Origin of the sequence: Microbaculum marinisediminis, from assembly GCF_025397915.1 — a bacterium.
In the GTDB taxonomy this organism is placed as follows: domain Bacteria; phylum Pseudomonadota; class Alphaproteobacteria; order Rhizobiales; family Tepidamorphaceae; genus Microbaculum; species Microbaculum marinisediminis.
In genome coordinates this window covers 285,352-342,014 of sequence record NZ_JALIDZ010000006.1, presented here as the reverse complement: position 1 = coordinate 342,014, position 56,663 = coordinate 285,352, and the positions used below count along the sequence as shown (strand labels likewise).

The 56,663-nt window shown below is 65.9% G+C and carries 56 protein-coding genes (2 of these 56 only partly in view); 32 read left to right on the top strand and 24 right to left on the bottom strand.

Annotated features, from left to right (window positions below):
- Together MUB46_RS15325 and ndk are read right to left on the bottom strand one after the other, a co-directional pair.
- Window positions 1-620, bottom strand: the start of a protein-coding gene (locus MUB46_RS15325) for a molybdopterin-containing oxidoreductase family protein (RefSeq protein WP_261616809.1). 1,474 nt of this gene lie to the left of the window's left edge; only the first 620 of its 2,094 coding nucleotides appear in the window; its start codon is at window positions 618-620; the stop codon falls past the left edge of the window.
- A gap of 116 nt (window positions 621-736) precedes the next feature.
- Window positions 737-1,159 (bottom strand): nucleoside-diphosphate kinase, encoded by a 423-nt coding sequence (gene ndk / locus MUB46_RS15320; RefSeq protein WP_261616808.1) that lies wholly within the window; start codon window positions 1,157-1,159, stop codon window positions 737-739.
- Between the two features lie 206 nt (window positions 1,160-1,365).
- On the opposite strand from ndk, the gene MUB46_RS15315 reads away from it, so the two are divergent.
- Window positions 1,366-1,875 (top strand): DinB family protein, encoded by a 510-nt coding sequence (locus MUB46_RS15315; RefSeq protein ID WP_261616807.1) that lies wholly within the window; start codon window positions 1,366-1,368, stop codon window positions 1,873-1,875.
- Between the two features lie 26 nt (window positions 1,876-1,901).
- Here the strand turns inward: MUB46_RS15315 and MUB46_RS15310 are convergent, their stop codons facing one another.
- From MUB46_RS15310 to MUB46_RS15300, 3 genes are all read right to left on the bottom strand, one after another.
- Window positions 1,902-2,363: a hypothetical protein gene (locus tag MUB46_RS15310; protein WP_261616806.1), complete on the bottom strand. Its 462-nt coding sequence runs from the start codon at window positions 2,361-2,363 to the stop codon at window positions 1,902-1,904.
- 90 nt (window positions 2,364-2,453) lie between these two features.
- Window positions 2,454-2,837 carry a hypothetical protein gene (locus MUB46_RS15305; RefSeq protein ID WP_261616805.1) on the bottom strand — a complete coding sequence of 128 codons (384 nt, stop codon included), beginning with the start codon at window positions 2,835-2,837 and terminating at the stop codon, window positions 2,454-2,456.
- 90 nt (window positions 2,838-2,927) lie between these two features.
- Window positions 2,928-3,749 carry a cyclase family protein gene (locus tag MUB46_RS15300; protein WP_425256271.1) on the bottom strand — a complete coding sequence of 274 codons (822 nt, stop codon included), beginning with the start codon at window positions 3,747-3,749 and terminating at the stop codon, window positions 2,928-2,930.
- A gap of 151 nt (window positions 3,750-3,900) precedes the next feature.
- On the opposite strand from MUB46_RS15300, the gene MUB46_RS15295 reads away from it, so the two are divergent.
- Window positions 3,901-5,778 (top strand): ABC-F family ATP-binding cassette domain-containing protein, encoded by a 1,878-nt coding sequence (locus tag MUB46_RS15295; protein ID WP_261616803.1) that lies wholly within the window; start codon window positions 3,901-3,903, stop codon window positions 5,776-5,778.
- A gap of 29 nt (window positions 5,779-5,807) precedes the next feature.
- Here the strand turns inward: MUB46_RS15295 and MUB46_RS15290 are convergent, their stop codons facing one another.
- The 3 genes from MUB46_RS15290 to MUB46_RS15280 are packed head-to-tail and all read right to left on the bottom strand — an operon-like array spanning window position 5,808 to window position 8,446.
- On the bottom strand, window positions 5,808-6,452 hold the full coding sequence (locus MUB46_RS15290; protein WP_261616802.1) for a class I SAM-dependent methyltransferase: 645 nt from the start codon (window positions 6,450-6,452) through the stop codon (window positions 5,808-5,810).
- On the bottom strand, window positions 6,449-6,898 hold the full coding sequence (locus MUB46_RS15285; RefSeq protein ID WP_261616801.1) for a DNA polymerase III subunit chi: 450 nt from the start codon (window positions 6,896-6,898) through the stop codon (window positions 6,449-6,451). The genes MUB46_RS15290 and MUB46_RS15285 overlap by 4 nt, the downstream gene beginning before the upstream one ends.
- Window positions 6,899-6,931: 33 nt before the next feature.
- The gene (locus MUB46_RS15280; protein WP_261616800.1) at window positions 6,932-8,446 is read right to left on the bottom strand and encodes a leucyl aminopeptidase; all 1,515 of its coding nucleotides are present in this window, start codon (window positions 8,444-8,446) and stop codon (window positions 6,932-6,934) included.
- Between the two features lie 222 nt (window positions 8,447-8,668).
- On the opposite strand from MUB46_RS15280, the gene lptF reads away from it, so the two are divergent.
- The 6 genes from lptF (at window position 8,669) to rsmA (ending at window position 16,413) form a co-directional block, all read left to right on the top strand.
- Window positions 8,669-9,901 (top strand): LPS export ABC transporter permease LptF, encoded by a 1,233-nt coding sequence (gene lptF / locus MUB46_RS15275; RefSeq protein ID WP_261616799.1) that lies wholly within the window; start codon window positions 8,669-8,671, stop codon window positions 9,899-9,901.
- On the top strand, window positions 9,898-10,989 hold the full coding sequence (gene lptG, locus MUB46_RS15270; protein WP_261616798.1) for an LPS export ABC transporter permease LptG: 1,092 nt from the start codon (window positions 9,898-9,900) through the stop codon (window positions 10,987-10,989). The genes lptF and lptG overlap by 4 nt, the downstream gene beginning before the upstream one ends.
- 44 nt (window positions 10,990-11,033) lie before the next feature.
- The gene (locus MUB46_RS15265; protein ID WP_261616797.1) at window positions 11,034-13,490 is read left to right on the top strand and encodes an LPS-assembly protein LptD; all 2,457 of its coding nucleotides are present in this window, start codon (window positions 11,034-11,036) and stop codon (window positions 13,488-13,490) included.
- 93 nt (window positions 13,491-13,583) lie between these two features.
- Complete coding sequence (locus MUB46_RS15260) at window positions 13,584-14,549, top strand: SurA N-terminal domain-containing protein (protein WP_261616796.1); 966 nt, start codon at window positions 13,584-13,586, stop codon at window positions 14,547-14,549.
- A 14-nt stretch (window positions 14,550-14,563) separates the two neighbouring features.
- Window positions 14,564-15,571, top strand: coding sequence for a 4-hydroxythreonine-4-phosphate dehydrogenase PdxA (gene pdxA, locus MUB46_RS15255; protein WP_261616795.1), 1,008 nt, complete (start codon window positions 14,564-14,566; stop codon window positions 15,569-15,571).
- Entirely contained in the window at window positions 15,571-16,413 is an 843-nt protein-coding gene (gene rsmA, locus MUB46_RS15250) for a 16S rRNA (adenine(1518)-N(6)/adenine(1519)-N(6))-dimethyltransferase RsmA (protein ID WP_261616794.1), read from the top strand. Before pdxA ends, rsmA begins: the two co-directional genes overlap by 1 nt.
- Here rsmA and gmk read toward each other — a convergent pair.
- From gmk to fabD, 7 genes are all read right to left on the bottom strand, one after another.
- On the bottom strand, window positions 16,410-17,090 hold the full coding sequence (gmk, locus tag MUB46_RS15245) for a guanylate kinase (protein WP_261616793.1): 681 nt from the start codon (window positions 17,088-17,090) through the stop codon (window positions 16,410-16,412). The two genes, rsmA and gmk, sit on opposite strands and share 4 nt — an antisense overlap.
- A complete protein-coding gene (locus MUB46_RS15240) occupies window positions 17,080-17,967 on the bottom strand; it encodes a YicC/YloC family endoribonuclease (protein WP_261616792.1) in 888 nt (295 codons plus the stop codon). Before MUB46_RS15240 ends, gmk begins: the two co-directional genes overlap by 11 nt.
- A gap of 113 nt (window positions 17,968-18,080) precedes the next feature.
- Window positions 18,081-19,301, bottom strand: coding sequence for an endolytic transglycosylase MltG (gene mltG / locus MUB46_RS15235; RefSeq protein ID WP_261616791.1), 1,221 nt, complete (start codon window positions 19,299-19,301; stop codon window positions 18,081-18,083).
- A 102-nt stretch (window positions 19,302-19,403) separates the two neighbouring features.
- The gene (gene fabF / locus MUB46_RS15230; protein ID WP_261616790.1) at window positions 19,404-20,669 is read right to left on the bottom strand and encodes a beta-ketoacyl-ACP synthase II; all 1,266 of its coding nucleotides are present in this window, start codon (window positions 20,667-20,669) and stop codon (window positions 19,404-19,406) included.
- Between the two features lie 81 nt (window positions 20,670-20,750).
- Entirely contained in the window at window positions 20,751-20,987 is a 237-nt protein-coding gene (locus tag MUB46_RS15225; protein ID WP_261616789.1) for an acyl carrier protein, read from the bottom strand.
- A gap of 224 nt (window positions 20,988-21,211) precedes the next feature.
- Window positions 21,212-21,949: a 3-oxoacyl-[acyl-carrier-protein] reductase gene (fabG, locus tag MUB46_RS15220; protein WP_261616788.1), complete on the bottom strand. Its 738-nt coding sequence runs from the start codon at window positions 21,947-21,949 to the stop codon at window positions 21,212-21,214.
- Between the two features lie 43 nt (window positions 21,950-21,992).
- Window positions 21,993-22,934: an ACP S-malonyltransferase gene (gene fabD / locus MUB46_RS15215; RefSeq protein ID WP_261616787.1), complete on the bottom strand. Its 942-nt coding sequence runs from the start codon at window positions 22,932-22,934 to the stop codon at window positions 21,993-21,995.
- Between the two features lie 429 nt (window positions 22,935-23,363).
- On the opposite strand from fabD, the gene rpsF reads away from it, so the two are divergent.
- The 10 genes from rpsF (at window position 23,364) to MUB46_RS15165 (ending at window position 33,531) form a co-directional block, all read left to right on the top strand.
- A complete protein-coding gene (gene rpsF, locus MUB46_RS15210; protein WP_261616786.1) occupies window positions 23,364-23,846 on the top strand; it encodes a 30S ribosomal protein S6 in 483 nt (160 codons plus the stop codon).
- Window positions 23,846-24,100: a 30S ribosomal protein S18 gene (gene rpsR, locus MUB46_RS15205; RefSeq protein ID WP_261616785.1), complete on the top strand. Its 255-nt coding sequence runs from the start codon at window positions 23,846-23,848 to the stop codon at window positions 24,098-24,100. The genes rpsF and rpsR overlap by 1 nt, the downstream gene beginning before the upstream one ends.
- Window positions 24,101-24,331: 231 nt before the next feature.
- Window positions 24,332-24,937: a 50S ribosomal protein L9 gene (gene rplI / locus MUB46_RS15200; protein WP_261616784.1), complete on the top strand. Its 606-nt coding sequence runs from the start codon at window positions 24,332-24,334 to the stop codon at window positions 24,935-24,937.
- A 122-nt stretch (window positions 24,938-25,059) separates the two neighbouring features.
- Window positions 25,060-26,313, top strand: a complete 1,254-nt coding sequence (locus MUB46_RS15195) for a cyclopropane fatty acid synthase (RefSeq protein ID WP_261616783.1) — start codon at window positions 25,060-25,062, stop codon at window positions 26,311-26,313.
- A 134-nt stretch (window positions 26,314-26,447) separates the two neighbouring features.
- Window positions 26,448-27,944 carry a replicative DNA helicase gene (locus MUB46_RS15190; protein ID WP_261616782.1) on the top strand — a complete coding sequence of 499 codons (1,497 nt, stop codon included), beginning with the start codon at window positions 26,448-26,450 and terminating at the stop codon, window positions 27,942-27,944.
- Window positions 27,941-29,086, top strand: coding sequence for an alanine racemase (alr, locus tag MUB46_RS15185; protein ID WP_261616781.1), 1,146 nt, complete (start codon window positions 27,941-27,943; stop codon window positions 29,084-29,086). The genes MUB46_RS15190 and alr overlap by 4 nt, the downstream gene beginning before the upstream one ends.
- A gap of 1 nt (window position 29,087) precedes the next feature.
- Window positions 29,088-30,479 (top strand): DNA repair protein RadA, encoded by a 1,392-nt coding sequence (radA, locus tag MUB46_RS15180; RefSeq protein ID WP_261616780.1) that lies wholly within the window; start codon window positions 29,088-29,090, stop codon window positions 30,477-30,479.
- Window positions 30,480-30,574: 95 nt separating this feature from the next.
- Complete coding sequence (locus MUB46_RS15175; RefSeq protein ID WP_261616779.1) at window positions 30,575-31,228, top strand: CvpA family protein; 654 nt, start codon at window positions 30,575-30,577, stop codon at window positions 31,226-31,228.
- Window positions 31,229-31,276: 48 nt separating this feature from the next.
- Window positions 31,277-32,767 carry an amidophosphoribosyltransferase gene (gene purF / locus MUB46_RS15170; protein ID WP_261616778.1) on the top strand — a complete coding sequence of 497 codons (1,491 nt, stop codon included), beginning with the start codon at window positions 31,277-31,279 and terminating at the stop codon, window positions 32,765-32,767.
- 11 nt (window positions 32,768-32,778) lie between these two features.
- Window positions 32,779-33,531, top strand: coding sequence for an SDR family NAD(P)-dependent oxidoreductase (locus MUB46_RS15165; RefSeq protein WP_261616777.1), 753 nt, complete (start codon window positions 32,779-32,781; stop codon window positions 33,529-33,531).
- Here MUB46_RS15165 and der read toward each other — a convergent pair.
- The 6 genes from der to MUB46_RS15135 all read right to left on the bottom strand — a co-directional run bounded on the left by der (window position 33,528) and on the right by MUB46_RS15135 (window position 39,843).
- Complete coding sequence (der, locus tag MUB46_RS15160) at window positions 33,528-34,886, bottom strand: ribosome biogenesis GTPase Der (RefSeq protein ID WP_261616776.1); 1,359 nt, start codon at window positions 34,884-34,886, stop codon at window positions 33,528-33,530. The genes MUB46_RS15165 and der overlap by 4 nt on opposite strands.
- 24 nt (window positions 34,887-34,910) lie before the next feature.
- Window positions 34,911-36,284 carry an outer membrane protein assembly factor BamB family protein gene (locus MUB46_RS15155; RefSeq protein ID WP_261616775.1) on the bottom strand — a complete coding sequence of 458 codons (1,374 nt, stop codon included), beginning with the start codon at window positions 36,282-36,284 and terminating at the stop codon, window positions 34,911-34,913.
- Window positions 36,284-36,979, bottom strand: a complete 696-nt coding sequence (locus MUB46_RS15150) for a tetratricopeptide repeat protein (RefSeq protein WP_261616774.1) — start codon at window positions 36,977-36,979, stop codon at window positions 36,284-36,286. Before MUB46_RS15150 ends, MUB46_RS15155 begins: the two co-directional genes overlap by 1 nt.
- A gap of 225 nt (window positions 36,980-37,204) precedes the next feature.
- Window positions 37,205-38,683: an Asp-tRNA(Asn)/Glu-tRNA(Gln) amidotransferase subunit GatA gene (gene gatA, locus MUB46_RS15145; RefSeq protein ID WP_261616773.1), complete on the bottom strand. Its 1,479-nt coding sequence runs from the start codon at window positions 38,681-38,683 to the stop codon at window positions 37,205-37,207.
- Between the two features lie 58 nt (window positions 38,684-38,741).
- Window positions 38,742-39,029: an Asp-tRNA(Asn)/Glu-tRNA(Gln) amidotransferase subunit GatC gene (gene gatC, locus MUB46_RS15140; RefSeq protein ID WP_261616772.1), complete on the bottom strand. Its 288-nt coding sequence runs from the start codon at window positions 39,027-39,029 to the stop codon at window positions 38,742-38,744.
- 112 nt (window positions 39,030-39,141) lie between these two features.
- Window positions 39,142-39,843: a metal-dependent hydrolase gene (locus tag MUB46_RS15135; protein WP_261616771.1), complete on the bottom strand. Its 702-nt coding sequence runs from the start codon at window positions 39,841-39,843 to the stop codon at window positions 39,142-39,144.
- 118 nt (window positions 39,844-39,961) lie between these two features.
- Between MUB46_RS15135 and ruvX the strand changes: the two genes are divergently transcribed.
- The 8 genes from ruvX to MUB46_RS15095 all read left to right on the top strand — a co-directional run bounded on the left by ruvX (window position 39,962) and on the right by MUB46_RS15095 (window position 47,559).
- On the top strand, window positions 39,962-40,432 hold the full coding sequence (gene ruvX, locus MUB46_RS15130; protein ID WP_261616770.1) for a Holliday junction resolvase RuvX: 471 nt from the start codon (window positions 39,962-39,964) through the stop codon (window positions 40,430-40,432).
- An 11-nt stretch (window positions 40,433-40,443) separates the two neighbouring features.
- Window positions 40,444-41,376, top strand: coding sequence for an AEC family transporter (locus MUB46_RS15125; protein WP_261616769.1), 933 nt, complete (start codon window positions 40,444-40,446; stop codon window positions 41,374-41,376).
- Window positions 41,377-41,525: 149 nt separating this feature from the next.
- A complete protein-coding gene (locus MUB46_RS15120; protein ID WP_261616768.1) occupies window positions 41,526-42,821 on the top strand; it encodes a GGDEF domain-containing protein in 1,296 nt (431 codons plus the stop codon).
- 88 nt (window positions 42,822-42,909) lie between these two features.
- A complete protein-coding gene (locus tag MUB46_RS15115; RefSeq protein WP_261616767.1) occupies window positions 42,910-43,866 on the top strand; it encodes an aspartate carbamoyltransferase catalytic subunit in 957 nt (318 codons plus the stop codon).
- Between the two features lie 8 nt (window positions 43,867-43,874).
- Window positions 43,875-45,212, top strand: coding sequence for a dihydroorotase (locus MUB46_RS15110; RefSeq protein WP_261616766.1), 1,338 nt, complete (start codon window positions 43,875-43,877; stop codon window positions 45,210-45,212).
- Between the two features lie 25 nt (window positions 45,213-45,237).
- Window positions 45,238-45,855, top strand: a complete 618-nt coding sequence (gene plsY, locus MUB46_RS15105; RefSeq protein WP_261616765.1) for a glycerol-3-phosphate 1-O-acyltransferase PlsY — start codon at window positions 45,238-45,240, stop codon at window positions 45,853-45,855.
- Window positions 45,852-46,982, top strand: coding sequence for a DNA-processing protein DprA (gene dprA, locus MUB46_RS15100; protein ID WP_261616764.1), 1,131 nt, complete (start codon window positions 45,852-45,854; stop codon window positions 46,980-46,982). Before plsY ends, dprA begins: the two co-directional genes overlap by 4 nt.
- Before the next feature lie 145 nt (window positions 46,983-47,127).
- Window positions 47,128-47,559 carry a class I SAM-dependent methyltransferase gene (locus MUB46_RS15095; RefSeq protein WP_315902746.1) on the top strand — a complete coding sequence of 144 codons (432 nt, stop codon included), beginning with the start codon at window positions 47,128-47,130 and terminating at the stop codon, window positions 47,557-47,559.
- 49 nt (window positions 47,560-47,608) lie between these two features.
- Here MUB46_RS15095 and MUB46_RS15090 read toward each other — a convergent pair whose 3' ends face one another.
- Window positions 47,609-47,782, bottom strand: a complete 174-nt coding sequence (locus MUB46_RS15090; protein ID WP_261616762.1) for a hypothetical protein — start codon at window positions 47,780-47,782, stop codon at window positions 47,609-47,611.
- Between the two features lie 320 nt (window positions 47,783-48,102).
- Here MUB46_RS15090 and topA point away from each other — a divergent pair, with 320 nt between their 5' ends.
- From topA to rpmG, 6 genes are all read left to right on the top strand, one after another.
- Window positions 48,103-50,670: a type I DNA topoisomerase gene (gene topA, locus MUB46_RS15085; protein ID WP_261616761.1), complete on the top strand. Its 2,568-nt coding sequence runs from the start codon at window positions 48,103-48,105 to the stop codon at window positions 50,668-50,670.
- A 15-nt stretch (window positions 50,671-50,685) separates the two neighbouring features.
- Window positions 50,686-52,962, top strand: coding sequence for a ribonuclease R (gene rnr, locus MUB46_RS15080; RefSeq protein WP_261616760.1), 2,277 nt, complete (start codon window positions 50,686-50,688; stop codon window positions 52,960-52,962).
- A complete protein-coding gene (locus MUB46_RS15075; RefSeq protein WP_261616759.1) occupies window positions 52,959-53,447 on the top strand; it encodes a DUF983 domain-containing protein in 489 nt (162 codons plus the stop codon). The genes rnr and MUB46_RS15075 overlap by 4 nt, the downstream gene beginning before the upstream one ends.
- Window positions 53,444-54,181, top strand: a complete 738-nt coding sequence (locus MUB46_RS15070) for an NUDIX hydrolase (RefSeq protein ID WP_261616758.1) — start codon at window positions 53,444-53,446, stop codon at window positions 54,179-54,181. Before MUB46_RS15075 ends, MUB46_RS15070 begins: the two co-directional genes overlap by 4 nt.
- Before the next feature lie 45 nt (window positions 54,182-54,226).
- A complete protein-coding gene (locus tag MUB46_RS15065; RefSeq protein WP_261616757.1) occupies window positions 54,227-55,435 on the top strand; it encodes an MFS transporter in 1,209 nt (402 codons plus the stop codon).
- Window positions 55,436-55,520: 85 nt separating this feature from the next.
- On the top strand, window positions 55,521-55,688 hold the full coding sequence (rpmG, locus tag MUB46_RS15060; RefSeq protein WP_261616756.1) for a 50S ribosomal protein L33: 168 nt from the start codon (window positions 55,521-55,523) through the stop codon (window positions 55,686-55,688).
- Window positions 55,689-56,254: 566 nt separating this feature from the next.
- Here the strand turns inward: rpmG and MUB46_RS15055 are convergent.
- Window positions 56,255-56,476, bottom strand: coding sequence for a diguanylate cyclase domain-containing protein (locus tag MUB46_RS15055; protein ID WP_261616755.1), 222 nt, complete (start codon window positions 56,474-56,476; stop codon window positions 56,255-56,257).
- 79 nt (window positions 56,477-56,555) lie between these two features.
- Window positions 56,556-56,663 carry the final stretch of a response regulator gene (locus MUB46_RS15050; protein ID WP_261616754.1) on the bottom strand. Its footprint extends 276 nt past the window's final position, so the window shows 108 of its 384 coding nt (coding positions 277-384); its start codon lies beyond the right edge, outside the window — the gene reads right to left on this strand; its stop codon occupies window positions 56,556-56,558.

The following is a 56,663-nucleotide window of genomic DNA, read 5'->3' as shown; positions in this document are numbered from 1 at the left end:
ACGTCGACGACGGCGATCTTGGCGCCGCGGGTCTTGCGGGCCTTGGTCGCGTGGGTCATGACGTTGACCTGCGTCGAGACCGCGTTCGTGCCCCAGATCACCACGAAATCCGACTTCGCCATCTCGCGCGGATCGGGCCCGGCGAGCAGGCCCGTGCCGGCGATGAAACCGGTCCAGGCCATGTTGGTGCAGATCGTGTCGAACTGGCCGGCGTAGCCCTTGGCGTGACGCAGCCGGTGAATGCCGTCCCGCTGCACGAGGCCCATCGTGCCGGCGTAGTAATAGGGCCAGACCGACGTCGCGCCGTGCGTCCGTTCCGCTTCCAGGAATTTCTCGGCGACGATGTCGAGCGCGTCGTCCCACGAGATGCGCTCGAACGCGCCGCTGCCCTTCTCGCCCGTGCGGCGCAGCGGATGCAGAAGCCGGTCGGGATGATGAATGCGTTCGGCGTAGCGGGCAACCTTCTCGCAGACGACGCCGGCGGTGTAGTCGTTGTCGCGGGCGCCACGGACGCGGCCGATCGTCCGCGCGTCGATCAGTTCGACGTCGAGGGCACAGGTCGACGGGCAGTCATGCGGACAAGCGGAGTGGCCGATCCGCACATCGAGTGGCTTGTTCATCGGACGCCCCTCCTTCTCACCGGGTCTCGGGGGACGCGGAACGGTAATAGGCGGCCGGGCAAAAGAAAAGGCCGGCCAAACGGCCGGCCTCTCGCAATGACGAGCGAAGGCCCGCGCTAGCCGACGATTTCCTCGGCCTTGAAGCACTGGGCGATTTCGTTGGCGGCGTTCTCGACGCTGTCGGAGCCGTGCACCGAGTTGCGCTCGATGTTCTCGGCGAAGTCCTTGCGGATCGTGCCGTCGGCGGCGTCGGCCGGGTTGGTGGCGCCCATGACTTCGCGGTTCTTGGCAACGGCACCCTCGCCTTCCAGGACCTGGAGGACGATCGGACCGGAGGTCATGAAGGCAACCAGATCGTTGAAGAACGGACGCTCCTTGTGGACGGCGTAGAACGCCTCGGCATCGGCCTGCGACCACTTGGCGCGCTTCTGGGCGACAACCCGCAGGCCGGCGCTCTCCAGCTTGTCGATGATCTTACCGGTGATGTTCCGCGCCGTCGCGTCGGGCTTGATGATGGAAAGGGTGCGCTCGATCGCCATGTCGGCTCGACCTCGTTTGCTGATGGTGGGTTCGCTGAAGTTGAAAATGCCGGATACCGGCGGTCGCGCGGCTTATACCGGGCTCGCCGCGCCCTCGCAAGGCGCGACGATCGCGTCCCGCCGCCACCGGATCCCGTGCCGGTCCCGCTTTACCGCGACGTCAGTTTATGACAGCATTGCTTACCTAATAGGGAGGAAGCGCGGCCGTGAAATCGCATTTCGAGATGATGGCGGGCTATAACGGCTGGGCCAACGAGCGGCTCTACGACGCCGCCGCGGCGATGCCCGACGATCTGTACCGCAAGGAGCACGGGGCTTTCTTCGGGTCCGTCCACCGCACCCTGAACCATATCCTCGTGGGCGACCGCATCTGGATGGGGCGGTTCACGAGGACCGGTGGCGCGCCGACCCGGCTGGACGCGGTCCTGTTCGACGATTTCGAGGAACTGCGCATGGCCCGGCGCGCGGAGGACGACCGGATCCGCGCCTATATCAGCGGCCTGTCGGCAACGGATCTCGCGGGCCGGTTCCGCTATCGCACCATCACCAACCCGAGCGATATCGAACAGCCGCTATCGCCGGCGCTGACGCATTTCTTCAACCACCAGACCCACCACAGAGGCCAGATGCATTGCCTGCTGACGCAACTCGCAGGCGATGCCCCGTCCCTCGATCTGATCCTGTATCAGCGCGAAACGGGGATCGGTCTGGACTGAGGAACCGGGTAGAACCCGAAGCAGCTCTACTTGGCGTACTTGCCGCCGGTGCCCAGGGAAATGTGCACCTTTTCGCTGTGGATCACGTTTCCGTCCGGCGTCATGTAGACGAGGTTGAGGATATCGGCCTGGACCGGGTGCGGCACGACGAACTTCAACCAGTTGGCCTTTCCGTCGGGCGGACAGGACGACTGCTCCACCACCACGTCCACACGCGCGGCGCGAAGCGAGTCGGTGACACGCGGATAGGGCGGCGGATCGTTGAGCTTTGCGCTGACGAGGCTCAAGCAGGCCAGATTGCCCGGCAGGCGTGCCGAGACATGAACCGGCAGGCCACCACCAAACCTGTCCGGCGCGTCGACGCCGTAGCTGGTCGCGTAGGTCGCGCCCCAGAATGGCGGCCCCGCGATAGCGGATGCGGACGACATCGCGACCAGCGCGGTCGCGGCGAACAGGCTCCGGAGCCCGGGCATTTTTGAAAACGGCATATAAGCCCTCACAGTTTCGGCGAGCGCGACTATCGCACGACTCGGGCCCCGGGTGCGACGTCGGGGCCCTGATTTCGGTCTTTTGCGAGACTAAAATGTCGAGATTGAGATTTTCTCTATTTTCAGAATGCGACCGGTCGGATTGACGAAGAAGATCTGGATCAGCTCGGTGCTGGTCGGGCCGCCGACCGTCATAACCCTCTGGACGAGGCGGCTCTGGCCGCAGCCGCGCGGATTCGGGCCGATGACGATGGTGACGGGGATCGTCAGCGGTGCGACGGCCTGGCCGGGCGGTGCGCCGCGACGGGCATCGATCGCCGCCTGGCAAGTGTCGCGGGCCACATAGTTGGCTTCGAGACGTATCGCTCCGCCGTAATACCCCTTGTAGCGGGCGAAGCTGCCCGGGCCCTCGGCGAATGCCGTGCCTGGAAGAGCCAGGACGACGGCGAGCAGTGCGAGCGCAAGAATCCGCATGGCGAAAGCCTCCTTGAGTTCAACGCGCGCCCCGCCGCCGAAAACCATTAGATTAGTGGGCCGGCGGAACCGCTCCACCGGCCCGGTACGTCAAATCAGCGCGATCAGACGACTTGGGCCGCCCGTCGCTCCTACAATTTTCGGTGACCCCACGACAAGCGTGGCGCCGGTTGCGGGTATCGCGTCGAGATTGGCGATACATTCCATGCCCCAGCGACCGGATGGCAGCCAGGTGTAGTGGGTCTTGAAGTCCTTCGACGCGCCGTGGTCGAGCGACAGCGTATCGACCGCCATGCCGATGACGTTGCGATCCTTGATCATCATGTCCGCGGCCTCCGCGTGGAAACCGGGGAAGTGCATGACCCCGTCGCCATCGGCGTTGCGGAACATGTCGCTCTTCACGTGGGCGTCCCAGCCGGAGTTCATGGCGACGCAGCAGCCGTCCGGCAAATCGCCGTTGGCGCTCTCCCAGGCGGCGATGTCGTCGGGCGTCAACCGATAGTCCGGATCCTCCGCCGCCTTCGCCTTCACGTCGATGACCACGATCGGCACGACGAGCTTCTCGACTTCCACCTGATCGGCGGTCTGGCCGTCCTTGGAAAAATGGATCGGCGCGTCCATGTGGGTGCCGGTGTGCTCGTTGAGATGCCAGATGTTCAGATTGAAGCCGTCCTTGTCGAACTTGTAGACGTTCTCGATCTCAAGCTGAGGCTGACCAAAGAAGGTCGGGAAGTCTTCCGGCAGCGCATGGGTCAGGTCGACGACCTTGGAGAAGCTCGTCGGGGCGGCCCGCGCCGGCGCCACGGCCGCCGGCACCGCAGTCGCAGCCAGCGCGGCAGCTCCCACCCCCTTGAAGAAACCGCGACGGCTCAACTGATGCATTACCGCTTCATGACAGCCAGGTACGCACATAGTTCGCTCTCCCTCTTTTCGGTTCCCCGCTAACGCCGGCCCGCGCAGGGCCGGCCGGAAATGCTAGCACGAGCGGACCAAACGGCAGAATGACCAAAAGAGAGAGGCCCGGGGCCTTGCCGCGAGCCCCGGCAACCTGCAAATAGGCGCCATGCTTCAGATCACCGACCTCACCTACCGCATCGCCGGCCGCACGCTGTTGAACGGCGCCACCGTAACCCTGCCCACCGGCGCCCGGGCGGGTCTGGTCGGGCGCAACGGCACCGGCAAGACGACGCTGTTCCGACTTATCAAGGGCGAAGCCGTCGTGGAGTCGGGCTCGGTCGGGTTCCCGGCGAAAGCGCGGATCGGCACGGTGGAACAGGAAGCGCCGGCGGGCCCGACCTCGCTGATCGACTTCGTGCTGTCGGCCGACACCGAGCGCGCGCGCCTGATGGCGGAGGCGGACTCGACGCAGGACGGAGCGCGGATCGGCGAAATCCACGCGCGCCTGAGCGAGATCGACGCCTATTCGGCGGAGTCGCGGGCGGCCCGCATCCTATCGGGTCTTGGCTTCGACCAGGCCGCGCAGCAGCGCCCGCTGGAATCCTTTTCCGGCGGCTGGCGGATGCGGGTGGCGCTTGCTGCGGTGCTGTTCACCGAGCCCGACCTGCTGCTGCTGGACGAACCGACCAACTACCTCGATCTCGAAGGCACGCTTTGGCTCGAGAGCTATCTCGCCCGCTATCCGCACACGATGATCGTCATCAGCCATGACCGCGATCTGCTCAACACGGCCGTCGACACTATCGTTCACCTCGATCAGGGCAAACTCACCGTCTATCGCGGCACCTACGACCAGTTCGAACGGCAGCGGCGCGAGAAACAGGCACTCGCCGAAAAGTCGCGCAAGAAGCAGGACGAACAACGCAAGCACATGCAGGCCTTCGTAGACCGCTTCCGCTACAAGGCCTCGAAGGCGCGGCAGGCGCAGAGCCGCCTGAAGGCGCTGGCGAAGATGGAGCCGATCGAGGCGCTGGTCGACGGCACATTTCGCCCGTTCCACTTCCCCTCGCCCGAGAAACCGCTGGCCTCGCCCATCATCCAGCTCGACAGCGCGGCGGTGGGCTACGGAGGCAAGCCGGTCCTGCGGAATCTGAACCTCCGGCTCGATCACGACGACCGCATCGGGTTGCTGGGATCGAACGGAAACGGCAAGAGCACCTTGGCCAAGCTGCTGTCCGGCCGCCTGCAGTCCTGCGACGGGCGGATGCACGCCGCCGACAGGCTCACCGTCGGCTTCTTCGCCCAACATCAGCTTGACGAACTTTCCGCGGACCTGTCGCCGACCGAACAGGTGCGCCGGCTGATGCCGGACGCAAAGGAAGCCGAGGTCCGCTCGAAGGCCGCACAACTCGGATTCGGCATCGAAAAGGCCGACATTCCTGCGAGCAAGCTGTCCGGCGGCGAGAAAGCGCGGCTTCTGCTCGGACTGGCGACCTTCTTCGGTCCGCACCTGCTGATTCTGGACGAACCCACCAACCATCTCGACGTCGACGCACGCGAGGCGCTGGTGCAGGCGCTCGCCGAATACGAAGGCGCGGTCATCGTCATCAGCCACGACCGGCACCTGATCGAGACGACGGTGGACCGGCTCTGGCTGGTCGCCGGCGGCACCGTCGTGCCGTTCGACGGCGACATGGAGGACTATCGCAAGCGGGTCCTGTCCGGCGACGACTCCATACCCGAGACCGCCGAAACGATCACGATCACCGCCAATCGCGGCGATCAGCGCCGGGCAGCGGCGCAGAAGCGCGCCGAACTGCAGCCGCTGCGCAACCGGCAGAAGGACGCGGAGAAACGGATGGCCACGCTGCAATCGAAGATCGCCGATCTCGATGGCCGCCTCGCAGATCCGGACCTGTTCACCAGAGATCCGGCCAAGGGGGCCGACCTGTCGCGCGAACGGGCGCGCACGGTCGAAGCGCTCGCCGCGGCGGAAGAAGACTGGCTGGAAGCCGGAGCCGCGCTCGAGGGCGCCACGGGCTAGACATGATCGTCGGTGCGGAACCGAAAGGCTCAGGTTTCCGGCTCTGCCCGCTCATAGACGGCGACGAAATGGCGCCGTTGGTTGTCGCCGAGCACCACGTCCTCGAAGGTGACCGGCGCCAATCCGGCGTCGCCGAATCCCGACAATTCCGACCGCGCCAGCGGCCAGGGCGGTCCGTCGGCATGCTCGTCCTCGTCCCGGGCCAGGCAAACGACGACGATGCGCCCGCCGGGCGCGACCAGACCGGCGATCGCCCGCAGCGCCCCCTGGCGAAGGTCGGCGGGCAGCGCCTGCAGGGTGTAGACTTCGCTGACGAGATCGAAGGCCCCGTGCCACTCGACCGGCAGCGCGAACAGGTCGGCGACCGCATAAGACACGGCGGTGTCGGAAAACCGGCGTTTCGCCCAATCGATCGCGGTTTCGGACAGGTCGAAGGCGGTCACGTCATAGCCAAGGCTGGCTAGAAACTCCGCGTTGTCGCCCAGCCCGCAACCAACGTCGATCGCCCTGCCGGCATGGCCGGCGCCCCGGCCGATCGCTGATTTCGCCCAGTGATCCAGCCCCGGGTGCGGACCTGCGCGGGACCAGGGCACGGCATCGGCATCGTCGCCGGCACGGCGATAGAGCTCGTCGAACCAGGCCAGTCGGTCTTCGTGCCCGCCCGCCCCGCTCACGCCTTGCGCTCCCAGCGGCCGGAATCGTTCTGCTGCCAGTAGGTCACGTCGTGCCCCTGGCCGCTGGCCTGTTTCCAATGGACGCGCGCCTGGGCGACGGCCTCCTCGTCACGGCCGTCGAAAATGAAGATCGCCCGCTGGTAGCCGGCGAGATCCGGCGGTTCGGCGCCGTCGACCAGGAAGCGAACCGTCGCGTCGTTCAGATTATCGGTGTCGGTCGTCAGATAGATCGGCTGAAACACCGGATCCCCGTCGGCCACCGTTCCATGGGGAAGGAAGGAATCCTCGCGATAGGTCCACAAAACCCCGTCGATCGCGTCGAGGCGCTCGGCCGAGCCGCCCTGTACCACCGCTTTCCAGCCGCGCTCGAGGCATTTCTCCAGGAGCGCGGGCAGGACCGCTTCGAGCGGGCGGCGTTCGAGATGATAGAACAGGACCTCGGTCATGGCCTTCGCGTCCCGCGGCCGGGCCGGCCGCCGCTATCCCTCGTAGTTGTCGGCCACCAGCCGGTCGAGCAGGCCGACCCCGAAACCGGAGGCCCAGGTCTTGCTGACGTCGGTCTTCGGCGAGGCCATGCCGGTTCCGGCGATGTCGAGATGCGCCCACGGCGTCTCGTCGTCGACGAAGCGCTTGAGGAACTGCGCCGCGGTGATCGAGCCGGCGAAGCGGCCGCCGGTGTTCTTGATGTCGGCGAAGCGGGAGTCGATCATCTTGTCGTACTCGGCCCCGAGCGGCATCCGCCAGACCTTTTCGCCCGTCGCCTCGCCGGCTGCCGTGAGTTGCGCGGCGAGGTCGTCGTCGTTGGCGAACATGCCCGCATATTCGTGGCCGAGCGCGACGATGATGGCGCCGGTCAGGGTCGCAAGGTCGACAATGAAACCCGGCTTGAACTTCTTCTGCACGTAGGTCAGCGCGTCGGCGAGCACGAGACGGCCTTCGGCGTCGGTATTGATGACCTCGATGGTCTGGCCCGACATCGAGGTGACGATATCGCCGGGACGCTGCGCCAGGCCGTCGGGCATGTTCTCGACGAGACCGATGACGCCGACCGCGTTGACCTTTGCCTTGCGCGCGGCAAGTGCGTGCATGAGGCCGACGACGCAGGCCGCGCCCGCCATGTCGCCCTTCATGTCCTCCATGCCGGCCGCCGGCTTGATGGAGATGCCGCCGGTGTCGAAGACGACGCCCTTGCCGACGAAGACGACGGGCTTCTTCTTCGAGGCCTTTCCGAGCCCGTTCCAGCGCATGACGACGAGCCGGCTTTCCCGCGCGCTGCCCTGCCCGACCGCGAGCAGCGCGTTCATCTTGAGCCTGCGCATTTCCTTCTCGTCGAGCACCGTCACGTCGACGCCGAGCGACGACAGAGCCTTGGCCCTCTTGGCGAATTCCTCGGGGCTGAGCACGTTGGCGGGCTCGTTGACGAGATCGCGGGCGAGTAGCGTGCCGTCGCTCACCGCATCGAGCCGGGCGAACGCCTTGCGGGCGGCGGTGTGACCATCCGTCGCCACCACGACGTTGCGCGGCGGGGTCTTCGGCTTATCGTCGTCCGACTTCTTTTTTTTCTTGTAGCGGTCGAACCGGTAGGCGGAGAGCTTGGCGCCGACGCCGAGCAGCGCGGCGGCCTGTTCGCCGGGCGATGTTCCGTCGGCGAGCTCCATCACCACGGTCGCGGTCTGCGCGCCGTTGGCCAGCCGCGCGGAGATCGCCCCGCCCAGGTTCTGCCAGTCGAGATCCGTGAGTTTGGCCGCGTCGCCGGTTCCCACGACGAGCACCCGGTCGAGCGACAGGTTGGCGGGGGCGATGACGTCAAGAAACGACTTCGACTTGCCGGTGAACTCAGCCGTCTTCACCGCCCTGGAGAGCGCGCCGCCCGACGAGTCGTCGAGCGCCTTTCCAATAGGGCCGAGAGCGGCCTTTTCGCCGGCGAGCAGCACGGCGACGCCGTTGGAGGGCTCGGAAAGCTTCGAGAAACTCACTTTCGGCAGGTCTGACATGGCAGATGGGACCTCGACTGGTTCAAATCTATTTCAAGATGTTACAATTGCTTGATCGGCGCAGCGTCTCCCAATACACCATCCGGTTAGATGGCGCGAGAGGGCCGGGCCGTCCGGGCGCGAGCGCGGCCAGAAAACGGCGCATTCTCGCCATCAAGGCGGATTAGCGAATGCAGGGCCGGCGCGGTGCCGGCGAGTTGGAGGCGCGTAAGGCTTAAGCGGATGAACCTTGTCGGCCGCTACATATTTCGCATCGTCGCGGGCGCCTTCGTAATCGCACTCCTGGTGCTGACCGGGGTGGTGTGGGTGACGCAGGCGCTCAAGGAAATCGACCTGCTGACCACGCAGGGACAGACCCTGTGGCTGTTCCTGTATATGACCATGCTTGCCCTGCCGGCGCTGATCATGGTCATCGCGCCCGTGGCGCTGTTCATCGCCTGCCTCTACGCCCTCAACCGCATCAATGCCGACAGCGAGCTGGTCATCATCCATGCCGCCGGAACGTCACCCTGGATCGTCTTCAAGCCCTTCGTGATCCTCGGCCTCATCGTCACGATCCTAACCGGCGTGATCAGCCTATACGTCATGCCGGAAAGCGCACGGACGCTGCGTAACACGATCGCCTCGATCCGTGCCGACGTGCTGACCTATATCGTCAAGGAAGGCCTGTTCACGACCGTCGAGAACGGGCTGACTTTCCATATTCGCGACCGAAATCCCGATGGCACGCTGGTCGGCCTGCTGGTTCACGACGAGCGTGACCGGAAAAAACTGATGACCTATCTCGCCGAGGAAGGCCGCATCGTGCGCACCGGCGAGCGCGCCTACCTGACGATGCACCGCGGCAGCATGCATCAGCAGGAAGGCAAGCCGGAAGAGATCACAGTCATCAATTTCGACCGCTATATCTTCGATCTCTCCAATCTGACGGTCGGCGGCGGCGAAGTGACGTACCGGCCACGCGAAATGCGCATGTCGGAATTGCTGAACCCCGATCCTAAGGACGAGTACTACCAGAAGTTTCCCGGCAAGTTCCGGGCCGAGATCCATGAACGGATCTCCAGCATCCTGTACCCGCTCGCCTTCGTCTTCATCACGCTGGCCACACTCGGCTATCCGCGCACCAACCGCACCGGACGCGGCAACTCGATCGTCCTGGCGATCGCCGCCATGGCCATCCTGCGCACGATCGGCTTCAGCGCGTCCAACCTCGCCGCCCGCGAGGCCTGGGCGGTGATTCCGATGTACGTGACGCCGCTTGTCGGCATTGTCGGCGCCGCGTGGATGGCGTTCGGCAACGGGCAGAGGATGGCCCTTATCGCCGACGCGTTTCCCACATTGCCGAAGATCGACATCGATATTCTCAGGCCTTCGCGCCTGCTCGCCACTATTTCCGAGGCGGTGACCGATCTGATGCGCCGCGGCGGCGTCACCGGCAAAGGGGCGTCGCGATGATCTTCGACAAGACCCTCGCGACCTATATGTCGAAGCGGTTCCTTTTGAACCTCATCGCGGTGTTCGGCACCTGTATCGCGCTTATCTTCCTGGTCGACACGGTGGAGAACCTGCGCCGGGCCGGCAATCACGACGTCGGGATCGGCGTCGTGCTGCTGCTCTCGCTCTATCGCCTGCCCTCGCTGACCGAGCTGGTACTGCCTTTCTCCGTCCTGTTCGCGGCGATGATGACGTTCCTCGTGCTGACCAAGAGCCTGGAGCTGGTCGTCGCCCGCGCCGCCGGTCTGTCGGTGTGGCAGTTCACCGCGCCGGCACTGATCATCGCGCTGGTTCTCGGCATCGCGGCGACGACGCTCTACAACCCGCTCGCCGCGAATCTGAAATCACGACACGAGGCGCTGTTCGAAGAATCGTTCGGGGACTATTCGGGCCCGCTCGGCTGGGGCGGACGGTCGATCTGGCTGCGCCAGGACGGCGTCGACGGCCAATCCGTGCTGCATGCACGGAGCGCCTCGCCGAACGGATGGAAGCTTCGCCGCGTGACCGCGATCATCTTCGACAAGAACGGCGCCTTTCGTGAACGATTCGAGGCGAAATCGGCCGTTCTGGAGGACGGGCGGTGGCGATTGAACAACGGCTGGCTGATTCAGCCCGGCCTGCCGCCCCAGTTCCACCGCTCCTATCTGCTCAGCACCTATCTGGACAAAACGCAGGTGTCCGAGCGGCTGGCATCCGCCGACACGATCTCGTTCTGGGATCTCCCAAAACAGATCGATACGGCCAGAAAGGCCGGTTTGCCGGCGCTTCAGTACCAATTGCAATATCAGACGCTCTTAGCGCGTCCTTTACTCCTGTGCGCAATGGTGCTGATTGCCGCAACCGTCTCGCTTCGCGTGTTCAGGTTCGGCAATATCGGACGGATGATTCTCGGTGGCGTGGTTGCCGGCTTCGTGCTTTATGTAGTTTCAAAATTGGTGGGGGATCTCGGCGCCGCCGGTGCGGTGACGCCGATTGCTGCTGCGTGGACACCACCTCTGGTGGCCATGCTCATCGGAACGACTGTGTTGCTGTATCAGGAAGACGGCTAGTGATGGCGGCCGATCTGCGTATTTTCGATCGGACTCGCTGCACGATGCCAGGCATCGTTGCAGTTCTCATGGGCGTGGCGTTTGTCGCCGCACCGCCGTCCGCGTTTGCCCAGGTTCCGACCAGCTCGACGATGACCGACATCATCGACAGCGATCCCAACGCGCGGATGCTGCTCGAGGCCGACGAGCTCATCTACGATCTGGACAACGACATGGTGTCGGCCCAGGGCTCGGTCGACATCTACTACAAGGGCTATACCGTCGAAGCGGACCGGGTCGAATACGATCAGAAGACCGGCAAGGTGTACGCCCGCGGCAACGTAAAGGTCACGCCCCCCGACAAGAACGTGATCTATGCCGACGCGGTCGAGCTGACCGACGATTTCCGTGACGGCTTCGTCAACGAGCTGACCCTTGTGACGACCGACGAGACCCGTTTCGCCGCAACCTCGGCGGAGCGTTTCGACGAGAACGTCACCGTGTTCAATACGGGCGTCTATACCGCGTGCAAGCCGTGCCAGGAGAATCCGGAGAAATCTCCATTCTGGCAGATCAAGGCGAAGCGCATCATCCACAATCAGGAAGAGCAGACCGTCTATTACGAGGACGCCAGCTTCGAGCTGTTCGGCATGCCGATCGCCTACCTGCCGTACTTCAGCCACCCCGATCCGACCGTGAAGCAGCGGTCCGGCTTTCTCCGCCCCAATTTCATCTACGATAAGGATCTGGGATACGGCGTTGAAATTCCGTATTATTTCGCGCTTTCGCCCGACTACGACCTGACGGTCTCGGTGACGCCCTACTCTATCCAGGGGCCGCTGGGCGAATTCGAATGGCGGCAGCGCTTCGCCAAAGGCGGCTACCTCGTGCGCGGCGCCGGCATCTACCAGCTCGACCCGGATAAGTTCGAGCCGTACCGCATCGACAGCCAGAAGGAATTCCGCGGCGTCGTGCAGACGGAAGGCCTGTTCCAGATCAACGATTTCTGGAAATGGGGCTGGGACGGGACGCTGCAGACCGACCAGACCTTCATGCGGACGTACAACCTGACGAACCGCACCGAACTCCGCGATCAGCTCTTCCTGACCGGTCAGAGCGCGCGGAACTGGTTCGACGCCCGGATCGTCCACTACCAGATCCTGCAGGACCCCAACCGGTTCAACGAGGATTCACAGCCGGTCATTCACCCGATCGTCGATTACAACTACATATTCGACGATTCCGTTTTGGGCGGACGGCTGTCGCTCGACTTCAATTCGCTCAGCCTGTCGCGCTCGGATGCCGAATTCAGGCCGCGGTTCCCCTACGCCAAGCAGCTCGACCCGACTTTCGGGTGTCCCTATGGCTACCTGAACAACCCGAGCAGGCTTTCCGATCTGTCGGGCAACCGAACACCGGCAGGCATCCTAGACCAGGCGCGGTCGACAACCTGCGAACTGATCGGCGTCCCGGGCACCACCAATCGGGCCATCGCGGAGCTGCGCTGGGAGCGGTCGGTAACCGACAACTTCGGCCAGGTGTTCACCCCCTTCGTGTCGATGCGCGGCGACGCGTATTCGTTCAGCATCGACGATCCGTATCTGAGCGACGGCTACACCAACATCAGCGTCCTCAACAGATTCATGCCGAACGGAGACGATACGATCATCCGCGGGATGGCCGCGGCCGGCATCGAATATCGTTATCCGATCCTGATCTCGAACACCTGGGGCTATCAGATCATCGAACCGATCGCGCAACTCGTGGCGCGTCCCGATGCGCAGGACAACGCGGTCATTCCGAACAACGACGCACTGAGCCTGGTGTTCGACGACACCACCCTGTTCGAGATCGACAAGTTCTCCGGCTACGACCGGATGGAAGGCGGCACCCGCGCCAATGTCGGCGTGCGCTACACCGCGCAGACCGAATCCGGCATCGAAGTCGGCGGCGTGTTCGGGCAGTCCTACCAACTCGCCGGCGCCAACCCCTTCCCGAACGGCTCCGGCCTGGAGACGGATCGCTCGGACTACGTGGCCGCGCTCTATTTCTCGCCGCTCTCGTCGCTTCAGATCGTCAATCGTATTCGTCTCGACGAGTCGGATTTCGACAACAAGCGCTACGACCTAGAAGTCAGCGGCGGCTACGGCGCGCTGACGTCGTCGGTCATCTACTCGAACATCGCCGCGGATCCGAACCAGGGCTTCATCGTCGATCGCGAGGAAATCCAGGGCGTCGCCAAGCTGAAGATCGACGACAACTGGTCGGTCTGGGCGGGCGGTCGCTACGAGATTTCCGGCACACCGTCGACATCCACGCAGCCGAACCATTCTCCGCAATGGATCTCTAACTCCTTCGGATTCGGGTACGAAAACGAATGCGTCACGATCGCCGTTGCCTATCAAAGGCAATACGCACGCGATCTGGACAAGGAGCCGGACGAACGGATTACCTTCCGGTTTGCCCTGCGCTCCCTGACGGAAGGCAAATTCTCGCAATCCATCGGCAACCGAAACGACTAGACATTGAACGCCGGGGCCAGATACTGGCCCCGGCAGCCATGTGCCTGCCATAATCCAATGGCATGGGCTGATCATGTTATCTGGGCATATCGGATGAATGACTCCACCGGACTTTCTGGTTTTCTGCGGTTTTCCCGCACGGTCGCCTTCTGCGCAGTCGTGGCGGCGGGCGCGGCGGGTACTCTTGTCGCCGGGTCGGCACGCCCCGCGGTCGCCACGTCGATCGCGATTCTCGTCAACGACGAGCCGGTCACCCAATACGACATCGCGCAGCGGCAGAAACTGATCCAGGCGACTGCCCGCGGAACGGCGAACCCGAAGCAGAAAGCCATCGACGAGCTTATCGACGAGCGGCTGAAGATGCAGGCCGCCCGGCGCGTCGGCATTACGGTCAGCTCGGCGGAAGTCGATCAGGCTTTCAACGCCATCGCCAGCCGGGTCCAGTTGTCGCCGAGCCAGTTCGGTCAGGCCCTCCAGCAGCTCGGGGTCAATCCCTCGACCCTCAAGAAGCGCCTTGAAGCCGACCTGACATGGCGCAACGTGGTGCGGGCGCGGTTCCGTTCCAGCGTCAATATTCGCGACCGCGACATCGAGGTCGCTCTCGCCCGCAAGGGCGAGGAACTGCCGTCGACCAGCGTCGAGCTGGAGATCCAGCAGATCATCTTCATCATTCCGCAGGACAGTTCGGATGCGTATATCCGCCAGCGCACTGCGGATGCCCAGGCGTTCCGGTCCAAGTACACCGGCTGCGACAGCGCCCGCGACCTCGCCAAGTCGTTCCGCGATATCGTCGTCAAGGATTCGGTTCGCCGGAACCTGGCCGACATCGCCTCAAACGTCGTCGACGAACTGAAGGATATTCAGGTCGGCGGGATTACCAGCCCGAACAAGGGCCCGATCGCCATCGACCTTCTCGGCGTCTGCGACCGGGAGGAAATCCAGGATACCTCCGCCGCGCGCAAGCAGGTCCAGAACGAGCTCATGAACGAACAGGGCGAACGTCTGGCGCGCCGCCTCCTGATCGATCTGAAGCAGAGCGCCGTCATCGAGTATCGCTGAGCGGGCCTAGATAGATGTCCCGCAACCCGCTCGCGGTGACGATGGGCGAGCCGGCCGGCGTCGGCCCGGAGCTTATCGGTCTGTCCTGGCTTGCCCTGCGAACAGGCACCCCCTGCCCGTTCTACTGCCTCGCGGATCCGGACTTCCTGGCCGCGCGCCTGGACGCTGCCGGCGTCCCGGTTCCTGTCCTCACCATCGATTGTCCCTCTGAAGCCCACGCAGCCTTCGGCGACGGGATACCCGTCATGCGGCTCGCAAGCCGCGTCCGCTCGGCCAAGGCCGGCGATCCATCGACGGACGACGCACCCGCCGTTCTCGAGGCGATCGAGCGCGCCGTCGCGGACGTGGTCGACGGCCGGGCCTGCGGGGTCGTCACGGCCCCGGTGCAAAAGGAAACGCTCTACGATGCCGGCTTCGCGTTTCCCGGCCATACCGAGTTCCTGGGCGAACTCGCCCGCCGCCGGGGCCTCGACGCCTATCCGGTAATGATGATCGCTTCGGACGAGCTGCGCGTCGTGCCTGTCACCGTCCATGTGCCGATCACCGACGTATCGCGGCTGCTCACCGAGGACTTGATCGTGGAGACGTCGCGGATCGTCGCCCGGGAACTGACCGCGAAATTCGGTGTCGCCACCCCGCGCCTCGCCATCGCCGGGCTCAACCCCCATGCAGGCGAAGGCGGCCGGATCGGAACGGAAGATCGCGACGTCGTCGCGCCCGCGGTCGCGGCACTCGTCGCCGAGGGCATCGACGCGCGCGGACCGCAGGCGGCCGATACCCTGTTCCACGCGAGCGCCAGACGCGGCTACGACGCAGCCATCTGCATGTATCACGACCAGGCGCTGATCCCGATCAAGACGATCGCCTTCGACGACGCGGTGAACGTGACGCTCGGCCTGCCGTTCGTGCGCACGTCGCCGGATCACGGCACGGCGCTCTCTCTCGCCGGCACCGGAAAGGCCAATCCGTCGAGCTTCGTCGCCGCGATACGGATGGCGTGGCGCATGGCCGCGCGGCCGTGATGCCGGACACGCCCGATCTTCCTCCTCTCCGCGAGGTCATCGCCCATCACGGGCTCGCGGCGCGCAAGTCGCTCGGCCAGAACTTCCTGCTCGACATCAACCTGACCCGCCGTATCGCCCGGGCATCCGGCCCCCTCGACGGCGTGACGGTCGCCGAAGTCGGCCCGGGACCGGGCGGCCTGACCCGCGCGCTGCTGCTGGAGGGCGCTAAGAAGGTCGTTGCCATCGAGAAGGACGACCGCTGCATCGCGGCGCTGGAGGACCTGTCCGCAGCGTTTCCGGGACGGCTCGAAATCGTCGCCGCCGACGCGACGAAGCTCGACCTTGGCGACCGTATCGACCCCCCGGGCCGAATCGTCGCCAACCTGCCCTACAACGTCTCGACTGTGCTGCTCGTAGGCTGGCTCGGTTCGGACGCCTGGCCGCCGTGGTGGGACTCGCTAACGCTGATGTTCCAGCGCGAGGTCGCCGAGCGGATCGTCGCGGACGCGGGATCGAAGACCTATGGGCGCCTGTCGATCCTGGCGCAATGGCGTTCAAGTGCCCGCATCCTGTTCGACGTCGACCGGCGCGCTTTCACGCCGCCACCGAAGATCACATCGAGCGTCGTGCGTATCGAACCCACGGACATGCCTGAGGGAGTGCGGTTCAAGGACCTTGAGCGGGTCACCGCGGCCGCCTTTGGCCAACGGCGCAAGATGCTGCGGTCGAGCCTGAAGAGCCTTGTCCCGCAGCCCGAAGCCCTGCTGGAGGCCGCCGGGATCGTCCCGACGAGCCGGGCGGAAGACATTCCTGTCGACGGGTTTCTCGCGCTGACGCGCGCGTTCGCGGCGTCCGCCTAACCGGTTTCGGCGGCGAGGTCGCGGTCGAGCGCCGCGATGAAATCGGGAAGGTCGACGAGGCGTTCGCGCCGACACCGCTCGGCGTTCAGAATGGCGCGCGCTTTGGCTACGCTCTCGTCGAGATCGGTGTTGACGAGCACGTAGTCGTATTCGGTCCAGTGCGTGATCTCGTCACGCGCATTGGAGAGCCGCCGGGCGATGACGTCGCTGTCGTCCTCGGCACGCCGCTCCAGCCGTGCGCGCTGTTCGGCGGCGGTCGGCGGCAGGACGAACACGGCGACGGTATCCGCCCGCATTTTCTCGAGCACCTGCCGGGTTCCCTGCCAGTCGATGTCGAACAGGACGTCCTTGCCAGCCTGAAGGGCGGCTTCGACGGGCTCGCGCGGGGTGCCATAGTAGTTGCCGTGCACCTCCGCCCACTCCAGCAGATCGTCGTGGTCGCGCATCGACTCGAACTGTCGGGTGGAAACGAAATTGTAATGGACGCCGTCGACCTCGCTCGGCCGGCGCTTGCGGGTCGTCACCGACACGGACAGGTGGATGGAGTTATCCGACTTGTTTTCTTCGCCAAGGAGAGAGCGCGATATCGACGTCTTTCCCGCCCCCGACGGTGAGGACAGGATCAGTATCAGGCCGCGACGCTTCAGCGGCCCGCCATCGGGCATCTCACTCGACATTCTGTACCTGTTCCCGCAGTTGATCGACGACCGACTTCAGCTCGAGCCCGACGCGCGTCAGCGCCACGTCATTCGACTTCGAGCAGATCGTATTGGCCTCGCGGTTGAATTCCTGGGCGAGGAATTCGAGCTTGCGCCCGACCGACCCGGTGCCGGAAAGCAGAGCCCGTACGCCCTCGACATGGGCGTTCAGGCGATCCAGCTCCTCGCGGATATCGGCCTTGGTCGCCAGCAGCACCGCCTCCTGGTGCAGGCGCTGCGGATCCAGCGCCGGGGCCGATTCGAGAAGCGTGCGGACCTGATCGGCGATCCGTTTCTCGATCGCTTCCGGTGTCCGCGACGGATTGGCGCCGGCTTCCCGGGCCAGGGCCTCGATCTCGTCCATGCGCGCTGCCAGGACGGTGGCCAGATGGGCGCCTTCGCTCTGCCGCATCGCGACCAGGTGGCCCAGGGCCTCACCGAAGGTCTCCAGCAGGGCCTTGTCGAGCGCGGCCCGCGTCTCCTCGTCCTCGGTCTGGTCCTCGGTCTCTACGACCCCCTTGAGCGCCAGCAGGCCGTCGGCGCGCGGCAATTCGACCTTGCCTGTCGCGGTCAGCGTTTCGCAGGCGGCGAGCACCGCCTCCAGCGCGTCCGCGTTGATCCGCACCGCACCGACGGCCTGGGCCCGGTGCATCTGCAGGTTGACGGACAGCGATCCGCGCGACAGGCGCTTCTGAGAACGCTCACGCACCCCCGGCTCCAGGCGGTCGAATCCCTGCGGCAAGCGCAGGCGCAGGTCGAGGCCGCGGCCGTTGACGGAGCGGATTTCCCAGTGCCAGCGGTAGTCACCGAAGGAGCCTTCAACCCGGGCAAAGCCGGTCATGCTCGCGAGCGCCATATTTTCGTTCCGGGTCGACGTTCGAGGAAAAGCGGAAAACGGGTTTCCCGCCGGTTCGGCGCGAACTTATCCGGCCTCCGCCACAGCGACAAGCCGAGGCCGGCGCCGTGCGGTCAGTTCACGTTGAGATTGAGCCCCTTGAGCGAGGTTCCGCCCTCGCCGTCCTCGGCGGCCTCGCGCTCGGCTTCCAGCCTGGCGGCCTCGTCGGCCTCCGCGGCGGCACGCTCCCGGCGCTGCTTCTCCACCTGCCGCCACTTCGAGACGTTGCGGTTGTGCTCTTCAAGGCTCGCCGCGAAGGTATGGCCACCGGTGCCGTCGGCGACGAAATACAGCTCGTCCGTGCGCGAGGGATTGGCGACGGCCTCGAGCGCGGCGCGGCCCGGATTGGCGATCGCCGTCGGCGGCAGGCCGTTGATCTGATAGGTATTGTAGGCGTTCGGCGCATCCAGCTCGCTGCGGGTGATGGTGCGCGGTTCGAAGAACGCCTTGCCGCCGTAGAGGCCGTAGAGAATCGTCGGGTCGGACTGCAGTCGCATGCCCTTGTTCAGGCGGTTTATGAACACGCCTGCAACGCGCGGGCGCTCGTCGGCCTTGCCCGTTTCCTTCTCGACGATCGAGGCCAGGACCACCAACTCTTCAGGGCTCGAAACCGGCAGGTCGTCGACGCGGCGGTTCCAGATCTCCTCGAGCGCGCGCTCGCGGGCACGCTTCATGCGGTCGATCATCTGGGCGCGGCTGGTGCCGCGGTCGAAACTGTAGGTTTCCGGCAGCAGCGTGCCCTCAGCGGGGACTTCTTCGATCTCGCCGATCAGGATCGTATCCGCGTTCAGCTTGGCGACGATCTGCTCGCTGGTATAGCCCTCCGGGATCGTCACCTGATGCAGGATCGCCTTGCCCTCGACCAGGATGTCCATGACCTGGCGCATGCTGGCATGCTCCGGGATCACGTATTCGCCGGCCTTCAGGTCATCCTGCGCCTTGTTCAGGAAAATGCCGCCGACGAACACCCAGGCCTGCTCGATCACGCCTTCGCGTTCGAGCTGCTGGGCGATCTCGCGCACGCCCTTGCCGCGCTGGACGTTGACATGCACCGCGGTATCGAGCGGGCCGGCCGTATCGAACTGATACTTGCCGATGAACAGCACGGCACCCAGGCCGATGACGAGGAGCATGAGGAAGGTGAAGATGCCGCTCGCCATGACGACGAACTTGTTCTTCGCGCGCCGCGATGCGGCCGGCGGCGGCGGCGCCGGTTCCGGCTGCAAGGCTTCGCGCGGACTGCGCGGCGAAACCCGGTGTCCGTCGACCGGTTCTTCGGAATGGCCCTCGGTCACCTTACGACTCCTGAATATCCCGCGCACGGAAAACCACCCCCGATGGTATTGCGGATTACGGCGAAACGGTGAAACGCTCCGCCGCCAACGGAACGCGTGCGATCAGGCGTCGAGTCGACGCAGAATCAAGGACGCATTGGTGCCGCCGAATCCGAAGGAATTCGACAGGACCGTATTGATCTCACGCCTGCGCGCCGTGTGCGGCACCAGATCAATCGGGGTGTCCACGGAGGGATTGTCGAGGTTGAGCGTCGGCGGGGCGACGTTGTCGCGAATCGCCAGCGCCGAGAAGATCGTCTCGACGGCGCCCGCGGCACCGAGCAGGTGGCCGATCGCCGACTTCGTCGACGACATGGAGATGCGGCCCGCGGCATTGCCGACGAGGCGGGACAGCGCGCCCAGCTCGATCTCGTCGCCCAGCGGCGTCGAGGTGCCGTGCGCGTTGACGTAGTCGATCTCGGAAACATCGATGCCGGCCCGCTTCACCGCGGCCTGCATGCAGCGGTAGGCGCCGTCACCGTCTTCCGATGGCGCAGTGATGTGGTAGGCGTCGCCGGACATGCCGTAGCCGATCACCTCGGCATAGATATGGGCACCGCGCGCCTGGGCGTGTTCCAGCGATTCGAGCACGACGACGCCGGCTCCCTCGCCCATGACGAAACCGTCGCGATCGCGATCATAGGGCCGCGAGGCGTGCGTGGGATCGTCGTTGAAGGCGGTCGACAGCGCCCGGCAGGACGCGAATCCCGCCAAGGCGAGCCGGCATACACCGCCCTCGGTACCGCCGGCGACCATGACGTCGGCATCGCCCAGCATGATCATGCGCGAGGCGTCGCCGACCGCGTGCGCGCCCGTCGAACAGGCGGTCACGACCGCGTGGTTGGGGCCCTTTAGGCCGTGCCGGATGGAGATGTATCCCGACGCAAGGTTGATCAGGCGGCCGGGAATGAAGAACGGGCTCAAACGCCGCGCGCCTCTCTCCTCGAGCTGCTTGGCACCGGCTGCGATGCCGGACAATCCGCCGATTCCCGACCCGATCAGCACGCCGGAGCGGGTCTGATCCTCATAGGATTCGGGATGCCAGTCGGCATCGTTCAGCGCCTGCTCGGCGGCCGCCATCGCGAAGACGATGAAGTCGTCGACCTTGCGCTGCTCCTTCGGCGCCATCCAGTCGTCCGGATTGTAGGTGCCGTCAGTGCCGTCGCCGCGCGGAATGCGGCAGGCTATCTTGCAGGCGATGTCCGAGACGTCGAAATCCTCGACCTTGCTCGCGCCGCTCTCCCCGGCAAGCAGCCGAGTCCACGTCGGCTCCACGCCACAGCCCAACGGCGTAACCATGCCGAGGCCGGTAATGACCACACGCCTCATCTAGGACGATCCGGATTATGCTTCACTGACTGGAAAGCGGCGCGGGACAAACGGACCATGAACCGATTGCCCCGCCCGATGTCACGACGCGTTCTTCTCGAGAAACTTGACCGCGTCGCCGACCGTGAGGATGGTCTCGGCGGCATCGTCCGGAATTTCGCAGCCGAACTCTTCCTCGAAGGCCATCACGAGCTCGACCGTATCAAGGCTGTCGGCGCCGAGATCGTCGATAAAGCTGGCGTTCTCGCTGACCTTGTCAGCCTCAACGCCGAGGTGCTCGACAACGATCTTCTTCACACGTTCTGCAATGTCGCTCATCCTGTCATCCCCGATAGCAAATATCGTTTACACCAGTGCCGTTCAGATTATCGGGAAGGGCGCAAGGCGGACCAAGCCTCCTTCGGATGCCGCATCCGTATTCTGTCCGGGTTCCCGACCATGCGGCCGACACCCGAGGCTCGCGGCTAGTAACACACTTTCCCGATATTGACCAGAATTCGCCCGCCCCGATCCATCTTGTTGGGGATCGGCAGCGAACGCATTCAGATCATTGCCATTCCTCCGTTCACATGGAGGGTCTGCCCCGTCACATACGCCGCCTCGTCGCTGGCCAGATAGAGGACCGCGGCGGCGATGTCATCAGAGGTGCCGAGACGTCCGGCCGGAACCCGGCCGAGAACAGCCTCGCGCTGTTTCTCGTTGAGCGCGTCTGTCATCGCCGTCTCGATGAAGCCCGGCGCGACGCAATTAACGGTGATGCCGCGCGACGCGACTTCCTGGGCCAGGGACTTGGACATGCCAATCATGCCCGCCTTCGCCGCGGCGTAGTTGCCCTGACCGGGATTGCCGGTAACGCCGACAACCGAGGTGATGCCGATGATTCGCCCGGACCGGCGACGCATCATGCCCTTCACGGCGGCGCGCGTGAGCCGGAACGCGGCAGTCAGGTTCACCACCAGAACGGTATCCCACTCCTCGTCCTTCATGCGCATGAAGATGTTGTCGCGGGTGATTCCGGCGTTGTTGACGAGAATGTCGAGATCGCCAATCGCCTCTTCGGCCTTGCCGACGAGGCCGTCGACCGCTTCGGCGTCCTGGAGATTGCAGACAACGGGATGAGCCCGATCGCCGAGTTCGGCGGCCAGCGCATCGAGCGCTTCCTGTCGCGTTCCCGAGATGGCGACCGTCGCGCCCTGGGCATGAAGGGTGCGGGCAACGGCTCCGCCAATGCCACCGGTCGCGCCCGTCACGAGCGCTGTCTTTCCCGTCAAATCAAACATGTAACCTCCAAATGATGACGACGGCGCCTTGCGCTTCCGGCCGTCAGGATCGCGAGGCGAGATACGCCGCGATGTCATCCGGGGCGCCAACGGCGGCGCCCTTCAGCGAACGGTCGATGCGGCGCGTCAGGCCAGTCAGCACCTTGCCGGCGCCGACCTCCTTGAAGTCGGTCACGCCTTGCCCGGCCATCCACTCAACGCATTCGCGCCAGCGAACCGTGCCGGTGACCTGCTCGACGAGCCGCTTGCGGATCTCGTCGGGGTCGGACACGGGGCCCGCGACGACGTTGGCGACCACCGGAACGACCGGGGCCTTCACCTCGGTTTCGGCCAGTGCCGCCTGCATCACCTCGGCGGCCGGCGCCATCATAGCGCAATGGAACGGCGCGCTTACCGGCAACATGATCGCCTTCATCGCGCCCTTGGCGGTCGCGATTTCACAGGCCCGCTCGACCGCGGCCTTCGCGCCGCTGACGACGACCTGGCCGGGGGCATTGTCGTTGGCGGCCTGGCAGACCTCGCCCTGGGCGGCCTCCTGCGCCACCTCGAGCGCCGCCTGATAGTCGAGGCCGAGCAGCGCGGCCATGGCGCCCTCGCCGACCGGAACGGCGGCCTGCATCGCCTTGCCGCGGGTCCGGAGCAGCTTCGCGGTGTCGGAAAGCGTGAGCGCGCCGGCGGCGGCAAGCGCGGAATATTCGCCGAGCGAGTGGCCAGCGACGTAACGCGCTGCCGACGCGACCGAAATTCCCTCGGCTTCCAGCGCGCGGACAACGGCCATCGAGACCGCCATCAGCGCCGGCTGAGCGTTCTCGGTCAGCGTCAGGCGGTCGTCCGGGCCGTCCCAGATCACCTCAGACAGCTTGTCGCCGAGCGCGTCGTCAACCTCTTCGAATACGGCGCGCGCGGCCGGATAGGCGTCGGCCAGGGCCTTGCCCATACCGACGGCCTGACTGCCCTGCCCCGGAAACACGAATGCCGTAGTCATGTCGCTTGCCTGAAATATCTCTTGCCGGCACTCCGCGCCGGATCGCGGCCCGCACAGACACGCTGGCGCCCGGTATGTCAAGACGTGCCGCCGCGTACCTGTGTATACCCTCGGGTGCTTATCGCCAGCGAAAACACACTGGCGCCCCGCTTTCAGGGTGGCGCCGGGTCAGCCGGACGCGACCGTCGACAGGTTGCCGGCACGCACCGTCATGCTTGCGTTTTCGGACCGATCGAGTATATGAGCCCGGTTCCGGTCGTGCTTTGGCCGGAGGCTGAACGGAAGGCCGGATTTCAAGACCGGCAGGGCGCGTTGCCCGACTTCCCGTGTCTCCGCTCTCGAGACCTTGTTTCGAACGCCTTTCCTTTAAGGCTTCGAAGAGGCTTTGCGCCGAAGGCGACCATCGTTGAAACGGAAAGGCAAATATCAATGCCACTCTACGAGCACGTGTTCCTGGCCCGCCAGGACGTGTCAGCGCAGCAGGTCGAGACGCTGACCGAACAGTACAAGGCCGTCATCGAGCAAAATGGCGGTACCATCGCAAAGACCGAATACTGGGGCGTCCGCCCGCTGTCGTTCCGGATCAAGAAGAACCGGAAGGCGCATTACTCGCTCATGAATATCGACGCCCCGCACGCGGCGGTGGCCGAGATGGAGCGTCAGATGCGCATCAGCGACGACATCCTGCGCTTCATGACCATCCGTGTCGAAGAGCACGAAGAAGGCCAGTCGGCGATCCTGGTTCGGCGCGAACGCGACGACCGCCGTGGTCCGCGTGACCGGGGCGACCGCGGTGACAGAGGTGACCGCGGTGACAGAGGTGACCGGGGCGACAGAGGTGACCGCGGCGATCGGGGCGAGCGCCGTCCGCGAACCAGCGAAGGCTCCGCCAGCGAGGGGGGTAAAGAGTAATGTCCATTCCGAATATCGCACAGCTGCCGGTCCGTCGGCCGTTTCACCGCCGTCGCAAGACCTGCCCGTTCTCCGGCGCCGACGCCCCGAAGATCGATTACAAGGACGTGAAGCTGCTGCAGCGCTACATTTCGGAGCGCGGCAAGATCGTTCCGAGCCGCATCACGGCGGTGTCGCAGAAGAAGCAGCGCGAGCTCGCCAAGGCGATCAAGCGCGCCCGCTTCCTGGGCCTTCTGCCCTATATCGTGAAGTAAGTATCGATTTCACCGCGCCGCGGGCCCTGCCCGCGGCGCTTTCTGGTTGGGTTGGCATTCCATCGAATAGCCGGCTCTAACCGCCGAACCGGCGGGACAGCTGAGACGATGACAAACACCATCGTACCGCACATGCCGATCACGCGTTTCGGGCGCTCGCGCGCCTGCAAGCTGGTCAGCATGCGTCCTGCCGGAACCAGGATCCACTAATCCATTCCGGGAGTAAAAGTGATGGAAGTCATCCTTCTCGAACGCATCGCAAAACTTGGCCAGATGGGCGACGTCGTGCGAGTGCGCGACGGATTCGCGCGCAATTTCCTGCTGCCGCAGAAGAAGGCGCTGCGCGCCACCGAGACCAACCGCCAGCTCTTCGAGCAGCAGCGCGCCCAACTTGAGGCCCGTAACCTCGAGCTCAGGTCGGAAGCCGAGGCCGTCGCGTCCAAGATGAACGGCTTTGCCGTGGTGCTGATCCGTCAGGCCAGCGAGCGCGGCCAGCTCTACGGTTCCGTGTCCAGCCGCGATATCGCCGATGCGCTGACCGAAGCCGGTCTCTCGGTCACCCGCGGCCAGGTGGTTCTCAATTCGCCGATCAAGACCTTGGGCCTGACCGAGGTCCCGGTCCGCCTGCATCCGGAAGTCGACGCGACCGTCACCGTCAATGCGGCCCGCTCGGAAGAAGAAGCCGAGCGTCAGGCGCGCGGCGAGGATGTGACGATCGAGGCCGAGGAAGAAGAAGAGCTGGAAGCCGAAGAGTTCTTCGAGGAAGACGCCGAAGCCGAGGCGGAAGAGACCGCCGAGACGGGTGTCGACGAGGCCTCGGACGCCGAAAAACTCTAAACCAACAGTACGACGGCCGGAAATTTCCGGCCGTCGCCCCTATTCCCCCGATTGAACCCGACCGCCGCTTGATGTTTTAATTTCCATCAGCGTCGCAGTCTGCATTGGGTTGACCGGGGGAAATGAACGGTCTGCTTCACTACGCTCTGTCGAAGGTCGCCAGGGAAGGCGACCTGCACGTCACCGACCACAGGGGCGTCACCCGGGTCTACGGGGACGGCACGGGCGAACCCGTCCATGTTCGCTTTACGACGGCGGCGGTGGAACGGGCGGTGGTCTCCAATCCCGAGCTCAAGCTCGGCGAAGCCTATATGGACGGCACCTTCGTCGTCGAAAAAGGCTCGATCTACGATTTCCTCGACATCGTCCTGCGCCGCGACGATCCCACGCACCTGCCGTGGTGGATCATCGCCGAGCGCGTCTACCGCTACCTCACCCGCCGCGTCCGGCAGTTCAATCCGATCGGCAAGGCCAAGGACAACGTCGCCCATCACTACGATCTCGACGGGCGCATGTACGACTTGTTCCTCGATTCCGACAGGCAATATTCCTGCGCCTATTTCGAGACCCCGACCGCGACGCTGGAGCAGGCCCAGCTCGCCAAGAAGCGGCATCTGGCCGCCAAGTTGCAGATCGAGAAGGGCCAGCGCGTGCTCGACATCGGTTCGGGCTGGGGCGGGTTGGGCCTCTATATCGCCGAGACCAACCCCGTTTCCGTCGTCGGCGTGACACTCAGCGAGGAACAACACGCGCTGAGCCGGTCGCGCGCCGAGAAGAAGGAACTGGACGACCGCGTCGATTTCCGCCTGCAGGACTATCGTACGCTCGAGGGCAAGTTCGACCGTATCGTCTCGGTGGGCATGTTCGAGCATGTCGGTGTCGGCCACTATCCGGAATTCTTCGCCAAGGTCCGCGATCTCCTCACCGACGACGGCGTGATGGTTCTGCACTCCATCGGCCGCTTCGGCCCGCCCGGGGAGACAAATTCCTGGATCCAGAAGTACATCTTCCCCGGCGGCTATATCCCCTCGCTGTCGGAAGTGCTGCCGGTGATCGAGAAGACCGGCTTGTTCGTCACCGATATCGAGATCCTTCGACTGCACTATGCGGAGACGCTGAGGGAGTGGCGCCGCCGCTTCCTGGCCAATTGCGAGCAGGCGGCCGGGCTCTACGACGAGCGCTTCTGCCGGATGTGGGAGTTCTACCTGGCCGGATCGGAAGTCTCGTTCCGCAATCAGGGCATGATGAACTTCCAGATCCAGCTCTCCAAGACGCTGGAGACCGTGCCGCTGACACGCGGCTATATCGGCGATGCCGAAGAGGCGCTGCGCAAGCGCGACAGCGCGCTGATTCCCCGCAAGGAAGCGGCGGAGTGAGTCGTCAAGTGGCTTCGCGATTCCAAGTTTAGAATCTGTTAACTAATTGGATAGCGTGAATGCGTTAGCCTATTGCCTCGAGTGCGCGCCGATTCGGGCAGGCCAGCGCATCGCGAATCTGCCACTAACGAGCCATGACGATCCAGGCCCTCCCCCGGCCGCTCGACGAGCGGCAAGACAGTGAATACCGCGCGGCCCCGCACAACATCGAGGCTGAACAGGCGCTTTTGGGCGCGATCCTCGTCAACAACGAGGCGTTCTACCGGGTCTCGGATTTCCTGGCGCCCGAGCACTTCTTCGAGTCGGTGCACCAGCGCATCTTCGATGTCATCAGCCAGCTGATTCGCGGCAACAAGACGGCCACGCCGGTCACGCTGAAGACCTTCCTGGAACGCGACGAGCCGATTGGCGAGATTCCGGTCACCCAGTATCTCGCCCGCCTCGCCGCCGCCGCGACCACGGTCATCAACGCCGAAGACTACGGGCGCACGATCTACGAGCTCGCCACCCGCCGGCGGCTGATTTCGATCGGCGAGGACATGGTCAACCTGGCCTACGACGCCCCGGTCGACATGCCGCCGGCCCAGCAGATCGCGCAGACCGAGCAGCGGCTGTTCGAACTCGCCGAGACGGGCAAGTACGGGTCCGGCTTCCTGCGGTTCGCCGAGGCGCTCAAGGATGCCATCGATATGGCCAGCAAGGCCTATCAGCGCGACGGGCACTTGTCCGGCATCTCGTCGGGCCTGCGCGACCTCGACGAAACGCTCGGCGGTCTGCAGCCCTCCGACCTGGTCATTCTGGCCGGCCGCCCCGCCATGGGTAAGACCGCGCTTGCGACCAACATCGCCTTCCATATCGCCGCCCGCTACAAGGCCCAGACGCTGCCCGACGGGCGGGTCGAGGCCCTCGACGGCGGCATCGTCGGCTTCTTCTCGCTGGAAATGTCGCCCGAGCAGCTCGCCACCCGTATCATATCCGAGCAGGCGGCTGTCGCCTCCGAGACGATCCGGCGCGGCAAGACGACCCGGGAGGAATTCGACCGGCTGGTGGATGTCGCCACGCAGCTTCAGTCGATCCCGTTCTACATCGACGCCACCGGCGGCCTGTCGATCGCCCAGCTCGCCGCCCGCGCCCGCCGGCTCAAGCGGCAGAAGGGGCTCGACATGCTGGTGATCGACTACCTGCAGCTGCTGCAGGGCTCGAGCCGGCGGTCACAGGACAGCCGCGTGCAGGAGATCACCGAAATCACCACGGGCCTCAAGGCGTTAGCCAAGGAACTGAACGTGCCGATTCTGGCACTGTCGCAGCTTTCGCGTCAGGTCGAAGCGCGGGAGGACAAGCGCCCGCAACTCGCCGACCTTCGTGAATCCGGCTCGATCGAGCAGGACGCCGACGTGGTGATGTTCGTCTATCGCGAAGAATACTACCTCAAGGGCAAGAAGCCGCGCGAAGGCACGCCGGAATTCGAGACGTGGCAGGACGAGATGGCGCTGGCGCACGGGCTCGCCGAGGTTATCATCGCCAAGCAGCGCCATGGTCCGACCGGCACGGTGAACCTGTCCTTCCAGGCCGAATTCACCCGCTTCGAGAACCTGGCCTCCGATGCAAGGTTGCCGGAACGGATCGAATGACAGGCCGAAAGCACGATTTTCCCGACGACCTTCAGGATTTCGAAGTCGCCGGTCGCCTCACCATTGATCTTTCGGCTCTGAAGGCGAACTGGAAGGCCCTGGCCCGGCGCGCCGAGCCCGCCGAAGCGGCCGCCGTCGTCAAGGCGGACGCCTACGGGCTGGGCATCGAACGCGTCGTCCCCGCGCTGGCCGAAGCCGGCTGCAAGACCTTCTTCGTGGCGATCCTGTCGGAAGCGCGTCGGGTGCGCATGGCCGCCCCGGATGCGACGATCTACGTGCTGGAGGGCCTGGCCTACGGCGCCGCGTCCGTCTTCCGCGACTATGCCGTTCGCCCGGTTCTGGGCAGCCTCGAGGAAATCGACCATTGGGCCGGCCATTGCCGGCAATGGGGCCAGTCCCTGCCCGCGGCCGTCCACGTCGATACCGGCATGACCCGGCTCGGCCTGACGCTGGCCGAAGCCGACGCGCTGGCCGAGGATCCCTCGCATTTCGATCATTTCCGGCTCGCCCTGGTGATGAGCCATCTCGCCTGCGCCGATACGCCGGACCATCCGCTGAACCGCGAGCAGCTGAGGCGGTTCACCGACCTGCGCAAGCGCCTGCCCGACGCGCCGGCGTCCCTCGCCAATTCTGCGGGAACAATCATCGGCGGAGACTTCCTTTTCGATCTGGTGCGCCCGGGCGTGGCGATCTACGGCGGTCGCGCCGTCGGCGGCATTCCCAATCCCATGCGCCCGGTCATCACCGTCGAGGCGCGCGTCATCCGCATTCGCGAGGCCACTGCCGGCACGCCGGTCGGCTACAGCGGGGCCGAACGGCTGATGCGCGACAGCCGGCTCGCGATCCTGTCGGCCGGCTACGCAGACGGCTACCTGCGCGCCGGCGGCTCCGCCGACGGGCGGCCCGGCGCCGAGGTCACCATCAATGGCCAGGCCGCGCCGGTGGTCGGCCGCGTCTCCATGGACATGATCGCCGTGGACATCACCGATTTCGACGAAAACGCCGTCAAAACAGGCGATTACGTCGAACTTCTTGGAAATCGATTCACCGTCGACGATCTCGCCGACAAGGCCGGCACAATCGGCTACGAGATCCTGACGAACCTGGGCCGCCGCTTCCGGCATATCGTCAAGGACGGCTGAGGTGGCCCGGCGAACCACCCAGTATGTCTGCCAGACCTGCGGCGCGGTCAGCTCCAAGTGGGCCGGCCGCTGCGAATCCTGCGGCACCTGGAACTCGCTTATCGAGGATTCCGACGGCGGGCCGCTCGCGTCGCCCGGCCTGAAGCCCGGCAAGGGCCGGGTCATCGACCTGCAGCCGCTCGCCGGCACCACCGAGGATGCGCCGCGTACGCCCAGCGGCATGGAGGAACTGGACCGGGTCACCGGCGGGGGCTTCGTGCGCGGATCGGCGATCCTGATCGGCGGCGATCCCGGCATCGGCAAGTCGACCCTGCTGATCCAGACGGCGGCGGCCGTCGCCGAAAGCGGACGACGTGTGGTCTACGTCTCGGGCGAAGAGGCGATCGGCCAGATCCGCCTTCGCGCCGAACGGCTGGCGCTTGGCGAGGCCGCCGTCGCGCTCGCCGCGGAGACCAGGATCGAGGATATCCTGGCAACCGTCTCGACCGGTACGCCCCCGGACGTGCTGATCATCGATTCGATCCAGACCATGTGGACGGAAACGGTCGATTCGACGCCGGGGACCGTCACCCAGATCCGCGCAACCTCACAGGCACTGATCCGGTTCGCCAAACGGAGCGGCACCACGGTCATCCTCGTCGGGCACGTCACCAAGGACGGCCAGATCGCCGGGCCGCGCGTGGTCGAACACATGGTCGACGCGGTGCTCTACTTCGAGGGCGACGGGGCACACCGCTTCCGCATCCTGCGTTCGGTCAAGAACCGATTCGGGCCAACGGACGAGATCGGCGTCTTCGAGATGTCCGGCAAGGGCCTGATCGAGGTCCCCAACCCGTCGGCCCTGTTCCTCGGCGACCGGGATGCGGCAAGCCCCGGAGCCGCCGTCTTCGCCGGCATGGAGGGCACGCGGCCGCTCCTCGTCGAGATGCAGGCGCTCGTCGCGCCCTCCCCGCTCGGCACGCCGCGGCGCGCCGTCGTCGGCTGGGATTCGAGCCGTCTTTCGATGGTGCTGGCCGTGCTCGACGCCCATTGCGGCCTGAAGCTCGGCGGGCACGACATCTATCTCAATGTCGCCGGCGGCCTGCGAATCATCGAGCCGGCCGCCGATCTCGCCGCCGCGGCGGCGCTGGTTTCTTCCCTGGCACAGGCGCCGCTGCCCGCCGATGCGGTGTTTTTCGGCGAGATCAGCCTGTCGGGCGCGGTGCGCTCCGTCGCGCATGCCTCGGCGCGGCTGCGCGAGGCCCAAAAGCTGGGGTTTTCCAAGGCATTGGCTCCTGCCGGCAATATCGCCGAGGCCGGTGACGCGCCGCCGATCCCGATCGATCCGATCGAGTCTCTCGCCGGCCTGGTGGCGCGGATCGCTGCCGAAGCGCCCAAACGCGACCAGGATTGAGCCCGAGTCTGGGGATTTTGGCTGCGATGCGTTTGCGCCATCTGGAAATTCGGCGTAATTAACCTCGGCTCGCGCAACGGAGGCTCCCCGCGAAAATGGTGATTACGGGGCTCGATTTCATAGTCGTAGCGATCATGCTGATCTCGGCGCTGCTCGCCATGGTGCGCGGGCTGACGCGGGAGGTGCTGTCGATCGCCTCATGGGTCGTCGCCGCCGGCGCGACGCTCTACTTCTTTCCGCGCTTCCAGGCGGACGTACGGGCGATGGTGGAGCCGAACTGGCTGGCCGACATCTCGCTCGCCGTCGGCATCTTCGTGATCACGCTCATCGTCGTGTCATTCATCACGATGCGCATCTCCGACTTCATCCTGGACAGCCGGATCGGCGCGCTCGACCGCACGCTCGGATTCATTTTCGGCCTTTTCAGGGGTCTACTTCTCGTCGTGATCGCCTATATGTTCCTCGTCTGGCTCGTGCCGGTCGAGAACCAGCCAAACTGGATCCGCGACGCCCGTTCGGCGCCGATCCTGAAACAGACCGGCGATGCGATCATCGCGCTTCTGCCCGAGGACCCGGAAAAGGCGATCCTCGAGAAGCTGCGCAATCGCGGCGGTCCAGGCGAGGAAGCGCCCGCCCCCGAAGGGGACGACGCAGCAGGAAACGGCGACCAGACGGATCAGAGTTACCAGCCCACCGAAAGGCAGGGCCTCAACCAGTTGCTCGACAGTACGCGCGGCGCCAACCAGTAATGGTCCCCGGCTCCGCGCGGACTGCGCGGCGCCGACCCGGAGCACCCGATGACACACCCCGACGAGGGTCAAAATACCTGCCCAGGTGACGTGGCTAATGACGTCGAGGGCGATTTTCTGCGTGAGAAATGCGGCGTCTTCGGCGTCTTCGGCCATCCCGACGCCGCCGCTTTCACCGCGCTCGGCCTGCACGCCCTGCAGCATCGCGGACAGGAAGCGGCCGGAATCGTCACCTTCGACGGCCGGCACTTTCATTCCGAGCGGCGGATGGGACTGGTCGGCGACCACTTCTCCAAGGCCTCGGTGATCGATCGGCTTGCCGGCGAGGCCGCCATCGGGCACTGCCGCTACGCCACCACCGGCGACACGATCATGCGCAACGTCCAGCCGCTCTATGCCGACCTGGCCGGCGGCGGCATCGCGGTCTGCCATAACGGCAACCTGACCAATGCGCTGTCTTTGCGCCGCCAGCTCATCCGCGACGGCGCGATCTGTCAGTCGACGTCGGACACCGAGGTGATGCTTCACCTCATAGCACGCAGCACGAAACCGCGCCTCGTCGACAAGTTCATCGACGCCCTGCGCCAGATCGAAGGCGCCTATTCGCTGGTGGCGCTGACCAACAAGAAGCTGATCGGCGCGCGGGACCCGCTTGGAATCCGCCCGCTGGTGCTCGGCGACCTCGACGGTACGCCGATCCTCGCGTCGGAAACCTGCGCGCTCGACATCATCGGCGCGCGCTACGTCCGCGACGTCGAGAACGGCGAGGTCGTCGTGATCTCGAAGGACGGCATCGAATCGCACAAGCCGTTTCCGCCGCAGAAGGTGCGTCCCTGCATCTTCGAATACATCTATTTCGCGCGGCCCGACTCGGTCGTCGGCGGCAAGAGCGTCTATGAGGTGCGCAAGCGCATGGGCCAGGAGCTGGCCAGCGACCGGCCCGTGCCCGCCGATGTCGTCGTGCCGGTGCCCGATTCCGGCGTGCCGGCGGCGATCGGCTATTCGCAAGCGTCCGGCATCCCCTTCGAGCTCGGAATCATCCGGAACCATTATGTCGGCCGCACCTTCATCGAGCCGACCCAGCAGATCCGCGCGCTCGGCGTGCGCCTGAAGCACAGCGCCAACCGCAGCCAGATCGCCGGCAAGCGCGTCGTCCTCATCGACGACAGCCTGGTGCGCGGCACGACCTCGGCGCGTATCGTGCAGATGATCCGCGAGGCGGGCGCGAAGGAAGTGCATATGCGCATCGCCAGCCCGCCGATCACCCATCCCGACTATTACGGCATCGACACGCCGGAAAAGGAAAACCTGCTCGCCTCTCAGATGAGCCTGGAGGAGATGTGCAAGTTCATCGGCGCGGACACGCTGGACTTCCTGTCGGTCGATGGCATCTATCGCGCCATGGGGCATAACCATCGCGACGCCGACGAGCCGCAGTACACCGACCACTGCTTCACCGGCGACTATCCGACGACGCTGACCGACAAGAGCGCCTCCGAACGCGACGAGCACCTTTCGCTTCTGGCCGAAACCGGATAGTTCGCAGCGCCATGGAACGTCGTCTGGAAAACCGCATCGCGGTCGTCACCGGTGCGTCGCGCGGCATCGGCCGCGCCGCCGCCATCGCCCTTGCCCGCGAGGGCGCGCACATCATCGCCATAGCCCGCACCACCGGCGCGCTTGAGGAGCTCGACGACGAGATCCGGAAAGCCGGATCGAGCGCCACCCTCGTGCCGTTCTCGCTTGCCGATATGGCGGCGATCGACCGGCTGGGCGGCGCAATCCACAAGCGCTGGGGCAAGCTCGACATTCTCGTCGGCAACGCCGGCATCGCCGGCGCGCTCACGCCTGTCGGCCATATCCGCGCCAAGGACTGGGACGAGGCCATCGCCGTCAATCTGACCGCCAACTGGCGGCTGATCCGCTCGCTCGATCCGTTGATGCGCCAGTCGGACGCCGCCCGCGCGGTGTTCGTGACCTCGGGCCTCGCCCATATGGGCCAGCCCTACCATTCGGCCTATGCGGCCTCGAAGGCGGGGCTGGAGCTTCTGGCGCGGACCTATGCCGCCGAGGTCGAGCAGTTCGGCATCAAGGTGAACCTGTTCGGGCCCGGCCGGGTGTTCACCCGCATGCAGCAGATGCTGTTCCGCGGCCAGGATCTCTCCGACCTGCCGAAGCCCGAGGACGTGGCGCCCGCGATCGTCGAGATGGTGCTGCCCGCCCAGACCCATAACGGGCTGATCTACAGCTTCCCGCAGAAGACCTGGCTCAGGCCGCAGCCGCCGGCGCCGATCGACGGCTAGCTCTTCTCGTACGGGTTCTCGGTCTTGCGCAGGTACAGGCGCACCGGCACGCCGACGAGATCGAACGCCTCACGCAGGCCATTCAGCAGATAGCGCCGGTAGGATTCGGGAAGCGCGTCGACGCGCGTTCCAAACGTGATGAAGGTCGGCGGACGGCTCGCGCCCTGGGTCACGTAGCGCAGCTTGATGCGCCGGCCGGCGACCGCCGGCGGGGGATGGTGCTCGATCAAGGCCGCGAACCAGCGGTTCAGCTCCGATGTCGGCACACGCCGCTCCCAGCGCTCGCGCACCTTGAAGACCGCCTGCATGAGCTTCGGCAGACCGTAGCCGGTCAGCGCCGAGACCGGGACAAGCGGCATGCCGCGCACCTGCGGCAGCAGACGGTCGGCCATCTCGCGCAGCTCGCGGATGCGGGTGTCGGGCTCCTCGCAGCGGTCCCACTTGTTAACGGCGATGACAAGCGCACGGCCCTCACGCGTCACCAGATCGGCGATCTGCAGATCCTGCTTCTCGAAGGGCATCTGCTCGTCGACGACGAGGATCACCACCTCGGCGGCCCGGATCGCGCGTAGCGCATCCCCGACGGACAGCTTCTCCAGCTTCTCCTGCACCCGCGCCTTGCGGCGCAGGCCGGCGGTATCGACCAGGCGGACCGGCCGGCCTTTCCATTCCCAGTCGACCGCGATCGCGTCGCGGGTGATGCCGGCTTCCGGGCCGGTCAGCATGCGATCTTCGCCGATCAGCCGATTGACGAGCGTCGACTTGCCCGCGTTCGGACGTCCGACGACGGCGATGCGGACCGTACCGTCGTCCTCCGGCGCCGCGGCCTCGTCTTCCGGCTGCTCGTCCGGCAGATGCGCCCGCAGGGCCTCGTGCAGGTCGGCAAGGCCGAGCCCGTGCTCGGCGGAAAAGGCGACCGGCTCGCCGAAGCCGAGCGCGAAGGACTCGTAGAAACCGGGATCGCCCGCTGCGCCCTCGCACTTGTTGGCGACGAGGACGACCGGCTTGCCGGTCTTGCGCAGCATGTCGGCGAAATGGCGGTCGGTCGGCGTCAGGCCGGCGCGCGCGTCGATCAGGAACAGCGACACGTCGGCCTCGTCGACGGCGCGCTCGGTCTGGGCGCGCATGCGGCCTTCCAGGCTTCCCGGATCGGCCTCCTCGAGACCGGCGGTATCGATCAGGGTGATCAGGAGATCGCCGAGTTCGGCGGTGCCCTCGCGACGGTCCCGGGTCACGCCCGGCCGGTCGTCGACGAGCGCGATCTTGCGGCCGACGAGCCGATTGAACAGCGTCGACTTGCCGACGTTGGGACGGCCGATGATCGCGACCTTGAGGGGCCGTAGCGGAGGCGCCATCGCCCTGCCCTTTCGCTCGTTCGCCTAGTTATAGGCGGTGAGCTTGCCCGAATTGTCGAGGACCAGAATGCGGCCACCGGCGGCGATCGGGTTGACATAGACGGGGCTGCCGACGGTCTGGGCGGATACGACCGACCCGCTCGAGGGATCGAGCGTGATGATCCGCCCGTCGGAGGTGCCGACCCAGAGCTGGCCGCCGGCCAGCAGCGGACCGGCAAGGCTGAACACGTCGTTCTTCTTCTTTTTCTTGTCTCCGGTCTCCGGCGTCAGGTCCGATATCCAGCGCACCGCACCGTTCTTGCGGTCGAGCGCGACAACGGTCCCGCCGAGCGTGGTCGCGAAGATCGCGTTGCCGGCGACCGCGGGCGTATGGGCGCTGGCGACGTTCTGCGCCCACAGGCGGTTGCCGTCCTTCACACTGACGCCGATCATCCGTCCCGAGACGGACACCGCGTAGACGGAGCCCTCGTAGACGACCGGAGACGCGGCGACATCGGTCAGACCGGAGACGGCGGTGAAGCGGCTGGCGCCGGTCAGCGCGTCGAGCCACTTCGGCTCGCCGTTCTCGGTGTCGAAGGACAGGATTTCGCCGGACGAATAGGGCACGATCACCTGATTGCCGACGACGGCCGGGCTCGCATTGCCCAGCACACCGGCCGAGGAGCCGATTCCCGAATAGGTCCATACGGTCTCGCCGGTATCGATGGCGATCGCGTAGACGATGTTGTCCGAGGAAACGACGTAGGCCTTGCCGTTGGCGATCGTCGGGGCGCTGCGCGCGGGCGCGCCGAGCTCGACCGACCAGAGGATTCCGCCGTCGTTCGCGCTGATGCCGGCGACGGTGCCATACCCCGTTGCGGCGATGACGAAACCACCCTCCGCGGCGACCCCGCCATTGAAGCTCGGGCTGTCTTCCTTCTCGGGCCTGAGCGAAACCGTCCAGCCGCGGCCGCCGCCGTTCAGACTATAGGCCGAAACGCTGGCCTTCTGATCCATGACGATGACAAGGCCGCGATAGACGATCGGCCGCGACGACAGGCGTCCCTTGCGGTCGACCTTGGCGACCGATGCCGCCCAGGTGGACCCGCCGCTGCCGACGGCGACGTTGCCGGGCGCGTTGGCGGCGTTGCCGCCAGGCTGCGACCAGTCGCCGATATCCTTGGCAGCCGGCAGACTGACCGGCGCGGCGGCGGCGGATTCATCGATCACTAGGCCGTCAGTGGACTGGATCACGGCGCGGCGCTCGCCCGGGAGACGCTTCTCCTTCTCCGCGAAGGGGTTGGCGACGAGGCTCAGGTCCTCAAGCGACGGCGCGCTGTCGCAAGCCGACAGGGCAAAGGCGCCGACCATGAGGACGGCCGGCAGGATCCGGGCCGATCGCGTACGAAATACCGCCATCACTGAGCATCCGTCGCAGCGTCGGCCTCGGTCGGGGCCGGGGCCGGGGCACGGTCGGCGGCGAGAAGCGCGATCATCAACTGAGCGCGCGCGCGCATCTCCTGCGGTGTTTCATTGTCACCGAGAAGTTCTTCGAAGCGCTGGGTCGCGACCTCGTAGTCGCCGGCCTGATAGGCGGCAAGGCCGAGAAGCTCCCGCGCCGACGCCCGCCATGGATTGCCTTCAACGGCCATCTGACCGACGCGCTGCTCGACGCCGGCGCGATCATTGGCTTCGAGCTGGAGATAGGCGGCGCGCACGCGGGCGACGTTGCGCAGATCGACTGGGAGCGCCGAATTGGAGGCGATGGCGTCGTAATCGGCGAGCGCGCCCTGCGCGTCGCCTGCCGCCGCCTTGCCGGCCGCGGCGCGCAGACGGGCAAGCGTACCGAAGCCGCCGCCTTCCTTGGCGATCGCCTCGAACGCGGCCTGGGCTTCTTCGGACTTGCCATCATCGGCAAGCTGCATCGCCTCGTAGTACTCGGCACCGGCCTGCGCAGCCTGCTGGGCGGAATACCATTCCCAGCCGCGCCAGCCCGCCGTGACCACGACGATCAAGACGGCAACGCCAATCACATAGGCCCCGAACCGGTCCCAGAGCTCCTTGGCCTGTTCCCGGCGGACATCTTCTTCGACTTCGCGAAAAATGTCGGACATTCAGTTCCGCCCGCGCTCTCTTTTCTCGACGCCGTACAATCGGCGGGCCCGTCCGGGCCGACAAAATATCGCGGCCGCCTGCCCGTCTGCAATCCCCGGCGCAAACAGACATGCGAACCATCGTTCGGCGCCCGTGATTAAGGGCTCATTGAGCCGATATCAAGGCTAACCCGACGCGGAGCGGTCCGCGTCGCGCCCGGATAAACCGCGTGTGCGGTCCGGAACTCAGGCCCACCAGCGCTTCGGCGCGAACGAGCCGGCGGCGTCTTCGACAACCTTGGCGGCCTGGAACAGTGTCGATTCGTCGAACGGACGGCCGATCAGTTGCAGCCCCAGCGGCAGACCTTCGGCATTGAGGCCGGCGGGAACGGCGATACCCGGCAGGCCGGCCATGTTGACCGTCACGGTGAAGACGTCGTTCAGGTACATCTCGATCGGCGAGGCCGTCGACATCGCCGCGACGCCGAAGGCGGCGGACGGCGTGGCGGGCGTCAGGATCGTGTCGATTCCGTCGGCGAAGACGGTCTCGAAATCGCGCTTGATCAGGGTGCGGACCTTCTGGGCGCGCAGGTAATAGGCGTCGTAGTAGCCCGCCGAGAGCACGTAGGTGCCGATCAGCACGCGGCGCTTCACCTCTGCGCCGAATCCCGCAGACCGGGATTTCTCGTACATGTCGACGATATCGTCGCCGTCGACGCGCAACCCGTAGCGCACGCCGTCGTAGCGGGCGAGGTTGGACGAGGCCTCGGCCGGCGCCACGATGTAATAGGCCGGCAGCGCATATTTCGTGTGCGGCAGCGAGATATCGACGAGTTCGGCGCCGGCATCCTTCAGCCAGGCGGCGCCCTTCTGCCACATCTCCTCGATCTCGGCGGGCATGCCGTCGATTCGGTACTCCTTCGGGATGCCGATGCGCATGCCCTTGATCGACTTGCCGATCGCCGCCTCGTAGTCCGGCACCTCGATATCCACGGACGTGGTGTCCTTTGGATCGACCGAGGCCATCGACTTCAGCATGATCGCCGCGTCGCGGACATCGCGGGCGATCGGCCCTGCCTGGTCCAGCGAGGACGCAAAGGCGACCGTCCCCCAGCGCGAGCAGCGCCCGTAGGTCGGCTTGATGCCGACCGTGCCGGTGAAGGCGGCCGGCTGGCGGATCGATCCGCCGGTGTCGGTGGCCGTGGCGCCGGCGCAGAGCCGCGCGGCGACCGCGGCCGCAGAGCCGCCGGACGACCCGCCCGGCACCAGATCGGCATTGTTGGCGTTCGACCGCCACGGGCTGATCACCGGGCCGTAGTAGGAGGTCTCGTTGGACGAGCCCATGGCGAACTCGTCCATGTTGAGCTTGCCGAGCATCACCGCGCCGTCGGCCCAAAGATTGGCGGTGACGGTCGATTCGTAGGTCGGCTTGAAGCCATCGAGCACGTGGCTGCCGGCCTGGCTGTGCACGCCCTCGGTGCAGAACAGGTCCTTGATGCCGAGCGGAATGCCTTCCAGCGGCCGCGCCTCGCCCGTCGCGATACGGGCGTCGGAAGCGGCGGCCATCTCGCGCGCCTTTTCCGGGGTTTCGGCGACATAGGCGTTCAGGCCGCGCGCCGCTTCCATCGCCTTCAGATAGGCGTCGGTCAGCTCGACGGCGGAGAGTGTCTTCGCCTTCAGGCCGTCACGGGCTTCGGCGATGGTCAGTTCGGTGAGATCGGTCATGTTCGTCAGTGCGTGGTCAGCGGTTCAGCGGTTTTCTTCAAGAAGCCCCGCAGGCGTCCTACTCGACGACCTTGGGCACGACGAAATAGTTGTCCTCGGTCTCCGGCGCGTTGGCGACGATGTCGGCGGCGATATCGCCGTCGGTCACTTCATCCTCGCGCTTCTTCATCGCAACCTGGACGACGGAGGTCATGGGCTCGACGTCGTCGACGTCGAGCTCGCTCAGTTGCTCCACCCAGCCGAGGATCGAGTTGAGCTCACCCTGGAGGCCCTGGGCCTCCTCCTCGCTCACGGCGATGCGGGCCAGTCGCGCGATGCGCTTCACGGTGTCGATGTCGACCGACATGGGACAGCTTCCGATGGACAGAGTATGAGAAAGGTCGCGCCGGCTATATCACCGGCGCGGGCGGCCCGGCAACCCGACGCCTCGCGCGCGGGGCGCAGGTCAGTCCCCGGACCTAGAGATCGACGGCGACGCCCCGGTCCGGCACCACCACGTTCAGCCCCGCCGCCTCGGCGACGAACTTGTCGGCCGTCTGGTCGATGATCGGGAAGGTGCCGTAGTGGCAGGGGATGATCGTGTCGAACGCGAAGTACTTGGTGCAGGCCATCGCGGCGAGCTTCGCGCCCATGGTGAAGCGGTCGCCGATCGGAACGATGCCGACGGTCGGTCGGTAGATCTCGTTGATCAGGCCCATGTCGGAGAAAATGTCGGTATCCCCCATGTGGTAGAGCACCTTGCCCTGCTCCGCCTTGGAGGCGACGACGACGCCGGCCGGATTGCCGAGATAGAGCGGCCTGCCACCGTCCTCGATCTCCGAGGAGGAATGCCATGCCTGGACGAAGGAGACGTCGAAGTTATCGAAGGACTGCGTGCCGCCGTGGTTGCCGGGACTGAAATTCTCGACGCCCCTGGCCGCCAGGTACATGCAGATCTCGAAATTGGCGATCAGCACCGCGCCCGTCGCCTTGCAGATATCGACCGTGTCGCCGATGTGATCGCTGTGGCCGTGGGTGAGCACCACGTGGGTGGCGCCGGCGCTTGCCTCCTCCACGGAGCCGTCCCAGGTCGGATTGCCGCTCAGGAACGGGTCGATCATGATGACGGCGTTGCCGGTCTCGACACGGAAGGCCGAGTGGCCGAACCAGGTTACCTTCATGGAAATCGCCTCCGTATTGGCGGCCGCGACGCCGCGTTTATCTCGTCTTGAGGTTATACACGGCCATTTCCCGCCAACAACCGCTGCCAGGCGCCGCGGTATCTGCTAGGAGGCGCCCATGACCGCGCCCACCGAAAACGCCGAAGAGTTCGCCGCCACCCTGCCGACACAGGGGGCGCTGCTCGGGATCGACCCCGGCGAAAAGACCATCGGCATCGCAATCTGCGACGCCGGATGGCGGATCGCCTCGCCGCTGCTCGGCCTGAAGAAAGCGAAGTTCAAGGAAAACGGGCCGGCCATCGGCAAGCTGTGCACGGACAACAAGGTCACCGGCATCGTCATCGGCCTGCCGCTCAACATGGACGGCACCGCCGGGCCCAAGGCGCAGGCGGCGCGCGCCTTCGCCCGCAACCTGGCCGGCGTCGTCGAACTGCCGATCCTCCTGTGGGACGAACGGCTGTCGACGGTTGCTGTCACACGGGCGATGATCGAGGCGGACACGAGCCGCAAGAAACGCGCCGAGATCGTCGACAAGGTCGCCGCCGCCTACATCCTGCAAGGCGCGCTCGACCGCCTCACCTCCCTTTAGCCAGGTCCGCCATGCATGCAGCCCTGTACAGTATCCTGCCCGTCCTCATCGTCATCGCGACGGGCTGGGCCATCCATCGTTTCGGCATCATCGACGACGCCGGCCGGGCGGGCATCGAGCGGCTCGCCTACTACGTTCTGTTTCCCTGCCTGATCGTGCTGACGCTGGCCAGTGCCGATTACGGCGCCCTGCCCTGGCAGGCGCTGGGCGCGACGCTGTTGCTCTCGGTGCTGACGATGACGGCGCTGTGCCTCGCCCTCTATCCCATCCTGAAGAACCGGTTCCGCGTGGACGGTCCCGCCTTCACCTCGGTGTTCCAGGGCGCGGCCCGGTGGAATACGTTCATCGCACTGGCGCTGTCGGGAAGCCTGTTCGGCAAGGAGGGGCTGACGCTGGTCGCCGTGGCGATCGTCGCCATGGTGCCGATCCTCAACCTGATATCCGTCGTCGTTCTGGCGCATCACGGCGGGACGACACGCCCGCCGGCGCGGATCCTGCTCCGGGAGATCGCGAAGAACCCGCTGATCATCGCCTGCGTCGTCGGCCTGGCGCTGAGCATTGCCGGCCTCTCGATCCCCGGGCCGATCGCGGCGAGCCTCGACATTTTCGGGCGCGCCGGCCTGGCCGTGGCGCTGGTTGCCGTCGGCCTCGGTCTCGATCTGTCATCACTGCGCCGTCCGGGGCCCGCCCATCTCTTCGGAACCGGGCTGAGGCTGATCGTGATGCCGGCGATCGGTCTGGTCTATGCATCGCTGTTCGGGCTCACCGGCACCGCGCTCGGCACCGCGGTGGTCGCCCTGGCGGTGCCGACGGCGTCGAACGGGTATCTGCTGGCGCGCCAGATGGGCGGCGACGCCAAGCTGATGGCCGAGATCATCACATTGCAGACGATGGCGGCGGCGATCACCCTGCCCCTGTGGCTCGCGCTGATGGCGCTCGCCTGAGGTTTGGATCTGCCTATTGTTTAATCAAAGGCAGGACTCCCCAAGCGTAAGGCACTCGCTTATTCAGGCGTTCGACCTCGTCGATCCTCGTGTCGGGTGATTCTGACACGCTGATTTTTTCGCGCACTCGCCTTTTCCGGGGGGCCCTCGTGGGACTGTGGGATCTCGGGCTGCTTGGGTGTCAGCTCGTTTTGTACTTCTCCGTCCTTGCGACGCTGTTCGGGCTTCGGCACCGCTACGGCATCGGCATCTTCTTCTGCGCGCTCGGCGCAATGCATTTCCTCGAAACCTATCTCGCCGCCACCTTCTACGTGGCCGTGCCGTTCGGCATCGTCGTCTCGCCCGGCTCCACGATCCTGTTTCCCGGAAAGATCATCCTGCTCCTGCTGGTCTATATCCGCGAGGACGCGATCGCCGTGCGACAGCCGATCTACGGCCTATTCGCGGGAAACGTCCTGACGATCGGCCTCGTCGCGATCCTCGGCGCCAACACGCTGCTGCCCGGCGCGGACCAGTCGCCGGACTTCCCGTTCTTGGACCAGATGGGCCTGTTGATGATCTGGGGCACGGTCCTGCTGCTGATCGACGGGATCCTGATCATCCTGATCTACGAGCAGGTCGGCCGCTGGCTCGGCCCGCACATGACGCTGCGGATCGCGATAAGCGGCGTCGCCGTCCTTGCCTTCGACCAGCTGGCGTTCTGGCCGGTGTTGCATGCGGTCGCCGGCATCCCGGTCGAAATCCTGTATGGCGGCCTGATCGCCAAGTCGATCGCGGCCGTGGCCTATGCCGTACTTGCCGGCATCTATTTGCGCCATTTCGAACGACGTATGTTCGACGGCCTCGCCCATCCCCGCCTTGCCGACGTCTTCGACGCGCTGACCTACCGCGAGCGGTACGAAACCCTGCTCGAACGCAGCGGACGCGACGGCCTGACCGGTATCGCCGACCGCAGCCGCATGGAGGCCGAGGCCGAGCAATGCACGGCGCGGATCATCGCCAGCGGCGATATCGCCAGCGTCCTGGTCATCGACATCGACAACTTCAAGCAGCTCAACGACGATTCGGGCCACCTCGTCGGCGATGCCGCGCTGCGTGGCCTGGCCGAGCTGCTGACGCGCGACCTGCGCGAGGTCGACCGGATCTATCGCTTTGGCGGCGACGAATTCGTCGTGATCACCTCCGGCCGGGCGCGCGAGGACGCGTCCAACCTCGCCCGGCGTTTGCATCGGCTTGCGGGCAAGCTGGATATTCCGAACCTGAACGCCCCACTGACCGTGAGCATCGGCGCCGCGCATTCGCCGGAAGACGGAAATGATTTTCTGGCCCTGCTGTCGCGGGCCGACAAGCGTCTCTACGCCGCCAAGGGCAGCGGCCGCGACCGGGTGATCACGGGCGATGACAGACACGGCGAGGGCCACCCCGAACTCGTCCGGCCGACCTGATCGCGACACATCGAACCGTGGATAGCGCCGACAAACGCCGGGGTCGCGCTTGCCGGACCGCCGGACTCCCCCTATAGGGACGCTTTTAATGGCCACCACGCACCAACCCCGCCCGATCGCGTTTCCGCATCGCCACCTGCTTGGCATCGACCAGCTTTCGCCGGTCGAGATCTCGGGCCTGCTCGATCTCGCCGACGGCTTCGTCGATATCAACCGGCAGGTGGAAAAGAAGCTGTCGACGTTGCGCGGGCGCACCCAGATCAACTTGTTCTTCGAAGCCTCCACCCGGACGCAGAGCTCGTTCGAGCTCGCGGGCAAGCGGCTTGGCGCCGACGTCATGAACATGTCGGTCGGCTCGTCTTCGGTGAAGAAGGGCGAAACGCTGCTGGATACGGCGGTGACGCTGCACGCCATGCATCCCGACCTGATCGTCGTGCGCCATCACGCCGCCGGCGCGGTGGAGTTGCTGGCCCGGAAGGTCGGGTGCTCCGTCGTCAATGCCGGCGACGGCGCGCACGAGCATCCGACGCAGGCTCTGCTCGACGCCCTGACCATCCGACGCCACAAGGGTGCCCTCCAGGGCTTGATCGTAGCCATCTGCGGCGATGTCCTGCACAGCCGGGTCGCCCGCTCGAACATCCTGCTGCTCAATGCCATGGGCGCCCGGGTGCGCGTCGTCGCCCCGTCGACCCTGCTGCCGGCGGCGATCGACCGGATCGGCGTCGAGGTCCATCGCGACATCCGTTCCGGCATCAGGGACGCGGACGTGGTGATGATGCTGCGGCTCCAGCGTGAGCGCATGAGCGGCGCCTTCGTGCCGTCGGTGCGCGAGTATTTCCACTATTTCGGCCTCGACGCCGCCAAGCTGACGCTCGCCAGGCCGGACGCGCTGGTGATGCATCCCGGACCGATGAACCGCGGTGTCGAGATCGACAGCGACGTCGCCGACGGCCCGCAGAGCGTCATCCGCGAGCAGGTCGAGATGGGCGTGGCGGTCCGCATGGCGGTGCTCGAGGCGCTCGCCAGCAACCTTCCGAACGCGTGAGGAAACCGATGCCAGTCTGGGGGTCGCCGGAACGCTTCGAGCCGGAAAAGGTCCGTCCGACCGGATTCCACAACGTGCGCCTGATCGATCCGTCAATCGGCCGTGACGAGATCGGCGGCCTGCTGATCGACGGCGGTCGCATCGCCGATGTGGGGCCGCATCTGAAGGCCGGTTCCTTTCTCGACGGCACCGAGGTGATCGACGGCGGGGCCAAGGTGCTGGCGCCCGGCCTCATCGACATGCAGGTCTTTACCGGCGAGCCGGGTTTCGAGCACCGCGAGACGATCGCTTCGGCGAGCCGGGCCGCCGCGGCCGGCGGCGTCACCACGATGATCTGCATGCCGGACACCGATCCGGTGATCCACGATGTCGCCATGGTGGACTACGTCCAGCGGCTGGCGCGGGATACCGCCATCGTCCGGCTGCTGCCGATGGGTGCGCTGACCAGGGATCTCGCAGGCACCGAGATGACCGAGATCGGCCTGATGTCGGCGGCCGGCGCGGTCGCCTTCACCAACGGGCGGCGGGCGATCACCAACGCCCAGACCATGCGCCGGGTGCTCACCTACGCGGGCGATTTCGACGCGCTCATCGTCCATCACCCCGAAGATCCCGATCTCGTCGGCGAAGGTGTCATGCACGAGGGCGAGATGGCGACGCGCCTCGGCCTGAAGGGCATTCCGGTCGAGGCCGAAACGGTGATGCTGTCGCGCGATCTCAAGCTCGTCGGCCTCGCGGGCGGGCGCTATCACGCCGCCCAGCTGTCCGCCGGCCGCTCGCTGACGACGCTGCGCCGCGCCAAGGAGCGCGGCATCAAGGTCACCGCAGGCGTGTCGATCAACAATCTGGCGCTGAACGAAAACGACATCGGCACCTACCGCACCTTCGTCAGGCTGTCGCCGCCGCTGCGCTCCGAGGACGACCGCATGGCGCTCGTCGCGGCGCTGGCCGAAGGGCTGATCGACGTCATCGTTTCCAGCCACGATCCGCACGACGTCGAGACAAAGCGGCATCCGTTCGCGGAGGCCGAGGTCGGCGCGATCGGCCTGGAGACGCTCCTGTCGGCGGCCCTGCGCTTGCACCATTCCGGCGACGTCCCGCTCATGCGCCTGATCGACGCCATGTCGACGCGGCCGGCGGCGATCCTCGGTCTGGAAGGCGGCAGCCTGGAAATGGGGCGGCCGGCCGATCTCGTGTTCTTCGATCCGGACGAGCCGTGGATCGTCGATGCCGGCGCGCTGTCGTCGCGCTCGAAGAACACGCCGTTCGAGGATGCGCGCATGCAGGGCCGCGTCCTGCGCACCATCGTTGCCGGACGCACGGTCTACGACTACGGTTCGGACTGAACCGAACCAGACACCGGCCGACGCCATGCCCGATCCGATCAGTTGGAGCCTCGCCCTGCCCTATTTGCTGGCGGCCCTGCTGTTCGGCTACCTGCTGGGCTCTATCCCGTTCGGGCTGATCTTCACCCGCATGGCGGGGCTCGGCGATGTACGCGCGATCGGGTCCGGCAATATCGGGGCGACCAACGTGCTGCGCACCGGGCGCAAGGGGCTAGCGGCGGCAACGCTGCTGGCGGATGCGCTGAAAGGCACCGTCGCGGTGCTGGTCGCCGCCCAATGGGGGCCGGATACGGCGATTTTGGCCGGTTTCGGCGCTTTCGTCGGCCATCTATTCCCGGTCTGGCTCAAGTTCAAGGGCGGCAAGGGCGTCGCGACCTATCTCGGCGTGCTGCTTGGCCTCTACTGGCCGGCCATGCTGATCTTCGCCGCCATGTGGCTCGTGACCGCATTCGTCTCGCGCTATTCGTCCCTGTCGGCGCTGGTCGCCAGCGCGCTGACGCCGTTCGTGCTCGTCCTGTCGGGCGAGTGGCAGGCAGCGGAGCTGTTCGCCGTCCTGACCGCGCTGCTGTTCATCGCCCATCGCGCCAATATCCAGCGGCTGGTCAGCGGCACAGAGGGCCGGATCGGCGGCGCCAAGTCGTGACCGGCACGGGCGGCAGTCGGCAGGCAACGCTGACTGACGCGCAGAAGCTCGACTGGCTGCGTCTCCTTCGCTCCGAAAATGTCGGCCCGGCGACGTTCCGGGCCCTCGTCAACCGCTTCGGCAGCGCCGCTGCGGCAATTGACGCCCTACCCGACCTGTCCGCCCGCGGCGGGCTGAGGCGCCGCATCAAGGTGTGCTCGCGCGCCGATGCCGAGCGGGAGATAGAGACGGCGGCACGTCTCGGCGCGACGCTGGTGGCCTGGGGCGAGCCGGGCTATCCGAAACGGCTCTCCGATACCGAGGGCGGACCGCCGCTGCTCTACGCGGCAGGGCGCCTCGACGTCACCCACATGCCGACGGTGGCGATCGTGGGATCGCGCAATTGCTCGGCGCTCGGCCGGCGCCTCGTCTCTACCCTGGCGCACGATCTCGGCGCGGAAGGCTTCGCGGTCGTCTCCGGCCTTGCCCGCGGCATCGATGCCGCCGCGCACCAGGCCTCGGTCAGGACCGGCACGATCGCGATCCTCGCCGGCGGGCACGGCCACATCTATCCAGCCGAACACGGCGATCTCGCCAACGCGATCAAGGCCGACGGCGCGCTGATCACCGAGATGCCGCCTTACTGGATCGCGCGCGCAAAGGATTTTCCCCGCCGCAACCGGATCATCTCCGGCGCCTCATACGGCGTCGTCATCGTCGAGGCCGCGGCGCGCTCGGGGTCGCTAATCACGGCGCGATTCGCGCTGGAGCAGGGCCGCGAGGTCTTCGCGGTACCCGGCTCGCCGCTGGACCCGCGGGCGGACGGAACCAACAGGCTGATCCGCGACGGCGCCACATTGACGCGCAACGCCGAGGACGTCCTGGAGGTGCTGCGCCCAATGCTCGGGCTGTTCGCCCCGCCGGTCGCCCCGCTCGGCGAACCGGAGGACGGTCGGCCGGTCTCCGCCGATATCGATGATTCCGACCGGCGCCGGGTCATCGACGCGATCGGTCCGAGTCCGGTCGCCATCGACGATATCCTGCGGCTGACCGGGCTCTCACACGGACAATTGATGCTGGCGCTGATCGAGCTGGAACTCGCCGGCCGCATCGAGCGGCACGCCGGGCAACGGGTGTCGCTGCTCTAGACAACGAACATGCCATGGGGTGGAGCCCCCTCGCGACGCCGGGCATTCCTGACATTGTTTACGTCGCCGACGCCTCACGTGCGAACTTTACAAAATGCAACCAAAGATGGGAAAACGTTGCGGTTCCACAACGATTGCTGCGGGCATGAACAGCAGACCATCCGACAGAATCGCTAACTACGTCGCGGACCTCCCGCTGGATCCGGGACTTCGCGTGCTTGAGATCGGCTGCGGCCCGGGCGTTGCCGCGCGCGAAGTCGCCCGGCGGATCGGCGACGGCAAGGTCGTGGCGATAGATCGCTCCGCCAAGGCCATCGGGATCGCGACCCAATCGTCAGCAACCGAAATCGAGGCCGGGCGACTGGAATTGCGAACCGTCGCGATCGAGCATTTCGCGCTTGAAGACGGCGAAGAGCCATTCGATCTGGCCTTTGCCATGCGGGTCGGCGCGCTGGACGGTCGTCATCCGGCGGCCGGAAAACTCGCGATGGTGCGGCTGAAGGCCGCCCTCAAGCCGGACGGGCTCTTGTTCATAGACGACCGCGAACCGATCAAGGGACGCGAGATCCGGACCTGAACCGGTCGCCGAATGCGTGCGTCTTGCCCCGGCATACCGGCGCGGGTGATCAACGCGGCTTTCGGGCCGCGGAATTCATGGCTTTGCTCGTCGCCTCGATTCGCGCCATTTCCAGGAGATAGGCAGTCAGGTCCAGGCCGGCCCGGTCGGCTATCTGCACGAGTTCCGGAAGAATGCCCGCCAGATAGTCGGCCGCCGCCAGGTCGGACGGAGGCCCTATCACCGGCGCATTCCTCTCGCTATCCCGGCTTTCTCGCCCAGACAATTCGAGCCCCTCTTCGCCACCGAATACTCTTGCCGCAGAAGGGTCGCCTGTGCGTGAGGCCGCTCCCCCGTACGCCGCGTTCGGTAGGTCTAGAGATAGCACGTTTCTATAAATAATTGAAATAACAGATATTTACACGTTATGCGTGTATTGAAGCGGTGCTCGGTACGCTTTCCCGGACTGCCCGTTTGACTTGGTGTGCGGCATTCCCCATCTTCGCGCCCGAATAAGCGCGGTCCGGTACCGGCGCTCCCCACATCGAGGCCATTGGTTCAAGCATGCAGGTTGTCATCGTCGAGTCCCCGGCGAAAGCAAAAACGATCAACAAGTATCTCGGCGGCGACTACCACGTCCTGGCGTCCTTCGGACATATCCGCGACCTGCCGTCGAAAGACGGCTCGGTTCAGCCGGATCAGGACTTCGAAATGACCTGGGAGGTCGATCCGAAGAAGTCCAAGCAGGTCTCCGAGATCGCAAGCGCCGTGAAGTCGGCCGATCGCGTCATCCTCGCCACCGACCCGGATCGCGAGGGCGAGGCGATTTCCTGGCACGTGCTGGAGGTCCTGCGCCGAAGGGGCGTCTTGAAGGACAAACCCGTCGACCGGGTGGTTTTCAACGCCGTCACCAAGCAGGCGGTGCTCGATGCCATCGCCCATCCCAGGGAGATCGACGGGCCGCTCGTCGAGGCCTATCTCGCCCGGCGCGCGCTCGACTATCTCGTCGGCTTCACCCTGTCGCCGGTGCTGTGGCGGAAGGTTCCCGGCGCGCGCTCGGCCGGGCGCGTTCAGTCGGTCGCGCTGCGGATCGTCTGCGACCGCGAAGCCGAGATCGAATCGTTCGTCCCGCGGGAATACTGGACCGTCATCGCCGGCCTGAATTCGCAGGGCAACGCCTTCGACGCCCGGCTCGTCACCGCCGACGGCAAGAAGATCGAGCGGCTGACGATCGGGACCGGCGCCGAAGCCGAAGCGCTGAAGGCGGCGCTGGAGCAGTCAGGCTACGCGGTCCGCTCGGTCGAGAAGAAGCCGGTCAAGCGCCATCCCTACGCGCCGTTCACGACCTCGACGCTGCAGCAGGAAGCCTCCCGCAAGCTCGGCTTCACCGCCGACCGCACCATGCGCACCGCCCAGCGGCTGTACGAGGGCATCAACCTGGGCGGCGAGACCGTCGGCCTGATCACCTACATGCGTACCGACGGCGTCGAGATCGTGCCGGAGGCAATCAACGCGGCGCGCGGCGTCATCGCCCAGGATTACGGCGACCGCTACCTGCCCGCCTCGCCGCGCATCTACAAGACCAAGGCGAAGAACGCACAGGAGGCCCACGAGGCGATCCGGCCGACCGACCTGAACCGACGCCCGGCCGACGTGCGCCGCGCACTCGACGAGGACCAGGCCCGCCTCTACGAGCTGATCTGGAAGCGGACCCTGGCCAGCCAGATGGAATCGGCGGAACTGGAACGCACCACCGTCGACATCGAGGCGACCGCGCCGGACGGAAAGCGCTACGGCCTGCGCGCGGTGGGCACGGTGCAGCGGTTCGACGGCTTCCTCACGCTCTATCAGGAGACCGCCGACGACGACTCCGATAACGAGGAAGACCGTCGCCTGCCGGCCATGAAGGACGGCGAAAGCCTCGACCTCGAGAAGATATCGGCGACCCAGCATTTCACCGAGCCGCCGCCGCGCTTCACCGAGGCGACGCTGATCAAGCGGCTCGAGGAGCTGGGTATCGGGCGGCCGTCGACCTATGCGGCGACGCTCAAAGTCCTGGGCGACCGCGAATACGTGCGCCTCGACAAGCGCCGGTTGATCCCCGAGCCGAAGGGCCGCATCGTCACGGCGTTCCTCGAAGGCTTCTTCAAGCGCTACGTCGAGTACGACTTCACCGCGAGCCTGGAGGAGAAGCTCGACCGCATCTCCAACGGCGAGATCGGCTGGCGCGACGTGTTGCGCGAATTCTGGCGCGATTTCGCCACCGAGATCGAGGCGACGAGCGAGCTGAAGACCTCCGAGGTCTTCGAGGCGCTCAACGACATTCTCGGTCCCTATGTCTTCCCGCCGAAGGAAGACGGCTCCGACGCACGCGCCTGCCCGTCCTGCGAGGGCGGCCGGCTGTCGATCAAGCGCGGCAAGAACGGCCCGTTCATCGGCTGCTCGAACTATCCCGACTGCCGCTATACCCGCGATCTCACGACGCCGGGCGACGGCGATGGCGCCGAGGCGCTGGTCAACGGACAGCGGGTCCTCGGCGTCGATCCGGAAACGAATCAGGAGGTTTCCCTCCGCACCGGGCGGTTCGGTCCCTACGTTCAGCTCGGCGAGGCGCCCGACGGCGAGAAGCCGAAGCGGGCCAGCCTGCCGAAGGGCGTCGATGCGGCATCCGTCGATCTGGAGCGGGCGCTGTCCTACCTGTCGCTGCCGCGCGAAGTCGGCATTCATCCGGAATCGGGCAAGCCGATCACCGCCGGCATCGGCCGCTACGGTCCCTTCGTCCTGCACGACGGCACCTACGCCAATCTGGAATCGGCGGACGAGGTGTTCACCGTCGGGCTCAACCGGGCGGTGACGCTGATCGCCGAGAAGCAGCAGCGCGGCGGGCGACGCGGCGCCGCGGCCACGATCAAGGCGCTCGGCGACAACGCCGATTTCGGCGCGGTAGAGGTGAAAGCCGGCCGCTACGGCCCATATGTAACCAACGGCAAGATCAACGCGACGCTGCCCAAGGGCACCGACCCGGAAGGCGTGACGATGGAGCTTGCCGCCGAATTGCTCGCTGCCAAGGCTGAAAAGGGCGGCGGCAAGAAACCCAAACGGGCCAAGAAGAAGGCATCCCCGAAAAGCTAGGGGCGGACAAAGCTGATGGCAAAACGCCGTGGCGGCGCGTCCGATCAAGGACTGCCGAGCCGCGAGGCGATCCTCGAGTTCCTGCGCGACCATCCCGGACGGGCTGGCAAGCGTGAGATTGCGCGCGCCTTCGGCGTCAAGTCGGCCGATCGCATCGCCCTGAAGCGCCTGCTCAGGGACATGGAAGACGACGGCCAGATCGAGGGCCGCCGCAAGCGCGTCCAGCGGGCCGGCCACATGGCGCCGGTCGAGGAACTGGAGATCACCGGCCGCGACCGGGACGGCGAGCTGATCGCCGCCCCGACCGACTGGGACGAGGCGCTGCACGGCGCCGCGCCGTCGGTCCTGATCCTGCCCGACCGCAGCCGCAAGTCACGCATGCCGGTGCCCGGCGTCGGCGACCGGGTGATGGCGCGCGTGCGCGAGGTCGTCGACGAGACCGGCGCCACGCACCACGAGGGCAAGGTCGTTCGCATCCTCGACCGGCGGCCGCGCACGGTGATCGGCGTGTTCACGCCGCGCCCGGGTGGCGGCGGCGTCGTCCATTCGGTCGACAAGAAGGAGCGGCGCGACCTGACCGTCGCCCCGGAGGATACCGGCGACGCCCGCAAGGACGACCTGGTCGCCGTGGAGATCCGCAAGAGCACGCGCTTCGGGCCGCCACGGGCGGTGGTGCGCGAGGTCGTCGGCGACATGAAGAGCGAGAAGGCCGTCAGCCAGATCGCCCTCCTGACGCATGGCATTCCCCAGCCCTTCGCCGACGACGTCATCGCCGAAGCCGAGGCCGCCACACCGGCGGCGATGGCCGGACGCGAGGACCTGCGTAGTCTTCCCCTCGTTACCATCGATCCGGCCGACGCCAAGGACCACGACGACGCGGTGCACGCGGCCCCCGACGCCGATCCCGACAACAAGGGCGGCTTCGTCGTCACCGTCGCGATCGCCGATGTCGCCTGGTACGTGCGACCCAACGGCGCGCTCGACCGGTCGGCGCGCGAACGCGGCAACTCGGTCTATTTTCCCGACCGGGTGGTGCCGATGCTGCCCGAGCAGCTGTCGGCCGACCTGTGCTCGCTGAAGGAAAACCAGGACCGGCCCGTGCTCGCCTGCGAAATGGCGATCGCGCCCGATGGCCGGGTCAGGCGGCATCGCTTCCTCCGGGCGATGGTCCGCGTCGCCGCCAATATCGACTACCGGCAGACCCAGGCGGCGATCGACGGCCAGACGGACGAACAAACCGGTCCGCTTCTCGATACCGTTCTGAAGCCCCTGTGGGACGCCTATCGGGCCGTCGCCAAGGCGCGGGACGCGCGCGCGCCGCTGGAGCTCGAGATCCCCGAGCGCAAGCTGATCCTCGACAAGACCGGTCATGTCGCCCGCGTGCTCGTTCCCGAGCGTCTGGAAAGCCACAAGCTGATCGAGGTCTTCATGATCCTCGCCAACGTGGCCGCAGCCGAGACGCTGGAAAAGAAGCACACGCCGCTGATCTACCGCGTGCACGACTCGCCGTCGCCGGAGAAGCTCGCCGCCCTCGCCGACTTCCTGGCGACGATCGGCCTGAAGCTACCCAAGGCGGGCGTCCTGCTGCCGCACCATTTCAACGGCATCCTGGCGAAGGTCGAAGGCACCGAGAACGAGCGGCTCGTCCACGAAGTGGTGCTGCGCAGTCAGGCGCAGGCCGAGTACACGCCGGAGAACTTCGGCCATTTCGGCCTCAATCTGCGGCGCTACGCGCATTTCACCTCGCCGATCCGGCGATACGCGGACCTGATCGTGCATCGGGCATTGATCCGGGCGCTCGATCTCGGCAAGGACGGCCTGAGCGACCGGACGATCGCGGATCTCGACGAAATATCCGCCCATATTTCCGCGACAGAACGCCGCGCCATGGCGGCCGAGCGTGAAACCGTCGACCGGCTGATCGCGGATTTCCTGGCCGATCGGGTCGGCGCCCGCTTCCACGGCACGGTCACCGGCGTCACCAAATCGGGCCTGTTCGTGAGGCTCGACGATACCGGCGCGGACGGTTTTATACCGGCCTCGACGCTGGGCGCGGACTATTTCCGTTTCGACGAAGCGGGCCGACGAATGGTCGGCGAGCGCACCGGCGAGGCGTTCACACTCGGCGATCCTTGCGAGGTCAAGCTCGTCGAGGCGGTGCCGCTGGCCGGCGCGCTGCGGTTTGAGATCGTGAGTGAAGGCAAGTATGTAAGTATCAGACCCGGCCGCAAGGCGGGCGGCCGTGCCCGTTCGGGGGGCGGTGCAAGAGCGAGGAAACAGGGAAAACGATGAGCGAAGCCCACCCCACCACGTGGACCCAGGACGGTAGCGCGCTGCCGCCCCGGCCGGTTGCCGACGCGATGCTGCGCGGCCTCAGGATGCGCTGCCCGGCCTGCGGCGGCGGTTCGATCTTTCGTGCCTACCTGAAAGTCAACGATGCCTGCCCGACCTGCGGCGAGGCCCTGCATCATCACCGTGCCGACGACGCCCCGCCCTATTTCACCATCGTCATCGTGGGACACATCGTCGTTCCGCTGGTGCTGACCGTGGAGCGGATGTTCGCACCGGCGATCTGGCTGCAGGCCTCCGTCTGGACCCTGATCACGGTCGCTCTGTGCATGATGCTGTTGCCGCCGATCAAGGGCGCGTTGGTTGGCCTGCAGTGGGCCAACTACATGCACGGCTTCGATCCGCGGTCGGGCGGACGCGAGGACTGGGACGGCATGAGCCGAGACACATTGTCATCCCCAGCCCCGGCCCCTGCCGCCAAGTCATGACGATAGCCCCTGGTCTCGCCAAGGAGGCCAAGAAGCGCCTCTCGGGGCCCAACATGAAGCCCGCCGATTCCGCCTCGCTCGTCATCGTCGACACGCGCGGGAAAGAGCCGCACGTGCTGATGGGGCGGCGCAGCGACGCCCACGTCTTCTATCCGGGCGCCTATGTGTTCCCGGGTGGACGCGTCGATCCCGACGACGCATCGATGTCGGCGGCGATCGAACCGGACCCCGAGCTGATCAACCGCCTGAAGGTGCGCATGCGCGGACGGCCGAGCCAGCGCCGCGCGCGCGCCATTGCGCTTGCCGGCATCCGCGAGGCGTTCGAGGAAGCCGGCATCCTGATCGGCAAGCCGGGCAAGCCGAACAAGCCCGTGCCGAAGGACTGGCAGGGCTTCGTCGACCACGGCCTGCTGCCCGACCCCACGCCGCTCATCTACTTCATGCGCGCGACGACGCCGCCGCGCCGCCCGCGCCGATTCGACAACCGGTTCTTCGCCGTCGACGTCTCGGCGATCACGCTCGATCTGCCGCGCGAGCAGCGGCCGACAGACGAACTGGGCGATATGGTGTGGGTCCCGCTGACCGATCTCAAGTCGCTGCATCTGCCCAACATCACCCAGGTGGCGATGGAGGAGCTGCACGCCCGCCTCGCCTCGCCCGACGGGCTCGCGGCCAAGCATCCGGTCCCCTACTATTACGCCGTCGGAAGCCGATTCCACCGCGAGTTGCTCTAGAATCCGCGGACTGACGGCCTTCCCGTAACAGGACGAGGTCGTCAGGTGGTTCAGAACGCGGTCGAGAGATCGGCGGACAAGCCCGAATCCCGCCAGCAGGGCCGCTTGCGGAGCATGGCCGCGGCGATCGTCTGCATTTCCGTGGTCGGTTTCGCGCTCAGCCTGACGTTGCCGCTCTTGTCGCTGATGCTGGAGGCGCGCGGCGTATCCGACACCTGGATCGGCCTCAACACAGCGGTCGCCGGCGTCGCCGCCCTCATCGTCTCGCCGTTGACCGCCGGCCTTGCGCGCAGGTTCGGCACGACACGCCTCATCTACCTTGCGATCCTCGCCGGCTGCGTCTGCCTGCTGCTCTTGGCTCCCGCGCCGTTCTGGCTCTGGTTCCCGCTCCGCTTCATCCTGTCCGCCGCGATCACGATCCTGTTCGTCATCAGCGAATTCTGGATCAACGCGGCGGCGCCGGACCACAAGCGCGGACTGGTAATGGGCATATACTCGACGGTGCTCTCGATGGGATTCGCCCTCGGCCCGGCGGTACTGGCGATCTTCGGCAGCGCCAGCACCGTGCCGCTGGGAATCGCGATCGCCGCGTTCCTGTTCGCCGCCGTCCCCGTCGCCTTCGCCGGCCCCCTCGTGCCGCGGGTCGAGGGGCGCGCCAACTACCGACTCCTGGCTCTGCTCTTCGTCGCCCCCGCCGCCACGCTTGCCGCTTTCGTCTACGGCAGCGGGGAATCAACGATGTTCACCTTCATGGCGCTTTGGGGCATCCGCGGCGGATTGACCGAGTCCACCGCGGCGCTGCTGATTACGATGGCGGGGCTCGGCAACATGCTCTCGCAAATTCCCATCGGCCTCGTCGCCGACCGTGCCAACAAGACGCTGGCTCTCGCCGTTTGCGGCGCGTTCGGCTTTATTGGCGCCGCGCTTCTCCCCGCGACCGTCGGCACGCCCTGGCTCGTCTTCACCGTCATCTTCTTCTGGGGCGGCATGGCCGCCGGCCTCTATACCGTCGGCCTGACGCAGCTCGGGGCCCGCTTTTCGGGCGCCGACCTGGCCGCTGCGAACGGCCTGTTCGTCATGCTGTACGCGGTCGGCATGCTTGTCGGACCGGGCGTCGGCGGCATAGCCCTCGACCTCTGGCCGCTCTACGGCATGCCGATGGTGATCGCCACCTTCTTCGGCATCTACGCGGCGTTTGCGTTCGTGCGCTGGTGGCTAGCGCCACCAGCGGCATCCGGACGCCCTATTCCTTGACTTTTCGCGCGCGCGGCGTAGGTTGCCGCCCGATATCGAACGCCGGCCGCGGAGGTGCGGCGACCTTTCGCAAGGATTGAGAACAATGGCCAAGCCGACAACGGTCAAGATCCGGCTCGTGAGCACCGCCGACACGGGCTATTTCTACGTGACCAAGAAGAACACCCGGACGATGACGGAAAAGATGACCGTCAAGAAATACGACCCGGTCGTCCGCAAGCACGTCGAGTTCAAGGAAGCGAAGATCAAATAATCGCGGTTTCCGCGACTTCGTTTCTCGCTGGACTACTGGGAGGCATCGCTTTTTGCGGTGCCTCTTTTGGTTTAAGCCGAAGCATTGTCCGTCTTTGCAGGCGCGGTATGGCGCGACGACCGCGCCCGAAGTCCCGGAAACTTTCAAGTCGGTCCGCGTCGCCGACAAGTACCCGGCTCAAGCCGATCCGGATCACGGCGAGTCGAGGGATGCCGCCAAAAAAAAAGGCGGCGCCCGAAGGCACCGCCTGACTACCCCAGCCTATCCAAAGGCATCGCCATCTGGCGCGCCCTCGCCGTCGTCGAGACCACGTCCCGTTCTAAAAAAGATTGGTGGCCGGCCGGAGGCGGGTCATACGAGGAGGCCACTCTAACCGCACTCCGACCGGCCTAACCCCACGGACCCAGGAGATGCGGCGGACCTGAGCATTCCGTAGGGTATTCGGTCGCTGTCCGTGTGGCCTCCGTTTGCGCCCCTGCCGCCGGACAGTTCTAACTTCGCCGTGAGGGTAGCCCGCCAGCCGAAAGAATCAATCTAATTTTCGATAATTGCGGCGTATTAGGCTATTAAGGTAAAGATCGAACCGCGTTTTCGTCCGGCGGATCGCGAAATTTTTCATTAGGCGTCTTATGCCGATCTTGCCGTAATGCGATTGCGGCCGTCTTTTTGGCCGCATAGAGGGCGTGATCCGCGCGCTTGAGGAGGCGTTCGGGCGTATCGTCGGGATGCTCCAGCGCCGCGACGCCGATACTCACGGTCAAATCGATCGTGTGGCGGCCCGCGCCCACGACGAACTCCTCACCGCCATACCGGCACGCAAGGTCGACGCCGCGGGGGTGTCATCGACGACGAGGACACGCGCGGTCATCAGACGGCCTCGTCGCCGTCGCCCAGATAGTGCTTCACGGTCTCGATGAACTTGGCGACCGAGATCGGCTTGGAGATATAGGCCTCACAGCCGCCCTTGCGGATGCG

Bases quoted from the DNA above. Each gene is read 5' to 3' on its own strand.
- ndk (WP_261616808.1), bottom strand. From the start codon at position 1,159: ATGGCGATCGAGCGCACCCTTTCCATCATCAAGCCCGACGCGACGGCG.
- MUB46_RS15310 (WP_261616806.1), bottom strand. From the start codon at position 2,363: ATGCCGTTTTCAAAAATGCCCGGGCTCCGGAGCCTGTTCGCCGCGACC.
- MUB46_RS15305 (WP_261616805.1), bottom strand. From the start codon at position 2,837: ATGCGGATTCTTGCGCTCGCACTGCTCGCCGTCGTCCTGGCTCTTCCA.
- MUB46_RS15300 (WP_425256271.1), bottom strand. From the start codon at position 3,749: ATGTGCGTACCTGGCTGTCATGAAGCGGTAATGCATCAGTTGAGCCGT.
- MUB46_RS15295 (WP_261616803.1), top strand. From the start codon at position 3,901: ATGCTTCAGATCACCGACCTCACCTACCGCATCGCCGGCCGCACGCTG.
- MUB46_RS15285 (WP_261616801.1), bottom strand. From the start codon at position 6,898: ATGACCGAGGTCCTGTTCTATCATCTCGAACGCCGCCCGCTCGAAGCG.
- MUB46_RS15280 (WP_261616800.1), bottom strand. From the start codon at position 8,446: ATGTCAGACCTGCCGAAAGTGAGTTTCTCGAAGCTTTCCGAGCCCTCC.
- lptF (WP_261616799.1), top strand. From the start codon at position 8,669: ATGAACCTTGTCGGCCGCTACATATTTCGCATCGTCGCGGGCGCCTTC.
- lptG (WP_261616798.1), top strand. From the start codon at position 9,898: ATGATCTTCGACAAGACCCTCGCGACCTATATGTCGAAGCGGTTCCTT.
- MUB46_RS15265 (WP_261616797.1), top strand. From the start codon at position 11,034: ATGCCAGGCATCGTTGCAGTTCTCATGGGCGTGGCGTTTGTCGCCGCA.
- MUB46_RS15260 (WP_261616796.1), top strand. From the start codon at position 13,584: ATGAATGACTCCACCGGACTTTCTGGTTTTCTGCGGTTTTCCCGCACG.
- pdxA (WP_261616795.1), top strand. From the start codon at position 14,564: ATGTCCCGCAACCCGCTCGCGGTGACGATGGGCGAGCCGGCCGGCGTC.
- rsmA (WP_261616794.1), top strand. From the start codon at position 15,571: ATGCCGGACACGCCCGATCTTCCTCCTCTCCGCGAGGTCATCGCCCAT.
- gmk (WP_261616793.1), bottom strand. From the start codon at position 17,090: ATGTCGAGTGAGATGCCCGATGGCGGGCCGCTGAAGCGTCGCGGCCTG.
- MUB46_RS15240 (WP_261616792.1), bottom strand. From the start codon at position 17,967: ATGGCGCTCGCGAGCATGACCGGCTTTGCCCGGGTTGAAGGCTCCTTC.
- fabF (WP_261616790.1), bottom strand. From the start codon at position 20,669: ATGAGGCGTGTGGTCATTACCGGCCTCGGCATGGTTACGCCGTTGGGC.
- MUB46_RS15225 (WP_261616789.1), bottom strand. From the start codon at position 20,987: ATGAGCGACATTGCAGAACGTGTGAAGAAGATCGTTGTCGAGCACCTC.
- fabG (WP_261616788.1), bottom strand. From the start codon at position 21,949: ATGTTTGATTTGACGGGAAAGACAGCGCTCGTGACGGGCGCGACCGGT.
- fabD (WP_261616787.1), bottom strand. From the start codon at position 22,934: ATGACTACGGCATTCGTGTTTCCGGGGCAGGGCAGTCAGGCCGTCGGT.
- rpsF (WP_261616786.1), top strand. From the start codon at position 23,364: ATGCCACTCTACGAGCACGTGTTCCTGGCCCGCCAGGACGTGTCAGCG.
- rpsR (WP_261616785.1), top strand. From the start codon at position 23,846: ATGTCCATTCCGAATATCGCACAGCTGCCGGTCCGTCGGCCGTTTCAC.
- rplI (WP_261616784.1), top strand. From the start codon at position 24,332: ATGGAAGTCATCCTTCTCGAACGCATCGCAAAACTTGGCCAGATGGGC.
- MUB46_RS15195 (WP_261616783.1), top strand. From the start codon at position 25,060: ATGAACGGTCTGCTTCACTACGCTCTGTCGAAGGTCGCCAGGGAAGGC.
- MUB46_RS15190 (WP_261616782.1), top strand. From the start codon at position 26,448: ATGACGATCCAGGCCCTCCCCCGGCCGCTCGACGAGCGGCAAGACAGT.
- alr (WP_261616781.1), top strand. From the start codon at position 27,941: ATGACAGGCCGAAAGCACGATTTTCCCGACGACCTTCAGGATTTCGAA.
- MUB46_RS15175 (WP_261616779.1), top strand. From the start codon at position 30,575: ATGGTGATTACGGGGCTCGATTTCATAGTCGTAGCGATCATGCTGATC.
- purF (WP_261616778.1), top strand. From the start codon at position 31,277: ATGACACACCCCGACGAGGGTCAAAATACCTGCCCAGGTGACGTGGCT.
- MUB46_RS15165 (WP_261616777.1), top strand. From the start codon at position 32,779: ATGGAACGTCGTCTGGAAAACCGCATCGCGGTCGTCACCGGTGCGTCG.
- der (WP_261616776.1), bottom strand. From the start codon at position 34,886: ATGGCGCCTCCGCTACGGCCCCTCAAGGTCGCGATCATCGGCCGTCCC.
- MUB46_RS15155 (WP_261616775.1), bottom strand. From the start codon at position 36,284: ATGGCGGTATTTCGTACGCGATCGGCCCGGATCCTGCCGGCCGTCCTC.
- MUB46_RS15150 (WP_261616774.1), bottom strand. From the start codon at position 36,979: ATGTCCGACATTTTTCGCGAAGTCGAAGAAGATGTCCGCCGGGAACAG.
- gatA (WP_261616773.1), bottom strand. From the start codon at position 38,683: ATGACCGATCTCACCGAACTGACCATCGCCGAAGCCCGTGACGGCCTG.
- gatC (WP_261616772.1), bottom strand. From the start codon at position 39,029: ATGTCGGTCGACATCGACACCGTGAAGCGCATCGCGCGACTGGCCCGC.
- MUB46_RS15135 (WP_261616771.1), bottom strand. From the start codon at position 39,843: ATGAAGGTAACCTGGTTCGGCCACTCGGCCTTCCGTGTCGAGACCGGC.
- ruvX (WP_261616770.1), top strand. From the start codon at position 39,962: ATGACCGCGCCCACCGAAAACGCCGAAGAGTTCGCCGCCACCCTGCCG.
- MUB46_RS15125 (WP_261616769.1), top strand. From the start codon at position 40,444: ATGCATGCAGCCCTGTACAGTATCCTGCCCGTCCTCATCGTCATCGCG.
- MUB46_RS15115 (WP_261616767.1), top strand. From the start codon at position 42,910: ATGGCCACCACGCACCAACCCCGCCCGATCGCGTTTCCGCATCGCCAC.
- MUB46_RS15110 (WP_261616766.1), top strand. From the start codon at position 43,875: ATGCCAGTCTGGGGGTCGCCGGAACGCTTCGAGCCGGAAAAGGTCCGT.
- plsY (WP_261616765.1), top strand. From the start codon at position 45,238: ATGCCCGATCCGATCAGTTGGAGCCTCGCCCTGCCCTATTTGCTGGCG.
- MUB46_RS15095 (WP_315902746.1), top strand. From the start codon at position 47,128: ATGAACAGCAGACCATCCGACAGAATCGCTAACTACGTCGCGGACCTC.
- topA (WP_261616761.1), top strand. From the start codon at position 48,103: ATGCAGGTTGTCATCGTCGAGTCCCCGGCGAAAGCAAAAACGATCAAC.
- rnr (WP_261616760.1), top strand. From the start codon at position 50,686: ATGGCAAAACGCCGTGGCGGCGCGTCCGATCAAGGACTGCCGAGCCGC.
- MUB46_RS15075 (WP_261616759.1), top strand. From the start codon at position 52,959: ATGAGCGAAGCCCACCCCACCACGTGGACCCAGGACGGTAGCGCGCTG.
- MUB46_RS15070 (WP_261616758.1), top strand. From the start codon at position 53,444: ATGACGATAGCCCCTGGTCTCGCCAAGGAGGCCAAGAAGCGCCTCTCG.
- rpmG (WP_261616756.1), top strand. From the start codon at position 55,521: ATGGCCAAGCCGACAACGGTCAAGATCCGGCTCGTGAGCACCGCCGAC.